Below are 56,650 nucleotides of genomic sequence, written 5' to 3' on the forward strand. Positions count from 1 at the left end.
TAAACGGCTTAAGTCCGCTGGAATTCAGGGCTCAAGCCGTTTAAAAAATTTATATTATTTGACCTGTCTACTTGACGGGGAGCAGTTCACTTTCAGAGGCAGGCAAGACCCTGCTCGTTGTCCATTAGGACCAAGGAGCAACGGCTTGCGCCTCGCCCGAGGAAAGCAACGAAAAAAACGCTTTTATCGCCCAATGGCACTTTGACTACAGTCTAGAGCCGTGTTTCTTAATTGAAACACGGTTTTAATTTGTCGTGAAAGTGAGTGTGCGCGAAAGAGATGTTTTTTTAGCAGTCCCCCTGAAGCAGAGGCCGACTTATTGAAAGAGCAATGAAAAAAGAAAGACGAATCGAATCAATAGCATCCCCTTTTTCGAGTTAGAAAGTACCCATGATTAAAATCCGAGGATAGCAATAAAAATGTAAGCGGATTCAAAAGTGGTTATTTACTCATGTTTTGTATAAAAAGAATCGATTTATGCATTATTACGAGATAATTATACTTTACAATGAATAAATATTCGTATATCCTAAAAGTAATAAATCGGATCAGAGCTATTTAGTATTGAATTAGAAAAAAACATAAGTCATACTATTGTTAAAGTTCTGACAATTGAGCGTTGGAAGGGGAATTTATTCATGAAAAAATTAGTAGCAACGGCAATGGCAGGCATTCTCGCACTTACGATGGCAGCATGTGGTGCATCAGATGATTCATCAGGCGGTTCAAGTGATGACAGTAAAGTATTAACGATGGGAACGTCAGCAGATTACTTCCCGTTTGAATACATCGATACGGCGAAAGGGGACGACATCGTTGGATTTGATGTCGCAATCGCAAAAGAAGTTACAAAAAACCTCGGTTATGATTTGAAAATTGAAGACATGGAGTTCGGTAGCTTACTCGGAGCACTCAGCTCAGGTCGGGTTGATTTTGTCATGGCAGGAATGACACCGACAGACGAGCGGAAGAAAAACGCTGATTTCACAGATGTTTACTTCGAATCAAAGAACCTCGTCATGACAAAAGACGAAGCGATTAGTTCGGAAGATGAACTGAAAGGTAAAAAAATCGGCGTCCAACTTGGATCGATTCAAGAAGGCATTGCAAAAGATCGTTATAAAGACAGCGAAGCCGTCTCGTTGAATAAAATTCCGGAAATCATTCAAGAACTCAATACGGGTCGGATTGATGCGCTCATCATCGAAGATGCTGTAGCGGTCAAATACATGGATCAAGACGAATCGTTAAAAACGTATGAAATTAAAGAAGACGGACCGACGGGTTCAGCCGCCGCTTTCAAAAAAGGCGACAAGATGCGTGACGAGTTCAACAAAGAGTTGAAAAAGATGATCGATGCGGGTGAAATCGACAAACTTGCAGAAGAATGGTTCCAAAAAGAAGCAAAATAAGAGAAGCACATAGGGGTGGGGGTAAATCCATCCCTTTTGCGCGACGTTAGGAGTTTGGTTATGATAGACTTTACAAAGATTCAAGATTCAATCCCATATATTCTGCAAGGGATTCCAGTTCTGTTCCAAGTCGTGCTCGTCGCTGCCGTCGCAGGGATGTTGATCGGAATCATCGTGGCAGCCCTTAAAATTACGAAAAGCAAATTCATTCGCTTCATTGGACACGCGTATACGGCAGTCTTTCGTGGAACACCCTTGATTTTGCAACTGGCAATCATTCACTTCGGTTTACCGCAACTGACAGGTTACGTCACGACAGGCTATCAATCCGCTGTCATCGCCTTTTCATTAAACTCGGGTGCTTACATCTCGGAAATCATCCGGGCAGGAATTCAAGCAGTCGATCGTGGACAATGGGAAGCAGCGGATGCACTCGGTATCCCATACATGAAACAATTGCGGTCAATCATCTTACCGCAAGCGTTCAAAAACATTTTACCAGCCATCATGAATGAAATGATTACGTTAACAAAAGAGTCGGCACTCGTCTCGACAGTCGGTGTTCTCGATATTATGCGCCGAGCGCAAGTCGTCGGTGGAGAAAAAGCATTGTACTTCGAACCCTTGTTATTTGCGGGACTCGTCTATTTCGTCCTTGTCATGGGATTGTCCTTGATTGGTCAACAAGTCGAAAAAGCTATGAGAAAGAGTGGGTAATCAGATGGAACCTATGATTCAAGTCACCGATCTGTACAAACAGTTCGGAAAGTTAGAAGTATTAAAAGGCATCACGACGACAGTCGGCCGTGGGGAAGTCGTCGCAGTTATCGGACCGTCGGGTTCAGGGAAGTCGACGTTCTTACGTTGTATCAACCTTTTGGAGCAACCGACAGGTGGAATGATTAATGTCGACGGCTTCGAATTGACAAAACCGAAAGCGAATATCGCGAAAGCGCGTCAAAACATCGGGATGGTGTTTCAACAGTTTAACCTGTTCCCTCATAAGTCAGTGCTCGATAACTTAATTTATGCCCCAATCAATGTCCTCGGTTTATCAAAAGAGGACGCAATCAAACGTGGCGAAGTATTACTTGAACGCGTGGGTCTCGCTGAAAAACGGGATAATTTCCCGAACCAGCTATCCGGTGGTCAAAAGCAACGTGTTGCGATCGCGCGTGCCCTCGCGATGGAGCCGAACGTCATGTTGTTCGATGAACCAACATCAGCACTCGACCCGGAAATGGTCAATGAAGTCCTCGATGTCATGAAGCAACTCGCGGAAAGTGGGATGACGATGGTCATCGTCACGCACGAGATGGGCTTCGCAAAAGAAGTCGCCGACCGTGTCCTGTTCCTCGACGAAGGCATTTTGATGGAAGAAGGAACACCGGTCGAGTTGTTCGATCATCCGAAAACCGACCGTGCGAAAAAATTCTTGGAAAAAGTCTTATAACACATAACCGCCATCTCTTTCATCAAAGGGGTGGCGTTTTTTGAGGAGGATGAATGAAGTGAAGTTACTAGAGGGGAAAGGCATCCGGCTGACACGTTTCCAAGCGGCAGATACGGACGTCTATCGGGGCTTTCTTGACGATGCGACGTTTGCACGAAACTTGAGTGCGACACCATATCGCTTCTTGTCAGATGAAAAAATCAACGGGATGCTTGCGAGTGATGCCCATGAGACGTTTCGGTTCGCCGTTCGTCGGACGGATGCCGAGCGTCTGATTGGTATCGTCTCCCTCGAAGATATCTTATGGTCGAACGGGACGGCTTGGTTGATGATTGGAATCGACCCAAGTGAAACCGGGAAAGGGTATGGGCGAAAAGCATTACAGCTATTACTGCGATACGCCTTTTATGAGCTCAACCTCGAGCGGATCCAGTTGACGGTCTTTGCCTATAATGAGCGTGCGATTGCATTATACGAACGACTCGGCTTCGTCCACGAAGGCACGTACCGGCAATTTTTAAAACGGGATGGTAAGCGGCATGACATGCTGCTTTACGGATTGTTGCGGACGGAGTGGGAGGATTTTTATGATTAACGAAACGGAACAGTTCGTCCGTGCCTTTCACGCGACGGATTTTTCAGGACATGACTATGCCCATATCGAACGGGTCCGGAAGATGGCTTTACAGATTGCTGCGACGGAAGGCGGGGATTTGCTGACGATTGAACTGGCGGCACTCCTGCATGATGTCGCGGACGAGAAACTCGGCGGAACACTTTCTTCCGTCGATGCGTTTTTATCCGGGAAAGTCTCAGACACTCGGAAACAGAAAATCCTTCAAATCATTGATGGGATGTCATTTAAAGGGGGGGACCGTCCACCACTTGAGACGCTGGAAGGGAAAATCGTCCAGGACGCAGATCGGTTAGATGCAATCGGTGCCATCGGGGTCGCCCGGACCTTCCAGTATGGAGCATTGACCCAAGCACCGATGCATGTACCCGGTTTAAGACCACGCAAGCCGGGAGACCGGACGAGTCCTTCGAGCACAATCAATCATTTTTATGAGAAGTTACTTTTGTTAAAGGATTTGATGAATACCGAAACGGCAAAAGGCATCGCAGAGGAACGGCATGCGTTCATGGTTGAATTTTTGGAACGTTTTCAGACGGAGTGGGAGTTGTGAAAAACGGACACAAGAGTTGATTCAAGACTCAATCCGTCCGCGCTCTCTGTTCCGATAGTTCCGTCCTGTGCGCAAAAAGTGCCGGTGAATCCGTAAATGATGCGGATTCACCGGCACTTTCTAGCTCGGTCCTTATCGTCAAGCTCTTTTAAAATCACCGAGCTTCAGCTAAGGATGATGGCAGTGATGAGACCGAGTGAGGCGAGTAGTCCGACGATCGTGCCACCTTCCTCATGCGCCTCCGGCATCATCGTCGAAGCGAGCATCGCGATGATGCCACCGCTTGCGAAGGCGCCGATCATCGCAAATTGCATATCGGGTAGGTTAGCAAGCACGGAATAGCCGGCGAGCGAGGCGAGGGCAGAAATCAACCAGACGACACCCCACATGATGAAGATTTTTTTCTTCGAAAATCCGTCTTTTTGAAGTCCGGTCGTACTCGAGAGACCTTCCGGAATATTGCTGACGAAAATCGCCGCAACGAGTGCCGCACTGACATTCCCCGACAATAAGCTTGCCCCAATCATGATCGATTCCGGAATCGCATCTAAAATCGTTCCGAAAAAGATGGCGGTGCCGGTCCCTTCGTTTCCGCCGCCTGAACGTTTCCGTTTACTCGCACCTCGCGAAGAAACAAAAAAATCAAATCCTGTAAAGACGAGAGAACCGACGATGAACGAGATAGCGACGATGAACGTCGTTGATTTATTCAAGGCTTCGTCGAGCAGTTCGAACGTCGCTGCCCCAATCAAGATCCCCGTACCGAATGACATGACATATCCGATGTACCGTTGCTTCATCGGTAAAAATAAACCAATCAATGCTCCGATGACGACTGCGCCCCCGGCGAGTGCGCCCCAACCTAAAGCCATCCACATAACTGATTCCTCCCTTATTCCATTGTTCTTTTTTCCTTTCGATAATGATTTATAAACATAGTTAATTTTTAGAGGAGAAACGAAATGAAAAAATCACCTCCCGCTTTGGAAGGTGATTGTGATAGTCAGAACGGTTGTTTGTTCAGCCAGTGACCGCCGTCCAGTGCGATGCATTCTCCATTTAAGTAGCTTGCTTGATCGGAGACCATCCAGACGGCGAGTCCAGCGATTTCTTCCGGTGTCCCGAACCGTCCGAGTGGTACATTGCGACGAATTCGTTCCGCGTGTTCCGGTGACATCGCCAGTTTATCGGCACCACCCGTCCGTTCGATCGGCCCCGGACTGATCGCATTGATGCGGGCATGATACTTATACCCCCACTCGACGGCAAGCGTCCGCGTCAAATTCAAGACTCCGGCTTTTGCGGCAGCACTCGGAGCGACACCGGCTCCAGCTTGCCACGCGTAAGAAGCGACGATGTTTAAAATCTGTCCACCTTTGACGTCATCTTCTTGCCAGCCTTTGACAAGCGCGTGTGAACAATTGAATGTCCCATTGAGGACAATGTCGATGACCGTCTTCCATCCGTTCGGAGACAGCTCATCCGTCGGACAGATGAAATTTCCGGCCGCATTGTTCACGAGTGCCTCTAAGCGACCGAACGTTTCCCGTGCTTGATTGACAGCCGCGATACAGGCATCGGTATCACGCACATCCATTTGAATGGTCAGATGCTCCCCCTCAATCTGCTTTAGTTCATGATCCGTTTGTTGTAACCGTTCCAAGTCACGTCCTGTGACGACGACGTTCCAGCCGGCTTCTTTTAAGGCGAGTGCCATTGCTTTCCCCATACCGCTCGTACCGCCTGTCACCATGATCGTTTGTGCCATTAACTTCTCCCCCTTTAGTCTGAATGAACAACCATTCATTATTAGTATTCAAAAAAGAAGGAGTGAACTCCTTCTTTTTTGTAGTCGATTATTTTGAACTAACGGCAGTATCTGTCAGGATTGGAACAACTTGTTTCTTCCGTGAAACGACACCTTCGAGGTAAACGAGGTGGTTGGTTGCTTCAATTCCATAAGCTTGTTCGACGAGTGGTGCTTGTTGTCCGAGTACGAGCGCAACTGAATTATTTGTTAAGATGTCAGTCACGAGGAACACGAACAGATCGAGTTCTTTTTCGAGAATGATCGTATTGATTTGCTCTTCAAGCTCAGCTTGACGAAGTAACACTTCAGCTGTATCGACCGTATTGACCTGAGCAATCTCGACTTTGTGTGCGCCCATCGAAAACTCTTTTGCGTCAAGTGAAATCAATTCTGTGATTGATTTTTTCGATAAGTCAGCACCTGCTTTGAGCATGTTCAAACCGTAGACGTTTGCATCGACACCGGCGATTTCTGCAAGTTCACGTGCAGCGACGATGTCTTCTTCCGTACATGTCGGTGACTTGAACAACAATGAATCGGAAACGATTGCCGATAACATCAAACCTGCGATTTCCGGTTTGATCGCGACACCATGTTCTTTATAAAGTTTGTTCAAAATCGTTGCCGTACAACCGACGGGCTCAGCGCGGTAGTAGATCGGATCTGATGTCTCAAAGTTCGCAATCCGGTGGTGATCGATGACTTCTGTGACCGTGACGTCAGCGATGTCGTCGGCACTTTGTTGACGTTCGTTGTGGTCGACGAGAATGACGTGTGATGCTTCGGCAGCGACTGCCGTAACAAGACGCGGTGCAGCGATTTTAAATTGATCGAGTGCGAATTGTGTTTCATCATTGATTTCGCCTAAACGTATCGCTTCGGCATTCACACCTAATGCTTTCTTCAGTTCAGCGTACGCGATTGCTGACGTAATCGTATCCGTATCCGGATTTTTATGACCAAAAATCAATACTTTTTCCATGCTGAATCACTCCTCAATGGTTAATGTCTCGCCCATTAGTGTATCATATCTCGGAATTAGAAGGCGTCCATTTTGTACAGGATACCAGCGATTTTTTCGCTCCAGTAAGGATCCGATGCATAAAAAACGTTCATTCCTTTTGCTTTATTTCCGAGGAACGGTCCACGGTGGTACTTACCATCCGTCGCGAGGTAGTCGCGGGCGATAAACTGACCCGTTTTTCGAATCGAGTCGTCAAGCGATTTATAAGCCGTTGCATTTTGACCAGGTGCAATATCCGTCGCATTGACGCCAAACAGATTGAATTTTTCACGGGCAATCGTCGACCGACCGTAATTTGATTCATGAATCGCATGAGCGAGGAGATAGGCGGCATTGATATCAAAATCACGCTCGACTTTTTTGAACGTCTTCCCAGTACCGATCAACGGACTATCGGGCGCATTGTTTTTGATGAAGGCATCAAGCTCTTTTGCGGACAAAGGAGTCGGTTTCCGTAAATCTTTCGTCAATGTCGTCACTTCGACATAGTCGGTCGTCCGCTTCGAAATGTCTTTTGGGGCACGTCCGACGGTAATCCAGCCGCCGAGTCCGGCGTTCGCGACGATGTAGTGACGTAACGTATCACCCGTTCGTTCGTAAAACGATCGGTTCGTCGATCGTTCAAGGGGATACAAGGTCAACCGATCCGACGCAACGAAGCCGCGGACACCGGCAATTTCAATCCGACTGACGTCTGGACCGAAGTCGCGCAGTGTTAAACGGCTACCGGACGCGACATATGTCAACCGTTTTTTTAACGATTCGTCTTGATAGATGTTGAGCGTACCACCTTCGTCGACGATCCCGATACCGGGACCAGTCAAGTAGAGATAACGGTCATCCTCGGTTCGTTTAACGGCACCACGGTCGTCACCAAGGTAGGTTTTCGCTTCGCTGAACGTATCGAATTCTTGTTCCGTCGCGACTTGACCTTCTTGATATTTTTCAGCGATGTACGGAGCAGCCGGTTTTAAGACGGACGGTGGATCGTCCTTCAACAAATAGAATAGAACGATCCCGAGCAAAAAGAAAAATAACAGTCCTTTCAGGGATCCCGCTTTTTTTGCGGGACGGCCGGGACGAATCGTGCGTGTACTCAAAAAATCACGTCCTTCAAAAAATCGATAGACAACTTGGGTAAAGGATAGGTAGTCTAACAAAGAATAGGGGGGAACTCGATGTTCATTGGATATCGGACTTTAAAAACGGCCGTCGCAGCCGCACTTGCGATGTGGATTGCAGAGCAGATGCAACTCGACTACTATGTTTTCGCCGCCATCATCGCCATCTTGAGTATTCAAGCGACGCGGAAAAAATCAATTCGTTCATCGTACGAACGCATGATGGCGTCGATTCTTGCCATCGGAATCGGTTTCCTGATTTTCGAAATCATCGGTTATCGGCCAGTTGCTTTAGCACTTTATTTCATTATATTCCTTCCGTTGACGCAACGCCTCCGTCTACAGGACGGTTTTATTACGAGTGTCGTCATCTTGACGCATCTTTACACGGCACGACAACTCAACCTTGCGATTTTTTTAAATGAAGTCTACTTGATTTTGATTGGCGTCGGTGTCGGATTACTCGTCAATATGTATATGCCGAGCCTTGACCGTGTCATCACGGAGCGCCGTCAGCAAATCGATAAACGGATTGCTGCTTTGTTCTTTGAAGTCGCCGCGGCGATCGAGACGGGGCGGATCAATCATCATTCGCTGACGCTCGAAGAAACGGAACGCTTGTTGCGGGAAGGAAAGGACGCTTCGTTAAAACGGATGGGCAATGCCATCGGTCGTCGAAATGATGACGAGGACTACAGCTATTTCCGGATGCGGGAGCAACAGTTCGAACTGCTCCGCGGAATCGTCCGTAATGTTGATGATTTGGTGTTAATCGTCGAAGAAGGCAAAAAAGTCGCCGACCTGTTTCGGACGATTGGTGACAATGTCCGTCCGGAGGCCGACGCAAGTTTATTTTTACAAGAACTGGCGGACTTACTCGCGACCTTCCGTGCTTCGCCGTTACCGACGACACGTGAAGAGTTCGAAGTCCGGTCCGCGCTGTTGCACATGTTGCAAGAAACGGAGCAATATTTACAATTAAAGCAGCGTTTCGTCGCGAGATCAGAAGAAATAAAACATCGTCGAGGCAAAAGTACCAAGTAAGAAGATTGCTAAGATCGCAATCGTCGTCCACTTGATGAGACGTTGTTGTTTGGATGGGCGTGACATGACAGGTGCAACTCCTTTCTAAAATGCAAACGTAATTACTGTTATTGTACAAACAACCCTTCTGAAGTGCAAATCAGTCAGTTGATGGTATACTGAAAAAGCGCTAGTCGAATAGTACTTACATGAGGAGGAATCTAGCATGGTCAATGAGAAACGTGTACTTGATACATTTTTAGAGTTAGTCCAAATCGATTCAGAATCAAAAGAAGAGGCACAAATTTGTGCCCATTTGAAAAAAACGTTCACAGAACTCGGATGTGACGTCTTTGAAGATGATGCATCATCGAAAACGGAACATAAAGGAAATAACTTAATCGTCACACTTCCAGCAACAAAAGACGGGGTCGATAAAATTTATTTCACGTCACATATGGATACGGTATTCCCGGGACAAGGGATTAAACCGATCATCGAGGATGGGTATGTCAAAACGGATGGTACGACAATCCTCGGGGCAGATGATAAAGCGGGTCTTGCATCAATCATCGAGCTGGTCCACGTCTTGAATGAAACGAAGCAACCGCACGGACAGATTCAATTCGTCATCACAGTTGGCGAAGAATCAGGTCTTGTCGGGGCGATGGTCCTCGATCCATCAAAAATCGATGCAGACTATGGGTTTGCCCTTGATTCAGACGGTAAAGTGGGCGATATCATCACGGCTGCCCCGACACAAGCGAAAGTGAATGCTAAAATCTATGGCAAAACGGCACATGCTGGGGTTGCGCCTGAAAAAGGTGTTTCTGCCATTACGATTGCTGCAAAAGCCATCGCGAAAATGCCGCTTGGTCGAATTGATGAAGAGACGACAGCAAATGTCGGCCGATTCAGTGGTGGTGGTCCATCGACGAACATCGTCTGCGATTATGTAGAAATCTTCGCAGAAGCACGTTCACTCGTTGCACCGAAGATGGAAGCCCAGACAGAAAAAATGAAAGCTGCCTTTGAAGAAGCAGCCGCTGAACTCGGCGGACGTGCTGAAGTCGAAGTCAAAGTCATGTATCCTGGCTTCAAGTTCGAAGACGGAGATCAAGTCGTCGAAGTTGCGAAAGCTGCAATTGCGCAACTTGGGCGGACACCACGTTTACTTCATTCAGGTGGCGGTTCAGATGCGAACGTCATCGCTGGTTTCGGTATTCCGACAGTCAACTTAGCAGTCGGATACGAAGACATCCATACGACGAATGAAAGAATGCCGATCGAAGAACTCGTCAAGACGGCAGAACTATGTGTTACGCTCGTCGATTACATCACAAATAAGTGAGAAGATAATGAAAAGAGTGTACCGCTATATTGCGGTACACTCTTTGTTCGTTTACGATTAAGTTAATTGAGGACGTTCGACGAACTCCATTGACTCAAGAACAAATTCTTCAGTACATAATAAGGTCGTCGCGATTTCTTGAATCTGAATCGACTTGCCGTACTTTTGCCGATAGTTCTCGTTCAGCATCCGGGCTTCGTGTACGATTCGTGCATAGGTCCGTTCGATTTTGGTCATGGAAAAAACCACCTTTCGAATCAGTATGGGTACAGTTTACCATGATTCATTGTGTGAAAGATGTATTTTGTGTATGAAAAATGCTAATTTTACGAAAAGGGGAAAAAGATGGAATTTTATTTTTTAGGTACAGGAGCAGGTATGCCTTCAAAACAACGAAACGTGTCGTCAATCGCCTTGATGCACCCGAAGATGACGTGGTTGTTTGATTGTGGTGAGGCGACGCAACACCAAATCTTATACAGTCCGATTAAACCACGAAAAGTCAGCACGATTTTCATCACTCATCTTCACGGGGATCATATTTTTGGTTTGCCCGGTTTCATCAGTACGCGGGCAGCGCTTGAAGGAACGACACGATTGACGATTTATGGACCGAAGGGGTTACAGGAATGGCTCGATGCGACACTTCGTGTCACAGGGACATATTTACGTTATCCGCTAGACGTGATTGAAGTCGAAGCGGGTCAAACGTACGAACATGAAGGTTTTACGATTACGGTCGCCGCACTTGAGCATCGTTTTTTAGCGTATGGGTACCGGATCGAAGGGCATCAAGAAAAAGGGATGTTGCTCGTCGATCGCTTAAAGGAGCACGGTATTCCGTCCGGTCCACTCTATAAACAAATTAAACAAAGCGATTCGTTCGAGTTTGAGGGAACGCTTTACGAGTCATCAGATTTTTTAGGGCAACCGAAACCAGGCGTGAAGTTGGCCGTCTTAGGCGATACGACACCTTGCGAAGCGAGCATCCGCTTAGCGCGGGGAGTCGATGTGTTGATTCATGAGGCGACGTTCGCCGATACCGAAACAGAACATGCGGGACGTTTCGGACACTCGACAGCACGTCAGGCGGCGGGAATTGCAAAACAAGCGGAAGCGAAAAAATTATTATTGACACATGTCTCAGCCCGTTATGTCGAGCAAGAGGATCACTTAGAACGTGAAGCACGGGAAGTATTCCCTGAATCGTATCTCATGGTGGATCATCAATCCGTCCAAGTGAAGGCGTAAGTGATGGACGTATTGATTCGGTGGGCACTCTTTTTATTAGCAGCCGTCCTACTCGCATTCTTACTAGAAAAAAGGACGGAAAAAGAACGTTATCTCTACATGAAACTTGTCTTTTATGCCTGCTTAGGTTCCGTTTCATTTCCAGTCTATGATATTCAGTTACCACTTGGAATCATTCTATTTTTAATCGTGCTTCATCCGCAAAAAAACTCACGCTACAAACGGTATATGGCCTTGTTCGGATTTTTATTTTTTTTATTGCAATTATTCGCCGGTCCGTTTGATACGTTTACAGTCCGTGAAGAAACACAACAGATTGGGCGAGTGATGATTACGGATCAGTCGTTCAATCACTTGTTGAACCAAATTGAGAAGCGGGTCGGAGATGAGTCGTTACGGCTCGAGCAAAGCGAACTATTATTTGACCAGGGTGGCAATTTGCGGAATGCGACGTTCGAAGTCATTGCTAAAAGCCCGAAGCGGTTCGTCCGCTATGACATTTCCTATCAAGAAATCACAGGCACAATCACGTATCGACCACGTGAAGAAGTGATGGAACGATCGCTCGAATCGTATTACCAGAAACTGATTGATGCGTCTCGTTCGTTTGATACGTTACGCCAGCTGTCGATTAAACAAATATTACATGAATCAAAGACACCGTATGTCGAGATGGATATGGATGGTCTTTATGAAACGTTTAGTCTACAAGATGCGACCGTGTTATTAATTGATGATCAAGGGGAGTTGATCCCTTATGTCAATACAGGAGAAGACGTCCTCGCGAACGCAATTCGCTTGACCTATTTGCGGGCGGACGGACAATCCCTTCGTGAGAAAAAGATTTTGTTGTACAATTACAGCTTTGAGACATCAAGGCGAAAGGGAGTCGTTCGATGAAACAGTGGATATTAGCGGGAAGTTTACTTATCTTAGCAGGGTGTTCTGAGGAAGCGGAGCCTAAGAGCTCGAAAACAGAGGCCTGCGACGTGAAGGTTGACGTCTCGGTCGTCAACCATGCAAAGGACAAGACGTTGTTTGAGGAAGCAATGTGTTTTGATCAAGAAGAGACGGCGCTGGATGCGCTCGAAGAAACGAAGTTAGATGTCGTCAAAACAGGAAAAGGTGAGATGGCTTATGTCACAGCCGTCGAGGGAGTTCGAGAAAAGTCAGCTGGAGCAAGCAGCGGCTGGGTATTCGGCGTCAATGAAAAACCGGGTGAGGTCGGAGCGGGAAGTTACGAACTTCAAGACGGAGATCGCCTTGAATGGCGATTTGAAAAAGATGCAATGGCTTATTTTCAGTAAGACAGAACGGGAGCGACTTCATCCATTGAATGTTGCTCTTTTTTTGATGGTGATGCTATCGGTCCCGTTCGTCTTGCAGGATCATATAGGAATGCTCGCGCTCGTCCATCTCATCTTTTTCATTACCATTCGTCAGTTCGAGGTCTTTCGTTATCTCATGTTACCGCTACTCTATACATTGATGATGATGGTTCCACTTCTCTATGGCGCATCGATTGATGTGATTGGGATTCTGGCGGTCAGCGTACAAATCACCTTATTTATCACGTCAAGTCAACTCGTGTTCACGCTTGTTCGTCTCGAACAGATGGGACCTTTGTTTCGGATGTTACCACGACTGACGCGACTAACCGGGCTCGTGCTTGCACTAATTCCGTCTTTGCTCCGGACATGGCCGGAAGTGAAGATGAGCCATCGGCATCATTCATTATCGGAGCAGTTAGAACGAATGGCGATGTATCATTTATTACCGATTGACGCCGTACCGAGCAGACTTCGAAAACTAACGCTGCGTGACATTCGGACGGGTGTGATTTTGCTTAGTGTCAGCAGTCTGTTGTTGACCTCGTATGCTTATGTTGGTGCAGTCGTATTGCCGATGATTTTACTCTGTTCGAAAGGAGCTTTTCGTGATGCCAACGATTATTTCAAACGACAGCAAAGCGACCGGACAGCTTGAGCGTCTCGCGGCCGAAGCGGGACAGCCCATCATCTATCCGGAACGACTGCTACATGGGCGAGTCCGTGATTTACTAGCGACAACAAGTCTGTTTGTCGCGGGAGAACTTACGACACTCCTCGGACTAGAACCGTTCTTTGAGCGAGAGGTAAGTGAGTTATCATCCGGAGAGCAGCAACTCGTTTCAGTTGGATATGCGCTCGCTTCGTTACCGCCAAGTCTTTTCTTAGACAATCCCTTCCTGTTTTTAGATCACGTGCGAAAACGGCGATTGGTCGATTTGCTGAGTGAGATGGAACGTCGTTTTACATGTCGTATCTATTATTCAGTCACTGATCAAGCGGATTTAGAACAGATTGTGTTCGAGCAAGCAACTCAAGGAGACCTCTATGATGAGATGTGGGCCGTCGAACATCGTTATCCGATGCAGACGCGCTATGCGTTAGACGTATCCCGCCTCAGTTTAGCGGCAGGGGAACGAGTGGTGCTCGTCGGTGCCAACGGGAGTGGGAAGTCGACGTTGCTACGGCTCTTACTCGGCGTCGAGCGTCCCTTGTATGGAAAAGTGAAACGACGCGGGCGAAAGAATTACTTGCCTGCGCATCCGGCCCTTGCGCCTCAAGTTGACAGTCGACCGGGCACGTTCGCTTCACAAAAACAGCGATTGTTTGAACGGCTTGACTGGAGCGACGATGCTTATTATTTTGACGAACCGACAGCAGGATTAACGGACGCACAACGGCAGCGATTCGTCGAAACACTCGTCGAACAATCAATGAAGTTAGTCGTGATGGCGACGCATGACGACTTTTTAATCCGTCACGCGACACGTGTCCTTTATCTCGTTCAAGGTGAAATTGCGTTTGATGGTCCGGCGGCTACTTTTTTAGAACAAAGTAGGTTATATGGATGGGACTGATTCTCCTCGCTTGTCTGTCCATTTTGATTCTGTTTATCCGTTTTGAGCGTCGACCGCTGTCAGAAGCGATGTTACGCTTCATCGCGCTCGTCACTGCGGCGGCGATTGTCGGACGGATTCTTTTTTCGAGTCTGCCGAACATTCAACCGGCCACGGCACTCGTTCTGTTACTTGCCGTCTACGTCAGTCCGGTCGTCGGTGCAGTCGCGGGTTTGTTGGTCGTCGTCCTGTCGAGTTTATTCTTAGGGAGCGGACCGTTCGTTTTATTTCAAGCGCTTGCTTACATGGCAATCAGTCTCGTCGGACTCGTACCGCTATTGAAATCGAAATGGCTGTTAGCCTGTTACGGGCTTCTCGCCGGATTTTTGTATGGCTGGATCAGCAACCTCGGCTTTTTAATTTTTACAGCATTTTCACGAGAAGCTTTTTTGACACTTGTCGTCACAGGCGGGGTATTTGATTTAGTACATGGAATCGGAAATGTTTGCTTTATTTTATTACTTCATCCGACTTTTTTACGGATTTTGCACTCAATCGACCGAAAGGCGGGTAAAGAACATTAACCTGATTCGATTGGAGTGAAAAAAGATGCTTAGTTCATCCGTGTCACTACCATATGTCGTCTTATTGTTACTTATGTCGAGTTGTTGTTTACTGTTTGGCAGTATTCTGTTGTTAAAACACACTGTTCGTGGACGCTATGCGGGCTTTTATTTACTGGCTGCAGCAATTTTTCCGGCAGCGATGCTCATCACGTCCGCTGAAGGAGCATTGATGTCACAACTTTACTTTGAAGCGGGTCTCTTTTTAGGATGTGTTGCGTGGTTACTCGTATTAGCGACGGGGTATATGCTCATGGTGACGAGTGCCGTCACGTTTCGTTATCTGTACCGCTATACTTCGTTACCGAAGACGCTCCGGACACAATTTGTGAGTCGGTTTGAGCGAAAAAAACAAATACACTAAACCTTTTAAAAAAGTCTCCTCTATAAAACAAGTCCCGCTAGCCGAGCTAGCGGGACTTGTTTTAGGAAAGCATCGATTAATTGGAGTACGCGAGATCTTCTTCCGTTGTGTCTTGATCTTGACGAGCAGGATCTTGGATGCGACCTGTTAATTCTGTCAAGAGACGGCGAGGTAAGAATTTAGCCAGTGAAACCATTGCCCGATTGCTCGCGCCTGGAACGATTACACGTTTCCCTTTAAGCGTACCGCGGTAACCTGCGAAGGCGACGAGGTGTGACGGCATGCTTTGGAAAGGCAATGTGATGTTTGCCCGATTAAAGAAGTTTGTATCCGTCGGTCCCGGGCAGAGGCATGAGACCATAACACCTGAACCATCAAGTTCAGAAGCGAGTGCTTCAGAGAAGGACAGGACGTAGGCTTTTGTTGCGTAATAGACGCTCATGTATGGACCCGGCATGAAAGCAGCGACGGAAGCGACGTTCAAGATACGTCCGAAGCCACGATCGACCATACCTGGTAACAAACGTTTCGTCAGTTCCGTTAAAGCGACGACATTCACATGAATCGAGTCGATGTCTTCCGATGGATCGATTTCCGCGAAACGGCCGGATGTCGCAAAACCAGCGTTGTTGAATAACAAATCAACAGTCAATTCTTGTTCATCGAGGTACGTCAGAACACGTGAGACGCTGTCGGCCTGTGATAAATCTGCTGCGAACGTATAGGCTTTGATTTGATAACGTTTTTCAAGAACATTTTTAAGTTCCGTTAATTTTTTTTCGTTTCGGGCGATTAAGACACAATCAAACCCGTCGCGCGCTGCGAGCACGGCAAGATCAAGTCCGATTCCGCCAGAAGCCCCTGTAATTAAAGCTGTTTTTCGTAACATAACAAAATCCTCCATTCACATAATTGAATCATTTTCTAATTGTACCATTCCCTATTGTTCCCTTGAATCCTGCCGAGTAAGCATTTACTTTCGAAACAAGGGGCAGAACCGGTATGATAAGAAAGAGAAAGGAAGTGCGGAAGCATGAGAAAAAATGTCACGATTGCGCTGTTGTTAGCAACTTTTTTAGCGGCAATCGAAGGAACGATTGTCGCGACGGCAACACCCGTCATGGCAAGTGAATTAAATGGGGCGAAGCTCGTCAGTTGGATTTTTGCAGGATTTCTCTTATTTATGGCAGTATCGACGCCGATTTACGGGAAGATGGCTGATTTATACGGTCGGAAACGCGTCTTGTTATTTGGAATTGGCGTTTTTACACTCGCTTCGTTAGCGTGTGGGCTTGCGCAGTCGATGGAGACACTAATCATTTTCCGCGCGGTCCAAGGAATCGGAGCAGGAGCGGTTCTGCCGATTGCCATGACGATCATCGGCGATTTATATACATATGAAGAACGTGGAAAAATTCAGGGAATCTTGAGTGCCGTTTGGGGGATATCCGGCGTTGCTGGACCACTCCTCGGTGGATTTTTAGTCGAATCGTTATCCTGGCGGTATATTTTCCTGTTGAACGTTCCGTTTGCGCTTGTGTCGTTCATCATGATTGTCGTCTTCTACAAGGAAACCGTGAAGGAGACGTCGCGAAAAATCGATTATCGGGGAGCGCTCTTGTTTGCGGTCGGGATGAGTGCGTTACTATACGGTCTGTTATCAGGAAGTGAAGCGGAACAATTTTTACGTCCGACGGTCATCGGTAGTTTTTTGATCAGTGCGGTTTTATTATTCTTTTTCTATCAAGCCGAGAAAAAAGCGAGTGATCCACTCTTACCGCCGGCTGTTATCAAACATCCGGTCATTGCCGTGATCAATCTGGCAGTGTTCTTCTCCGCCTGGGTGCTTGTCTCGATGTCAGCCTATATCCCGATTTTCGCACAGGGCGTCCTCGGAAAAAGTCCGACTGAAGCCGGCTTCATGTTGATGCCGCTCTCGTTATTTTGGACGATTACGGCAATCATCGGTGGCCGATCGATTGGGACGGCGTCACCCCGTTATCGAACGATGACCGGAATGGGGTTACTCGTCGTCGGGATGCTGATTTTAGTCTTCATCTCACGTGAGACGAGTGATGTGTTCCTCTATCTTGCGGTTTCCTTGATTGGAATCGGGTTCGGTTTATCGCAACCGGTCTTTATCGTTGTCTTGCAAACATCAGTCGGTCGCTCGCTCCGTGGTTCAGCGACGGCCGTCAACTCCTTTTTGAGTACGACGGGACAAACGCTTGGTGTCGCCATCTTCGGGACGATTTTTAATCTATCAATCATTCAAGCGTTTAACGATTCGAAAATATTATCCGGTTATTCAATTGATCCATTTTTCCAAGCGACGACGGCGAACCGGTATGGAGATGCCGTCCATACGGCGGCGGAACTGGCCTTAGCAGACGGGTTACGGCTCGTCTTCATCGGCGGTGTATTGTGTGCGCTCGTCGCGTTCGCGATGACGTTCCGCTTACCAAAAGTTCGTCCGGACGATAAACCAAACTAAAAAAACCGCTGAACGTCCGACTCGCAGGGGAGAGGAGGGCATTCAGCGGTTTGCTTATTCAGTAACAGAAGTCGCCGTTTCACGTGCGACGAGTTGCGCCCGGATGTCTTTTTCATTCCGGCGTAAGAACAGACCGATGCCGACAAGGAGTAGCGCGGCACCCGTGATTTGAATCCAAGTCAGCGATTCCTGGAATAAGAAGTACCCGAAAATCATTCCCCAGACCGCTTCACCGAGAATCGTGATGCTGACGATGCTCGCACTGACACGGGACAGCGCCCAGTTGAACAAGTTATGCCCGAGCAACGTCGGGAAGATGGCGAGCAATACATAAATCAACCAATCCGTTTGAAACGCCGAGACGAGATCGACGGACTGAATCAGTGAGAACAGCAGCAAAACGACGGACGCGACGGCATAGACGGCAAAGGAATATGTATTCGTCGAGACACTTGTCCGGACGTGTTGCCCGAGCAACCAGTATCCGGCGACTAAAATCGTCGCGAGTAGGGCCAGCCCGTCACCAATCAAGGCACGTGTTCCGACGGCGATATCACCGTATGCGACCAGTCCGCCGCCAATCAGGGCGACGCCGACGAAAAACAACGCTTTTCGCGACGGGTGTTGCTTAAAGAAGACGGCGTTCCCGACTAAGACGAAGATGGGACTGGCGGTTACGAAGAGCGTTGAGCTGGCAACTGTCGTATAATCAAGAGAGAGAAACCATAACCAAAAGTGCCCGGCTAACAGGACGCCACTTAAAATCATGTGGCGGATCGTTGAGGAACTGAGGCTGAACAATTCTTTAACTTGAATGAGCGGCAGTAAAAGAAACGTCGAGAATAACATTCGGAAAAAAGCGACGGCCTCGATTGGCGTGTCTGCCCATTTCACGAAAATAGCCGATGTCGAAATAAAGAATAACGCCATGAACAAAGTAAAATACGGCATGAGTACCTCCACGTGTCTGTAGTTAGGAAATGAGGGTGTAACAATGCAATTGATCATTGCGGAAAAACCAAAACAGGCTGAAAAGCTCGCAGCGCCGTATCCATCGGTCAAGCGGGACGGATACATCGAAATCAAACCGTGTGAGCGTTTCCCGAGTGGGGCGAAACTGGCTTACGCCGTCGGTCACCTTTGTGAATTACAGGAACCGGCCCATTATGATGCTAAATGGAAACGCTGGAACTATGACCATTTGCCAATCATTCCGGAACGGTTCGATTACCGGCTCGCTAAAGGGAAAAGCAAAGCGTTTCAAGTCATAAAAAAACTGTTGAACGAGCGGACGACGACTTCCATCATTATAGCATCTGATGCCGAGCGAGAGGGAGAGGCAATCGTCCGATTAATTCTTCGCCTGGCTAACAATGCAAAACCGATCGAGCGACTGTGGATTTCAAGTTTGACGCCGCAAGCCGTCGATCATGGATTTGCGAATCTACTGGACGGAAAAGCAACGGAAAATATTTTTCATGAGGCGATGAGCCGCGCTTGCGCCGATTGGCTGATCGGGATGAATGCATCGCGTGCCTATACGACGTTACTGAAGAAAAAAGGCATTGCCGATGTCTTTTCGCTTGGGCGTGTCCAGACACCGACACTTGCCTTGATCGTCGAACGTGAGAAACAAATCGAACAGTTCAAGCCGGAAACCTATTTTGAAGTCGAGGCTGACTTTTCGCTGTATAAAGGAAAATACATCGATCAAAAAAAACAGACGAAGCTGACCGACCGGGCACTCGCGGAAGCAATCAAGGCACGGACGAAGGGGGAAGGAATCGTTGCGTCCATCACGAAGACGGAACAAATCGAGAAACCGCCGTTCTGGTTCAGTTTATCGTTGTTGCAAACGGAAGCGAGTCGACGGTTCGGACTTGGCGCAAAAGAAACACTTGATATCGCTCAAAAACTCTACATTCGCGGTTGGATCAGTTATCCCCGGACGGATTCATCGTTCGTCTCAAAGGAAGAAGCGGGTCAGTTCCCGACGATTTTGAATCGACTGTTGAAGCAACCGGAATACGGTGGACTGAAGGCAATTTTGACGAAAGATCCCACACACGATAAACGGTATGTCAATTCTGCGAAAGTCAGTGATCACTATGCAATCATTCCGACAGAAGAAGCGGGAGCGGTCGCGAAATTATCGGGGCGTGATGCACAAGTGTACGATTTAATCGTCCGGCGGTTTTTAGCAGCTTTTGCACCCCCCGCGCGCGCTGAAAAAACAGACATCATCACGACAAGGGAGCAAGATCGTTTCCTGACGAAAGGCAGCCGGACGATTGCACGTGGCTTCAAAGAAGTCTTACAAATTGAGGCGAAGGAAGTCGAACTGCCGGCAGTCGAACACGGACAACACGTTCCGATCAAAGGGGCGAAGGTACTTGAAAAACAAACGGAGCCACCGAAACGCTATACGGAAGGAACATTAATCCTCGGCATGAAGACAGCGGGGAAAGTCCTTGAAAATGAATTACAGGCGATCATGAAAGAAATCGAGGGACTTGGTACGGAGGCGACGCGTGCCGGAATCATCGACGGATTAAAGCGACGCGATTACATCCAGCTGAAGAAAAAAGAGATCCATCCGACAGCAAAAGGGCGGATTTTAATCGAGGCGGTCAGCGGGAGCATCTTGGCATCACCTGAGATGACGGCAAAGTGGGAAAGTCGGCTTGACCAAATCGGTAAAGGAGAAGCATCCGCTGCCCAGTTCGTCGAACAAGCGAAAAAACTGTCGCAACACCTCGTCGATGATGCGAAGTCGCGTGTCGAGCAACTGCATGTCGATCCGTCGCAAGTTAAATCAAAAACGCGTCACGCCGCCGCAACGAACCGCCCGGTCGGACCATGTCCACTCTGTCAGGCGGAAGTGCTTGATCGTGGGAAGTTTTATGGCTGCAGCGGGTATCAAAAAACGAACTGCGGTTTTACATTACCGAAAACAATCCTCGGAGCGCGCGTGACACAGGCGGAAGTCAAAAAAATCTTAACGACTCAAAAAACAAAACCGCTCGAGATGAAGAAAAATGGCCGGACATTCAAGGCGATGTTGTATCTAGAGCGCGATCAATTAAAATTCGAGTTTATGAAAGGAGAGTCATGATGCATTACGATTTAATGGAGAACAGGGCGTTCATTCCGATATTCGAACGGTTTTTGAAGGAAGGAACAAAATTGACGGTTTGGTTTCCCGATGAAGTGACGATCGGACAAGCCGATGATTTGATTTTTGAAGCGGAAGAACTATTCGGTGTAGTGGCTGAAGTCATCGATGACCCCCAATCATTTGGCAAAGCACTGTTGTTGCCATATTTGACAGAACAGCAAACGCGGGAAGACGGATTTGTTCAGTATGAGACGAGGATGACAGAAGAAGTCAAAGCGGTCTTACGGGAACTGACCTTACCGATGATGACAGAAGGCGATTTTTCCGTCCTATATTCCTATCAGATTGATGGACCGGCCGGGTCATTGTTTGTCGAAGACTGGTTTAATGCGGAAGTTTTACTTGGAGATGGAAAGAACTAGAAACCTTTTAGTGCGTCGTTTGCGTATGAACAGATATCAAACGAAATAGGGGGAAATGTTCATGTCAGGTAGTATTTCGGGTCCGTTCATGTCGCTGCTGAAAGCGAGAGGAACGATGGCTTACGTGGAAGGAGAAAGTTTCTTTTCAGACATGCCGGTCTTCATGGTCATCTTTTTTATCGCAATCTTATCTTTTATGGCTTTTGCCTTGATCAGCGCCGTCACGAAAGGGGTCTCGACGAACAGTTTGACGAATCATTAGCGCCATCACGCTTCTGAGCTCGTTACACCGACGGAAGAAGGGGCGCAAGCCTACGTCGCCTATCTCCCCTTGTCGACGTTTCCGGTCGAGAAAACAAATTTAGAGCCGGTCCGGTTGGTGAAAGGAATCTCAACGTTGATCAGCACGACAGACCAAATCACCGAGATGACGAAACAAGACATCACGGCACAATATGCAAGGCTTGGTCTGCTCGACGGCGAAATCTTGGCAGATGAAGCACCTATCCATCATCATTCGACACACCATTCGCATCATTCATGAACAAGAATGTCCGGTCACGAGTATGTGGCGGGGCATTTTTTCTGACGAAAAAGGAGTGAATTCGAACCTTTTTGTCATGTTTTTGTAACATACAACTATTTTTATTAAAATTAGATGAAAAGTAAAAAAAAATGAGCATATTTAATGGAAAAGTATAAAAAACCTTTACAATAGAAAGGACAGGTATCTCCTATACGTATTATTCAACTAGAGGAGAAGGGGGAGGATCGATCGTTTATGAGAACATGGCTTAATCGAACAATCGGACGCCAAATCATGTCCGCTTTCTATATTATTTTAGCAATGTTATTGCTGACATCAGCAGGTGTATATTTCTATACGAAACAGCAGGTGCAAGAAGCTAAACAAGAACTAGCGACGTTAAACGAACACCGGACCAATGCGACGAATTTATATGAATCGTGGCAAAGTCTTCAATATGAGATGCGGGGATTCGTCTTACTTGGAGACGATGAAATGTTAGAGGAAATTAAAACGAAACAACAAAATATCGATCAACAAACGACGTGGTTCGAAAAAAATGCGGCATTTACAGAAGAAGAGCAATACGCGAATGATGCACGGGAGCTGTATGACGCCTACACGACGCGCGTCATGCCGAGCCTGATTAATTATGTTGATGCTAAAAAAGACGGTGAAGTCGAAGAACCGTTCTTACAAATGGCGACGCTCGGTAAAGTCACGCAAACACCGAACCTGGATGAGGATCGGAAATTTAACATCGATACGAAAAGTGCTGCGGACATGAGTTCGAGTATCGTTGACATGGAGACCGTCTTTACGGATTATCGTAATTCATTAAATGAGAAGGAACTCGCTGCCCAAAATCGACTAGGGACACAAGTTAACTCATCTCAAGTTCTCGGCTTAATTAACTTAGCGGTTCTTTTATTCATCATCGTGTTATTCGTTCGACCATTTGTCGCGAAAATTACACGTCAATTGCGTCAATTGAACCGAGAGAGCAGTCGATTAGCAAAAGGTGAAGATGCTTCACCCATTGAGGTCTTAAATGCAAAAGACGAGATTGGCGAGTTGACGACGACATTTAATTTAATGGCTGCGTCGATTTCAAATCAAAAATCGCAACTCGTCTCAAGTAACGATGAATTACAAAGTCAACAAGAAGAGTTAGTTGCCCAACAAGAGGAGCTTCAAACACAACAAGAAGAACTCGAAGAAGCGCTTGATGTGACGTTACGCAATGAGACGCATCTGCGGTACCGGAATGAATTGACAGAAACGCTCGCTTCACGCGAGACGTTAACAGCTTATCCTGCCATCATCGAAAAATTAATCTCGATTACAGATGCCGAGTTCGGAGCGATTGTCTTTCTTGACGAGGACGAGTATACGGATATCGTCTCTTACGGCATGACGGTCGATCAAGAACGGAAACTTTTGACGTCATCACTTTCTCTACTTGAGCGAGCGCGCATGCATAAAAAAGCCGTACGTTCAACGAAACAAGTGACGAGTGATCATCCGTTGCCGTACCCTTATAGCATGTATGAAACGGTCGTACCCGTCATGGACCCATCGACGAACATGATGATTGCAAGCATCTATCTTGTCCGTTACCGTGATCAATTCAATGAAGACCAAACGGCTGAAATTTGGTCGTTCTCTCGTCAGCTCGCCTTGTCCTTACTACGGATGCGTGTGTTCGATGAAATTGAGCGGGAACGTGAAAAAACATCGAAACTGCTACACTCGATTCGTGAGGCAGTCATGTATATCGAAGAAGACCGGATTTTTGCCAATCGTCCATTGCTTGCGTTGTTCCATCATCCAGCGCACGATCAGTTCAATGACGAGGGTTTGATGACGCTCGATGTCAAAATTGAAGAATTGGCGGTTCAAGTCGATCAACACGAGGCATTCCTTGAATACATGAATCAAGTCTGCAGTCATCAAGTACCGACGGAAAGTCTTTCGCTATCACTTAATAAAGAGGAGCGTTTCGTCACGCTCTATGCAGAAGGAATTCATTACGGTGGACGTTTCCGTGGGACGATGCTCGTCTTGCGTGACGTCACGGTCGAAACAGAAGTCGACCGGATGAAGTCGGAATTCGTCTCGACGGTGTCGCATGAGTTGCGGACACCACTCGCTTCGATTTTTGGCTACACGGAACTGATGTTAGCAAAAGAGTTGACACCTAACCGCCAACAACGCTATCTCGAAACGATTCATGCCGAGACTGAGCGATTGACGGGACTCGTCAATGACTTCCTCGACGTACAACGGATGGAATCCAGTCAGCAACACTATCATTTTAAAGAGCTTGACGTCGTAGCGATGATTCGTGAAATCGCTGAGTTCCAAGTCGGTTCGTCTCAAACTCATACTGTCTTGCTCGAGACGGATGACGCAGCAGTCGAAATGATTCAAGCCGATGAACAAAAAATGCGACAACTGTTCGGTAATTTAATCAACAACGCCATCAAGTATTCACCGGATGGCGGCGCGATTACGATTGGAATCGAACCTGCCGATGACTTATTGCGGATTCGGATTCAAGATGAAGGAATCGGTATCCCCCGTCACGCCTTGCCAGAGTTATTCAGCAAGTTTTACCGGGTCGATAATTCCGATAGCCGAAAAATTGGTGGAACAGGACTTGGACTTGCAATCTGTCAAGAAATCGTTCGTGCCCATGAAGGCATGATTCACGTCGATTCGACAGAAGGCGCCGGCTCAAGCTTTACAGTCGAATTGCCCATCATTCAAGAAAATCCGACAGCACTCTCACCAACACTGGAAATAACTGATTTTGAATGAAGGAAACCCTCTGCGTCTATACGGCGTAGGGGGTTTGTCTATCTACGATATAATCACGGACATGGGATTAACTTGCTTGAAATCGGGAAATGGAAACTAACGGTTTTTTTTAAAAAATAAGAGAGGATGTTGACTGATGCGTACAATCCGCCCTCCTTGTTAAACGGCGATTCAAGCGAACGTCCGTAAATTATATATGATGCGTTTTGCAACAGCTTTCGTACCTGCTTATGTGATTGAGCGGTTGTTTTGGGAAGCGCGTGGAATGAGTGTTCTCGATGTGATTTACGCAGAAATTGTCTTCGCTTTGACTCAATTGTCGCTTGAGTTGCCGTTCGGACGAGCCACCGATCGCTTCGGGCGAAAGTGGTTTCTCGTCTTCGGGATGATGGCAGAATGTCTATCCTTCGCGATTCTATTAAACGCGTATACGTTGACTGCTTTTTTAGGTGCGATGGTACTCTCAGGGGTCGGGGCTGCTGCGATCAGCGGGACAGAAAAAGCCTTCTTATTTGAGACGCTTGAACAAGTCGGTCGAGTCGAGCGATTCGAACGGACAGTTGGTCGACTGAATGCAGTCAGCCTCATGACAGCTGGACTTGCTGCCCTCACCGGCAGTTGGTTGACGCAGTCCACTGCGTTTGAATTTCATTACAAGATTTCGCTCATCAGTTTAATGAGTGCGACACTGGTTAGCCTGACGTTACATGAAACGCGACTCGTGGTTGAAGAATCGACAGCCCGTCCACTTCGTCTCGTTTGGCGAGAACTGAGAACACGCCCCATGTTGATCCGGATTTTTCTATTTAGTGTCCTATTCGGGACGACGATTAATTTCATCGAAGAATTTTGGCAATTGTCAATGCGTGATCGTGGCATTCCTGTGACTGGATTTGGTCTCGTGTTCATTTTAATTATGGTAGCGCAAGGCGTTGGCAACCTGTTGCCCGCATTGAAGAAGGGTTCGTTGAAGGTAAACTTGAACGGGATATTAGTCGTCTTTTTCGTAAGTATCATTAGTTTTTCTTTGACGGGAATGGCAAGTATCCTCTTCCTGTTCATGGTGTTTCTGTTATACGGTCAGTCGGAGCCGATGACGAGTAGTCTCTTGCAAACTTATGCGTCAGCAAAAGAGCGGGCAACAATCGTTTCCATTGCTTCCTGGCTAGAGAGCGTGCTGATCATCATCGTCGGTCTCGGGTTCGGATTCATCAGTGAGCGGGCGAGTTTGGACATAGCGTATGTGTATCTGTGTCTCGTGTCGTTCGTCCTTTGGTTATACGTTGCGTGGTTAAGCAAACGATGGGAATGACGCCATCGTCGATTTGACGGCTACATGGGAAGGCCTGCTTAAAACATGGTGTTCGTCGTCATGGAAGATATCGAAAACGCCGCTGATTCCGTATGAAAAACGGAATCAGCGGCGTTTCATTGTGTGCAGAAAAACGTTTGGGAAAAACCAAGGAATCTCCAACACATCCCTTCAGCTCCACTTCTGTATAACGAACCGTTGCTTAAGAAATCTGTTGCGTCCGTTCGGTTGCTACTTGCTTGCGTAATTGCCGGGCCGGACGAATCATTAACAACGCGATTATACTCGCGATGAGATAGACGACTTCGATACTCAGCCAATCGGCGAGAAGACCGAACAGGAGACTCCCGAGACAAAAGCTAATCGTATAGACGGTCTGTTGAACACTGTAAACGTAAGGTAACCGTGCGATTGGGGTATCTGCTTGAAGCCGTGTATTTAATTCTATCGCCCGGAGTTGACTGGCGTAGCCCTGGACGACGCAAGCAATCAAGGCGACTACAACATACGGAGCGAGACCAAACAGAAGCGTCGCGACAATCGAGAGCAACACACTGAACTGTAGCAGTGAACGTTGCTTTCGGCGTCGGAGCATCTGGTAACTCCCGACAATCATGCTGAGCAGATAAAATGCATTCAAGATGCCCCACCAACTGTTCGACACATGCAGGTGCGTAGCGATGTAGACGAGGAATAACGCAGAAATCCAGGCGGTACTCGCGAAAGCATCGATGCCAAGCAATGCCGTATTCAAACGGGCCGGTACGTTAGTCCGGGTATACTGCAAACTTGAACGAAACGTCGGTTCATTACCTTCTTCTTCCACAGACCCTTGAAGGGAGCGCACTTGATAACGAAATAGCGCCGTTCCGATACTTGCAACAAGAAAAAGCAGCAATGAGACGAATAAGACGGACTGGGGCGACCCTGTACTGACTAAAATCGCGCCGAGCGGCCACATGATCAGTTGGACGACTTGATTCGTTCCTTGGACGATGCTGTTTGCTTTTTGGAAATCGGTCGTGATTTGCGGAATAAAGGCACTTTCAATCGGTCGGGCAAAGCCGTCGAGAAAGGCAATCCAAACCACGAGAAGGAGCAACGCCACGAGTGGTAAATCAAGCAGGACGATCAAGACGAGCGAGAGGGTCTTCATGAGCTGGCTGAGCAACAAAAGCGTTGCATGGGGCATCTGCTTCGCAAGGCGGGCGAAAAAGAAGCCGCTGACCGTCATGCCTGCCGTTACGGCAATCGGAAAGAGCGCAGCTGTGCTCGCCTGTCCTGTTTGTTGATACAAGGTAGCGATGAGGGCGACGATGTAGAGCGCGTCCCCCGCATTCGCCATCCACTGGCTGACCAGTAAAGTCGTAAAACGGTTCATCTAAAAAACCTCCACATCAATCATATTTAGTTAGTGGTTAGGAGTTTAGATGAATTTACATTGGACGGCCTCATTTCAGTCAATTTTGACTAAAGTATATAAGGAAAATAATGGATTGTCAATTCCCTTTGTACGAAGTGCCCTTACACCGGCCGCTGTTTCCGTAAGGCACGCATGTTCAGGAGGACGAAGACAAGCATAAATCCGGCAAGGACCACAAGGTCGAGCCAAATTTCACGGAAACCGTACCCGCGAATCATGATGTTTTGCAGGGCATCGGCGGCATAGGTCAACGGCATCAGCCGATTGATGACTTCGACCCAGGTCGGGGCATCCGTCAAATCAAATAGACCGCTGAAAAAGATTTGCGGGACGATTGCGAGCGGGATGAACTGAATCAATTGGAATTCCGTCCGTGCGAAACTCGACAGCAGGAGTCCGAGTGACAGGGCGACGCTTGCCGTCAATAAATTGACGAAGAGTAACAGAAAATAGTTGCCTTGTTGTGTCACGTTCAAGATATTAACGATGAATAGTTGAATAAGGACAGTTTGAATCGTGACGAACAAGAAAAAGCCAACGAAGTATCCGAAGACGATGCTCGACCGTTTGAGCGGAGTAGCGAGTGTCCGTTCGAGTGTCCCGCTGGACCGCTCACGTAGAAAGCTGACCCCGGCGATGATGAAGACAAATAAAAAGATGAAAAATCCCATCAAGGCAGGTGCAATTTGATCAAACAGTTCTGCATCTTTATCTCCATATAAAAAGCGGATATCTGGTTCCGTCATTGATCGTGAGGCGGTAGGGGGAACGGTCAATTTTTGATTCGTCAATTGTTCGAGCCGTTGTTGCAGTTGATTAACGGTTTCGCGTAACTGTGCATTCGCTGTCGTCGCCTGCTTCATCTCGATTGCCGTTAACGTTTCGCGGATGACCTGGATGGCGTGGGCATTTTTAGAGACGTCGCCGCCTTCAATCAAAATCTCCGGGGCATCATCACGGTACGTGATCAATGCCTCGATGTGTTGATCTTCCATCGCCTGTTTTCCGTCCGCATAACTCGGATAGGTCGTCGTCGCCGTTTTCGATGCGAGAACCTCGTCAAACGTTTCGGGTAGGTCGACGGTGCCGATCGTGACTTCATCCGAACTCGAACCGAGGATTGATGATAATAAAAAGAGAACGAATAGGGGGGCGAGGAACATCATCGCAATGGTCCGTTTGTCCCGAAAAATTTGCGAGATGACACGTTCTGCTACGGTCAGTGTCTGCATCAGACTTGCTCCTTTCGGATGAAAGCTTCATCGATTGAGCCGAATCGTTGAATTAATTCCGCGGGCGTACCGGCGTCGATCAATCGCCCATGTTGAATCAATAATAAACGATCGCACCGCTCGGCTTCATCCATGACGTGTGTCGTGACGAGGATTGTGACGCCAGACTTCCGCAGTTGGTCGAACTCGTGCCAGAACGTTTTCTTGAGGGCGGGATCAATTCCGACGGTCGGTTCATCAAGCAGAAGCAAAGTCGGTTCATGAATCAAGGCGATCGCAAGACTGAGGCGGCGCTTCATCCCACCGGAAAATTGATGGGTCGGGCGGTCGGCATCCTGCTTTAAGTCGACGAACTGGAGGACGGATTCGATCCGGGCGCGGAGGCGGTCTTTTTTAAGCCGTACAGCTTGCCGAAATAGCGTAAATTGCCACGTGCCGTCAAATCCTCATACAAAGCATCGGCTTGCGCCATATAGCCGATTTTTTCTGCCTGACGTAACGACGGCTGCTGTGACCCGAGTACAGTGACGGTTCCGCTTGACGGGGTTTGGAGGCCAATCAGCGACTTGATTAATGTTGTTTTACCGGAACCGCTTGGTCCAATCAGCCCGACGATTTCACTTTGACCAATTAAAAAATTGACATCTGTCAACACGTCGGTTTTTCCGAAGCGTTGAGAGTAGTTCTTGACTTCAATCATCATTTTCACGTCCCTTCTCTCTTTCTATACCCGCAAAAGACCAAACGCTTGTTTTTTAGAGGGATTAAGTAGTTTAAAAGAAATTAAGACATACTTAGCGCCGTCATATAAAAGAATACGACGGCGCTAAGTATATTTTACATAATTATTTCGTAATTGATGGTGAGACAGAATCAAACGGATTCGTCAAACGTGTCGTAGCGGCTTCTGCCTGTGCGACCGGTTCCGTGAAGATTAGCTGTTCACGTCGTAAGCGATAGGCACGCTCGAGACGACTCGTCAGCAAGTTCCCGAGGAAGACGAGCGCAGCGATGCTGATTGCCGGGATCAGGAACAGGTGATTGATCCAGGAAACGGCTGAAAACTGAAGGAAGTAGAAACCGAACTGGGAAGACCATTCAAAAATCGTCGGTGAAACATCGTTCGCAAAGCGTGAAAGTGTCCCGCCGAAAAATAACCCGAACAAGGACAGGTGAATCAAGACCATCAACGTTTGGACGAACTGTTGCATGAAAACAATGGCAAGCGTCGGTAAAAGATGCGGCCAAATGTGCTTTCTAAATTGGTAATGGGGACTGCCACCGAGTGTTCGGGCGACGACCATGAACTCTTGCGTCAACAAGTGACGCGTTTCACTGACTAAATACATCAGTAAGGCAGGTAACCCGAGTAAAATCAGTACGCCTGTCTCAAAGAGGACACGGGAAGACAAGGACGGAATGTCTTCTGGACTTGCAAAAAATAAGCCTGTCAACAAAATGAAATAGGCCAGTAAGGAAATCGGTAAAATTAAAAAGCCGTCAAGAACGGTACGAATTGCCGTATTTAATCTTTTACCCCTAAAGGCGAGCGGCACGCCGATCAACAGAGCGAGCAGGATGCGTCCGAAGGCGACGGCAAAGCAAATCCCGATCGTCCACTTGGCACCGGCAATCATGATTTGGAATAAATCGTTGCCCGCCCGGTCCGTTCCGAACCACTGCTCACGCGATGGTTCAAGTGGAGATGTCGCGAGGAACGTCCCATCCGCCGCGTACCGGTTCGAGATTTGGTCGACTTGTCCGTCACGAAATATGGTATGTCCGACACTAAGTAGGAGGAGCGTCGCAAAAATCAGGATACAGCCCCAAAAGAACGGATCACGCAATAAGACACGTCTCATACAGCACCACCTTTCCAAGCTTTTGGAATACAAAGCTCAGCAATCAAGTCAATCAAAAAGAACGGTAAGTAAATCAAGAGGAGCGTCACGAGCAGGACAGGAAGTTGCGGATTCATGATTACGAACCGAAACAGACCTTGGACATTGAATGTGTATTCGATGACGACGAGACTCGATAAAATCGTGATGACGTTGGCGCGGAAAAACAGATAGAACCGATAAAACAAGTTCGGAATCAAGTGTGACCAAAATAAATGATTCGCGTGTGTCCCTTTGGCGCGGGCAAGTTCGATATAGCTGGCTCCTTCCTCTTCTTGGATCTGCCCCGTCAACCATTTGATGAAGAAGAAGAGGGTCGTCAGCGACAGCGTCAGAATCGGAAGGAAACGGATCGAATCAGCAAAACCGCCGGCGACTTCGATTTGATCGAAACCGGTCGTCTTAAAAAGAACGATGATGATGTACTGTGAAAAAATCACCCAAAATAAATCCGGCACCATCTCGAGTACACGCGTCGTCTGCTTCAACAGGTTACGTGTCCGCAGACGCGCGCGATAAAAGAAAAACGCGTAGACAAGTGCGGCGATAAACGAACAGACAAGGGCACTACTGAAGATCAGCAGCGTCTCCTGGATGAACGGTTGTAAGTCCGGCAACAACGGACGAAGCTGTTGTGCGGTCACATTGTAATAAAGAATCGGTTCGACACCAGTCAAAAACAGGACTTGTTGTTTGAGCGCATCGGTGTAATTCGAAAAGTTCGGACGTAACTGGACGATCAATGCCGGTAAGGCGCTGATGCACAGTAAAACGACCAACGATACGATGAACTGAAGCGACTTTCGAATGACTAGGGAAACCATGATAAAACCTCCTTCTTTGATCGTCAGCCAATCGCCTGGATCCGGTCGTTCCCAACCAGGATCAGCTGACTGTTAAGATGTTTTCGACGCACGACATACCGTTCGAACTGTTTTGTTGCGATATAGGAATCCCGGTCGGATAACGTCGACAGGTGGACAAGGACGTGCTTCAAGTGCGGTTGTCCTTCACCTAACGCCAAGTGGGTCATGTGGTTCGCTTCGTTGAGACGGTTCAGGAACAATTCAACTTTACAGCCCTCCTTAATCAACTCACTGATTAAGAACGAAGCTTGTTCGATGAAGCGTTCCGATTGATTATGTAAGCCGTATCCACTTGGACCCGACAAATTGAGGGCGATGGTGAATGTGTCCTGATTACTCGTCTCATAGACTTTTGCTTGCAGACGGCCGGTTTTTGCTGTCGCGTACCAATCGATGTCCTTCGACGGTTCCGTCGTATACGCTTTTGATCCAAGCTGGACCAATTTGTTTTTTAATGGTGAATAGCGGTCCGGACGATCACCAATCCGTAAGCGGTTCAGCAGGAAAGGTGTCGATTGTGCCGTTAACGAAGGCAGCACCGTGAACTGCGGATAACTGTCGAATGAAAATAAGTAAACGCCCATCCGCCAGGGCAGACGAATCGTTAAGATGATTTCGTCGAGTGCCGTCGGACCACGTTTGACGGTCTGGATTGGGATCGTAAACAATTCTTCCGTCAACACCAGTTCGGTATCATACGTGTGGGGATGGAGCGCGTCACTCGTCGTGAAAACAATCCCGTCAGCAGCATGGAGACGGAGGGAGGCCTTAAGGCCGAGTGACGAAAAAAGTTCGAGTCCGAAAAGTTGCAGCTGGAGGTCCGTTTGTTCTTGGTTGAACATCAATCGTTCATAGTGTTTCCATTCTAAAGCGACTTCCCGGCGGAGTTGCCGTTCTGTCCGGTTGACGACGACATGAATCGTCGCGAGTGCGGCAAAGAGAAACCCGAGTCCCGAGACGACGGGGAGGAATAAGAATAAAAATGTCAATATGCAATAGACGGGAAATAATTTTTGTTCGAGCCAAAAGGGGACGGAACGTTCGATTTTCATCCGCGTCACCCAATCTCGACAGGAACTGGAATGGCATCAAGGAGATGGTGCAAGACTTGGGCCTTTGTCGTCTTGATGCCCCCTTCAAGTGTCAATGTCAGGCGGTGGGCCAAGACATGTTTTGCAAGGTGTTTGATGTCCTCCGGAATGATGAAGTCGCGTTGATTCAAGAAAGCATAGCTTTGGGACGCGCGAAGCAGGGCAATCGCACCACGTGGACTGACACCGACTTCAACGAGTTCATGATTCCGTGTCGCCTGAACGATATGCAGCAGATAATCGAGCACGTCTTGCGACGCATGGACACGTCGTGCTTCTTCCTGCCATGAAATCAAGTCCCCTCCTGACGCAATCCCGACGGCTGATCGGCGGACGTTCGTCAAAATCTCAGACAGCAAGCGGCGTTCGTTCTCAAAATCCGGATAACCGACTTCGATCGCGACCATGAACCGGTCGAGTTGGGCGTCCGGTAGCGGGAATGTTCCTGCTGACTCGATCGGATTTTGAGTTGCGATGACGAAGAATGGTGCCGGCATCTGATACGTTGTTCCGCCAATCGAGACTTGACGTTCTTCCATCGCTTCAAGCAATGCCGATTGTGTCCGCGGGACGGCGCGGTTGATCTCATCGATCAAGACGACGTTTGCAAACAACGGTCCGCGTTTATTCTCGAACTCCTGCGTCTTTAAGTTGAAGAAGTCTGAACCGATGACGTCGGACGGAAGCAAATCCGCCGTGAACTGAATCCGGGAGAAGGCACTCTCGAAGCTTTGGGCGAGTGCTTTCGCAAGCATCGTTTTCCCGGTCCCCGGTACATCTTCAAGCAGGATATGACCTTCGGCGATGAGTGCCGTCAGACAGAGATCGATGACGTCCGGTTTGCCGAGATAAATCGAATTGAGTTGGTCTTTTAACTGTTGTAGCTTCATAGGAAATCCCTCCAAGGTTAAGGTGATGAGTAGCGTGATAATTGTTGTTCGAAGCGTAGAACCTCATCGTCCGTATTGAGATAGTGGAACATCATCCGTCACACCTCCAAAAGAAGGGCGCCGTTTTTTCACGCGACGTGACTGTACGAGTTTCCAAAGCATAAAGCAGAATAGACTGACTTCCTGTCTTTATCGAAGAAAAAAGATGGTCGTTCTTTTAATTAAGGAAAAAATATCCATATGTACTTAGGGAGATTTTAGCATACACTGTTAATAAATAAAAATAATTTTCTGAAAATAAGGGTGAGGGAAGACGATTCATTTTCAAGCGGTAAGGGTATCATTCAAACAGTGGATCTTGAAAGGGAAAGGATGTTATGCATGAAATTGATTATTTTTGGGGCTACGGGTCAAACCGGACAAGAACTCGTCAAACAGGCGATTGCGCATGACCATGAGGTGACGGCGTTCGTCCGTAATCCGGATAAGTTGGAACTAAAAGATGAACGACTTCATGTCGTCACGGGGGACGTCTTGAACCAAGAGGATGTCAATGCGGCGCTTGTCGGACAAGATGCTGTCTTGACGGCGTTAGGGACAGAAAGCCTTGCCTACAGTGGATTTTTAGAACGAAGTCTCGTCCGGATCATCAATGCGATGAAAGTCAGTGGTGTAACGCGGATTGGTTACGTCGCATCAGCAGGTGTTGATAAGGAATTACCGGGTGCACAAGGATTACTCGCACAGCAAATCTTAAAGAATCCATTACGTGATCACCGGCAAGCAATTGACTTGTTGAAACAGGCAGACGTCGACTATACGGTCGCACGACCACTCCGTTTGATGAATGGTCCGTTAACCGGGATGTACCGCCAAACAGCTGACGGTGTACCCGACCAAGCGAAACAAATCAATCGGGCCGATGTCGCCCATTTCCTGCTTGAAGCGATTGAACAGGAAGAATCGATTCGCGAAAGTGTCGGTCTCGCTGAATGAAAAGAAGCCCCCATCCACGAACCTTCCTGAAAAGGAAACGGTACCGGATGGGGGCTTTTAAATAGGACGAATTATTGTTGGCGGTAGATCGAGACAGAACCACCATTGACGAAAAATTGACCATACCCGTCTGCATTGATCGTGACGGAAGCTGAATTGTTACCGGTGATGTCTGTCCAGACTTCGCCTTTATTTTGCGTACCGACATACATCCACTTGCTCCCACCAGGGCCGTCAGACAGGATTGTCGCAAGCCCTGATTTTGAGCGGTCACTGACGCCTTCCCGTGTCCAACCGATGATGTCTTGGTTATCGAGGTAATCATTTTGTTTCCCGAACGCGAAGTCCTTCCGTGCTTTTAGAATCGGATCGATTTTTGACGCGAGGGCAGGGATTTCGCGGTTCGATGAGCCTTTTGTTCCGTAGTAGTCCCCGTAAAAGACAGATGGATACCCTTGTTCCCGCGTTAAAATCATCGCGTAAGCAAGGGGCTTGAACCAGGATTGAACGGTCGATTCGAGCGATTGACCAGGTTGAGAATCATGGTTTTCAACGAGTGTGACGGCAAGCGTCGGATTATCTTGGACGAGTGTGCCGTTAAAAATTGTGCGCATGTCATAAAAGCCGCCGCCTTTACTCGCTTGTTCGAATTTGTAATGAAGTGGAGCGTCAAAGACCGATTGTTTATAGTTCGTCTGACTTAAATAGTTTTTAAGTGTCCCGAGATCGTTCTGCCAGTACTCGGCGACTGTGAATAATTCCTTACCCGTCGTCTGACGAACATTCGTCAACCAATCTGCGAGATACGTATGTTTGATGTGTTTGACGGCATCAAGACGGAATCCATCGAGCCCGAGTTCATTGACGTACCATTTCCCCCAGTTTTTCATTTCCTGCTGCACTTCCGGGTGATCGAAATCAATGTCTGCATACATCAAGTAATCATAGTTTCCATTTTCAGAAGATACATTCGAGTCCCACGACTTACCTGTTCCTCGGAATTTATAGATGGCACTTTTTGAGCGGGATTGATCCCAATCCGTTCCGTCGAAGTGATACCATTTCCATTTGAAGTTTGAATAGGCGTTGCTCCGCGCCGCGAAGTTGAACCCGGTCCAGGCCTGGATTTGATAGTCGCCAGAGACTTCTTGATTACGGTTACCCGGATTGACTTCGACGGCCGTGACGGATTCCGTAAAGTCAGCACCACCCTTGTGGTTCATGACGACATCACCATACACATCGATTCCAGCCGTGTGCAATTGCCCGATGGCGGATTTCAATTGCGTTTTCGTGCCGTACTTCGTCCGGACTGTTCCTTTTTGATTAAACTCACCGAGGTCATATAGATCGTAGGCACCGTAGCCGACATCATTTTGAGTCGTTCCTTTGTAGGCAGGAGGAATCCAAACAGATGTAATTCCGAGTTGATCAAGCTTAGAAGCGTCGTTTCCTAGACGGTTCCAGTGGTTCCCGTCGTTTGGTAAATACCATTCAAAGTATTGCATCATCGTCCCGTTGTCTGCTGTTGCCCCTACTGCAATCGGTTGCGCAAGTGGCACTAAAAACGTCACGCTTGCAAGAGATGCGACAATCAAGCTTTTATGTTTCATCAAAAAGCCTCCTCTATCAAATTATGAAAACGCTTGCATTAATTATTATAGCAAGTTGAAACGTGGGGAGTATCATCCTCATACCTTATTTATGTATCCTTTATAATCATGACTTTTGCCTCTAGAATAGTTCTTCTAAATAATAATTCATCGTTTATTGATTCGTGATTCACTAAAAAACAGGACCTTCTAACCGTTGAACAATTGTGCTAACTCTGATTTCTGGATTCCTCTAAAAAGAAGAGGTCTTTCGTCCATCTTCCATAAGAAAGACAAGTGATGTGAAAATGGGAGTGTAATACGGTTTGACATTGCATGTCCATACTTAACCTGAGGGGGAAAAAGCATGAACTGGAAGTCGAAAATCAGTGGGGCACTTGTTGCGACACTCGCGTTAGGATCACTTGCCTTCACGCCGGTCATCGCCAAAACAGATTCAACAAAGATAGTAGCGGGACCACAGGCGGTAACGTCACAATCAACAATCGATGCCTATTATCAGCCGGCAGCAGGGAAAACGGGTGCGGCATTAAAAGCATCACTGCATGACATCATCGATAATCATACGGAAGTCTCGTATGACACGGTTTGGACGGCATTAAAAGAAACCGATCAAGATCCAGGTAATGTGAACAACGTGATCGAATTGTACACGGGGAAGTCCATTTCAAAAAATAGCAACGGTGGGAATGTCGGTCAATGGAACCGAGAGCATGTCTGGGCAAAATCGCATGGAGACTTCGGAACAAGCATGGGACCAGGGACAGACTTGCATCACTTACGTCCGTCAGACGTCGTCGTCAATAGTGCTCGTGGGAACCTTGATTTTGACAATGGCGGAACGAAATATAGCGGATGCGATTGTAACCGAGATGGTGATTCATGGGAACCACCGACTCGCGTCAAAGGTGATATCGCGCGGATGATTTTCTATATGGCGGTTCGTTATGAAGGTGGCGGCGAAATCGACTTAGAGACGTCAGAAAACGTCAACAATGGCTCAAACCCACTTCACGGAAAATTATCGACGTTAAAAGCGTGGAACAAACTTGACCCGGTCGATGCATTTGAAAAGAAACGCAATGACATCATTTTTGAAAAATGGCAAAAAAACCGCAATCCATTCATTGATCATCCAGAATATGCGACAGCAATTTGGGGAAATTAATCTAGCAAAAGGGGTCTGAATCAGAAGTCGGACCAACATCAATCCGTGTGACGGACGTTTCCGTCCTCCATTTAATCAAATGACCGTTGCTCCCGCGATTCACGGGACCATCGGTCATTTCTATTGTTCAAGATAGTTTAGTGCTTGCCGGAGGTATGCATGAAAAAGTCCGGATTCCTTTTAATCGGGAGACATCCCCATTTTTGAGTCGCCCCTGTTTTGTGATTGAAACTTTTCTTAGAAAAACATCGTAGAAACGGATGTAATCGAAAATAGCAGTCTGAAAGGAATCATATGACTCATGGAACGGATCAAACAAGTTTTGAAAAGATATCGGCTTGTAGTGGCCGGAATCGTAGGTGGACTCGTCATTTTTTGGTTTAGTATCGGTTTATTTGTCGCAGAAGGAAAACGTCCCGCAGCGAACGGGAAACACTCGTTTGTCATCGTCCTCGGTGCAGGTGTCAGAGGGGAAACACCGTCACTGATATTGGAAAACCGGATTCAGGCTGCAGCTGCATACGGAAAAAAATATCCGCGAACGACTTTTATCTTGAGCGGTGGGCAGGGGCAGGGTGAAGCGATTTCAGAAGCAGAAGCGATGCGCCGTGGCATGATTGACGAAGGAATCTCTGAAAAACGTCTTGTGCTCGAAGACAAATCGACGTCGACCACTGAAAATTTACGTTTTTCAAAATCGTTATTACCAAAAGGTGAAAATCAAGTCTCGATCGTGACGTCAGATTTTCATTTGTATCGTGCTCGTACCGAAGCGAAGAAAGTAGGATTGAATAGTGATGCGATTCCTGCAAAAACACCGTTATCTGGTGTATTACGATATGGTATGCGTGAACGTGTCGCAATCATCGTGAAATTTTTTGAGTAATGGATTGTTGTGACAACGTTAAAGAAACCACCATGCCAGAAGCATGATGGTTTTTGATAAAACGGTTTATTTATTTTGCTGTGAATTGTCTGATTGATTGTTTTGTGGGGCTTCTTCTTTTCCAAGCGCCACGTCTTTTGCTTCGACCACTTTTTCACTAATTGAAGACAGGTCACCCTTAGCTTCCGTTGCAGTATCTTTTACAGAAGAAGCATCCGATTTGACGGTATCAAGTTCATTGTTAACCTTGTCATACACATTTTGGACGTCACCAGCGACTTCTTGAATGATTCCTGAAGCGCTTTTTACTTGTTCGATGACTTGTGAAGCTTTTCCTGACGGATCTTCTTTAATAGTAGATGCTAATGATGAAACGGAATCTTTTGCGCCGCTAAGTCCTTGTTTTGTGTTTTGTCGATTCGTTGAGCTCAGCATTGTAAGCAATCCGCCAACGACAGCTCCTAGCAACATCCCCGTAAGTAAATTGACACGACGACCTGACGAAGCTTCTTGATCGAATTGACGATTTGGATGTTCTTGTTGAGCAGCATGTGGATCATTTTGTAGATTAGGTTCCATGAATAGACACTCCCTTAAGATAATAGTTGACCATGATAGATATGTACCCTCGTCATAAAAAAGGAAAACATGCACTTTTCATGCAACAAAAAAAGACCACCGATGTTAAAATGGTCTCAGACGGTCAAAGTTGTTTAGTTTTGCTTCTCTTCATCCTGCTTTTCAGTCAGTTTACGGTTGATTTCATCGTAGTCAATTTCGATATCGTCTTGATTGCCTTTATATCCGTAGCCTTTTGAAATGACGATGATTGAAGCAACTAAGACAAACACGATGATTAGAATGGAAACAACATAGAGCCACATGATCCATTCCTCCTTTCATTCTTCTCTTTTAGTATGACGGAAAACTGTCCGTTCGTCTAAACGAAAGTGGTCATGATGTGATAAACTATGTTCAGATTAACATGTTTAGGAACGAGGTGACGGTATGAGTATATTAGTCGTAGATGACGAATTTACGAATTTAATGATTTTGGAGCGACTGCTTGAAAATGAAGGATACGATGTCGTAAAAGCGATGAGTGGGGAAGAAGCGATCGAATTGATGGAGGACCCGGCCTTTATCGACAACTTAGATGTCGTATTACTGGATGTAGAGATGCCCGGCATTAGTGGGATTGATACAACACGGTTGATCCGAAAACGATTTGGTTTAGATGAACTGCCAATCGTCATCGTGTCCGGTCGTTCCAATGAAGAGGACATCGCGGATGGACTGGATGCGGGAGCATCAGACTATACGACAAAGCCAATTCGAAAAACGGAATTGCTTGCTCGTGTTCGAAATGCGATGTCATTAAAACAAGCGATAGATGCACGGAAACGATATGAAAAAGTCTTACAAGAAGATTTTGATCTTGCTCAAAAGCTCCAGCAAAGTGTTTTGAGTGCAAATATCGAAGATGAAGACATTCGAATCATGGCAACCTATATTCCTTCTAAAAAACTAGCGGGAGATATGTATGCCTGGTACCGCATCTCGCAAAATAAATATGGCATCATCTTGTTTGACGTCATGGGCCATGGTGTCTCGTCAGCGTTGATTACGATGGGGATGAGCTCGATCTTGTTTGAACTCGTGCATCGCATCGGTGATCCGGCAAAAGTACTTGAAGAACTGAACCGTCAGATGAGCCGCCTTTTCCCAGGGGATGAAACGGAAATTTATTTTACTGCCGTTTATTTGTACATCGACTTGGATGAGATGAAACTTAGTTATGCGAATGCGGGACACCCACCTGGTTTGTTACGGATGGGGGATCAAATCATCGCCCTCGAGAACACAGGATTGCCAGTCGGGATGTTTGAGGACTCACAATATACGAGTCGGACAATCGACTTGACGTCTCCTGGATGTATCTACCTCTATACGGATGGTTTCATGGAGCTGTATAGCAAAGGGATTGACGAAGGGATCAGTGCGATCCGTCAGTTGATCGAACAACAAGGACCAAACATTCACCACTTGATTCAGCCCGATCAAAGTGATGAGGCCGATGATTTATGTCTCGTCACGGTCGAAATCAATTAAAAAAGCCACTCGCTTTTGTACATGCTACGTCTTCAGCATGTAAAAGCGAGTGGTTTTTTTGTGCTAGAAAAAGCGTCTCCGCCACAGAATAAAGGCAGCGAGTCCGGAGAAGAAAATCATCATCCCAAAGACAATCCAAAAGCCGATGACTTCACCTTCCCACGGCACATGGACGTTCATCCCGAACATTCCGGAAATCATTGTCGGGATTGAAATAACAATCGTGATTGAGGCTAAAAACTTCATGACGAAGTTTACATTGTTCGAGATGACGGAACCAAACGTATCCATCGTCGAACTGATGATATCTTTATAGATTTGTGCCATCTCCATTGCCTGGCGGTGCTCGACGAAAACATCTTCTAGTAAATCTTCATCGTCTTCATGTTTCTCGAGACTCGGTGTTTTAATGATGCGATCAAGAACACCATCGTTTGATTTAAGTGACGTCATGAAATAGACGAGGGATTTTTGTAAGTTCATCAGTTGAAAAATTTCTTGATTTCGCATCGAACGTTGAAGTTCATCTTCGAGTTCGTCCATTCGGCGATCGATTTGACGAAGGAAACGAAGGTAAGAAGAGCTGACTTTATAAAGAATTTGAAATACAAAGCGTGAACGATAATTCGTCCGGAATGTCCGTAATTTACCGTTCGAGAACAAGGTCAACACGTCGAGTTGTTGCGAACAGACGGTGATGAAATGCCTCGACGTCACGATGATACCGAGCGGGATCGTGTTGTAGCGTCGTCCCGATGACTCTTCTTCGATGTACGGAACATCGACAATCATCAAGAGCCCTTCATCATCTTTTTCAAAACGAGGTTTTTCCTCAACGTCCAGTGGGTCATAGATAAAATCCTCAGGAATCTTTGTGGCAGCAATGACTTGGTCGGCTTCGTCTTTTGTCGGATTGACAAGATGAATCCAAGAACCTTTCGTGAATTCTTGAATTTCGTTGACTGCCCCGGTCACATCACTTCGATAAATCGTCAACATATGTCTATCCCTCCTGCTCTTCACTTGCTTATTATAGGGACAGAAGATAGGGCGTGTAAATGATTCTCAGATTTTTTTTTACGACATTTAATGTTAAAATGAAACCAGAGGGGGGAACCAGATGCCTTTTTTTAATCAAAAGAAGTTAGAGGAATTACGTTCAATCGCCGGTGGGGACCACGTATTTTTACAAAAGATTGGTGAAACATACATTGCGCAGTTTGATCGTAAATTTCCTGAACTAGAGCAAGCGATCAATAACAATGATCCGGGACAGACAGAAAAAATCGCACATTTACTTAAAGGTGCCTCCTATTCGGTCGCGGCGGACGATTTGGCAGATGAGTTCGAACAACTTGAAAAAGAAGCAGAAACGGGTTCGCTTGAAAATGCGAATCAGGTTTTGCAAAACATTGATCAATCTATGGTGGAGTTCAGAAAAGTCTGGTTGGATGCTTTTATTGGAAAGAATTCGGACTCGATCAAGTAATTGATGAAAAAAGTAAACCGGCGTTCACGATTTCGTGGACGCTTCTTTTTTTTTTGTGAATTGAAAAATCGGAGCCCACTGGAAAGTGAGCTCCGATATAACCGTCAACAACGTCTTACAAGACGTATGAATCGACCGTTTCGATCAAACGACCGATTTCTGGTTTTGTAATTTGTGCATTGACCCCAACAGATTCACCTTTATGGCGAAGATCATCTGAAATCAAGGAAGAGAAGACGATGATTGGCAGTTCGGCATACCGGTCGTCTTCACGAAGGCGTTTCGATAAATGAAGTCCGTCCATTTTCGGCATCTCGATATCTGTGATCAACAAGTCACAATCGCTACCTGCTTCGAAGGCGTCAAATGCATCTTTTCCGTTGATGAACCATTTTAAGCCGTGATATCCTGCTTCTTCAAGCGTCTCAATGATGAGTGTCCGGAGCATTTCTGAATCTTCGGCAATCCAAATCGTTTTGTTCGATCTGTCACGCGGTTGGACGCGACGTCCTTCTTCACGTGCGAAGATGTCTTTACGAGACAGTTCGAGTGCGATTTTTTCATAATCGAGTAAGATGATCATCTTATCGCCTGTCTTGACGACGCCGTTCGTCAATCCTTCGATTCCACGTGCGAGTTCGTTCGGTGTATCAATTTGTTCCCACGAGATACGTCTGATCTCCGTGACAGAATCGACGCGAAGGACACTTTTCTCGCCATTGAACTCACAGATGATCAACCGATCTTCCGTCGCTTCGTCATGGGCTACACCGATGACAGTCGGCAAATCGATGACCGTCATGACTTCACCGCGTAGTTCGATTAATCCTTTGACGGCATCTGGTGTTCCTGGGAGTGGTGTCATCGGTAACGGAACGATGATTTCACGCACTTTCATGACGTTAATCCCAAATGTATAAGGACCACAATGGAAAATGACGATTTCTAATTCATTCGTACCCGCTTCTAACAAAATATCGTGTTGATTGTACACGTGATTTATCCCCTTTCGTTCCTGCACATTCACTTCTGCCTAGTTATCGGCACATTTCGTAAAACATTCCATATCAAATTCAATAAAAAAACTATTGTAATCGCTTTCATAATATGTTAAGCAAAATGTTTGGCATTTGTCTGACCAATTGTTTACAATAGCTATGCAGCCACACACTGAAGTGACAGAGAGAAAAAACATATGGAGGTAGAGTGGAATGAATACAACAAAAACAACGTATACATTTTTATTGGATGGACAATGGTATGAGAGTGAATCAAAAGAGACAATCGAAATCTCTTCACCATATAAAGAAGAACTCGTTGGTCGTGTACAAGCGATGACGAAACCAGAAGTCGACCGTGCGATTGCTTCAGCAAAAGCGGCACAAACGACTTGGGCGAAACAACCAGCAAACAAACGTGCTGAACTATTACATGCATGGGCAACAGAACTTGAAAAACGCGCTGACGAAATCGGCGAAGTCATCATGCGTGAAGTGGGTAAAGGACGTGCAGATGGCGTTAAAGAAGTGAAGCGGACTGCGGAAATCATTCGGTATACAGCAGAAGAAGGTCTTCGTTTTGACGGTCAAATGATGCAAGGCGATTCATTCCCAGGTGGGAGTGCCAAAAAACTTGCAGTCATCAAAAAAGCGCCACTCGGCGTCGTCCTTGCGATTTCACCATTTAACTACCCGGTCAATTTAGCGGCAGCAAAACTTGCACCGGCGTTGATGACAGGAAACGCGGTTGTCTTCAAACCGGCAACACAAGGTTCAATCAGTGGAATCTTGATGATTGAAGCACTCGTCGCAGCAGGTCTTCCGTCAGGTCTCGTTAACGTCGTGACAGGTCGGGGATCAGTCATCGGTGACTATTTAACAGCACATCCAGGAATTGATATGATTACTTTCACGGGTGGTACAGGGACGGGACGTCACTTGTCTCGCCAATCAGCGATGATCCCACTTGTACTTGAACTCGGTGGAAAAGACCCGGCACTCGTCTTAGAAGACGCGGACCTTTCATTAGCAGCGGATCACATCATCAGTGGAGCGTTCTCTTATTCTGGACAACGCTGCACAGCGATCAAACGTGTATTCGTCTTAGATCATCAAGCGGATGCGCTCGTTGACGAATTAACAACACGGATCGCGAAGTTAACGGTCGGTTCACCTGAAGACGACAGTGTCGTAGTTCCATTGATCGATACAAAATCAGCGGATTACGTGGAGGGCTTGATTACGGATGCGAAAGATCAAGGTGCAACAATCGTTACTGGTGGAAACCGGACGAACAACTTGATTGAACCAACACTAATCGACAACGTGACACGTGACATGCGTGTTGCTTGGGAAGAACCGTTCGGACCCGTCTTACCAATCATTCGTGTCAGCTCAGTCGAAGAGATGATTGCGTACTCGAACGAATCGGAATACGGTCTTCAAGCAAGTGTCTTTACGGAAAACATTGATTCAGCTTTTGCTGTAGCGGATGCCCTTGAAACAGGTTCTGTTCAAATTAATGGTCGGACTGAACGTGGCCCAGACCACTTCCCATTCATCGGCGTTAAATCATCTGGACTTGGTGTGCAGGGTGTCGGACGAAGTCTTGCTTCGATGACGCGTGATAAACTGACTGTCCTTAATTTAAAATAAAATTTGCAATAAACGAGCGACCTTTCATTCTGCGAAAGGTCGCTTTTTTTGCATCCAATTCCAGACGGTTTACGTATGCTTTAGTGAAGGGATGCAAGAGAGTGACAGACAAAGTTTGCGGCTCGGGTTCATTTTTCTCTATAATGAAGGAAACTAGTGAGAGAAATGAGGGGATTCCAAGTGAACAGCAAAGATGAAATCTTCACGCTACCGATCCCAACGCCGTTTCCAGTCGGTGATATCAATTGTTACGTCCTCAAAACGGACAATGAAAATATTTTGATTGATTGTGGACCGGATACGGCAGAAGCTTGGCACGCCATGCAAGAGGGTTTGCAGAAAATCGGCTTGTCTGTCGAAGAACTCGATAAAGTAATCGTGACGCATCACCACGCCGATCATGCCGGAATGGCTTATCGTTTTTCTGAAAAAGGAATTGCGATTTACGGGCACGCACGACTTCGTCCCTATTTAGAACAGGATACGGACTTCTTGAATAGTGGCGATGCCTTTTTGCAACGCTTAGCGATGTCGTTCGGGGTGCCAAAAGAAATACGAGCGTTGCTACCGAGTTATCTGTCGGCCCTCAAATGGCTCGGAAAAGGACAACTCGACTATGTCCTAAAAGAAGGGGATTCCATCACGGCGGCAAGTACATACCGCGTGATTGAGCTACCGGGACACGCAAGCGACCAGATCGGGATTCTCGGTCAAGACGGGACATTGTTTGCAGCCGACCATTTACTGGCACGGATTGAGCCGAACCCGTTACTTGAACAGCCGCAAGCAGGAGATGCGTCTGATATAAAACGCCCTGTCCTTGCATATATGCGCTCGCTCGAAAAGCTTCAAGGTGAACGAATCACGATCGCCTATACCGGTCATGGCGAAACAATCCGTGACGTTCCATCCTTGATTGAAGAACGATTGCTCCAACGTAAGGCCCGCGGTGAGCAACTTTTGAAACATCTGACGGGAGAGCAGACGTTATTTGAGTTAGCGCAGTTGACGTACGGCAATCGTTTAAAAAAATCGTTTCCGCTCGTGATGAGTGAAATGAAAGCACGACTCGATTATTTAGTCGCAAGCGGTCAAATTACAGTCGAAAAACGAGATACGGTTCTTTATTATTCGAAAGCGGGAGTTAGCGGATGAATCTAATGAATAAAACGGTTGTCTTGACTGGAGCATCAAGCGGTCTCGGTGAAGCGTTAGCGCGCGTCTTGAACCGGCAAGGAGCGAATTTGATTTTGATTGCCCGCCGTGCCGATCGGCTCGAACGCTTAGCAAGAGAGCTGCATGCTGACTATATCGTCTATGACTTAGAACATTCACCGGAGCATTTAGCCGAACGAATCCAGGTCGACTATGGCATGATTGATGTATTGATCAATAATGCCGGATTCGGAGAATTCAGTTTCTTGCAGGATACCTCGATTGAGACGATTGAATCGATGCACCGGATCAATGTCCTGACGCCCGTTCGGTTGACAAAAGCGTGTCTACCTTTCCTGCGTCCGAATGGAATGATTGTCAATGTCGCCAGTCAGGCAGGAAAGCTGCCGACTCCGAAATCGACCATCTACTGCATGACAAAAGCAAGCCTGCTTCAGTTCTCAAATGCATTGCGACTTGAATTACGACCAAAAGGAATTCATGTGATGACGGTTAATCCGGGACCGATTGCGACTGAATTTTTCATTCGCGCCGATCTCAGTCGCAAATATGAAAAGAATGTCGCCTCGATTTTGTTATCGAAAGAGTCGCTTGCAAAAACGGTGGTCCGAGCGATCGAGCGTCAAAAACGAGAGGTCAATGCACCGTGGTGGATGGAACTTTCAGCGAAAGCATATGCCGTTTGTCCCCGATTGATTGAATGGCTCGGTAAGTCCGGATTTGACAAAAAATGATGGGGTGGAATGAAAATGTTAAAAAAAGTAATCGGTATCGCTGTCGGTGGGTTGTTGCTTGCCGGGTGTGGCGCAACTTCTGACTTGCCGGCAAAGGACGAAGTGCTAGGTTCATCCTATAAAATGATTGAACAGGAAGCAGCGAAAACGACGGTCCGGATGTACATGTGGGGTGGAGATGACGGAATCAATGCCTATATCGACGAGTACGTCGCACCCAAGTTGAAAAAAGAGCATCAAATCACATTGAAGCGTGTGCCGATTGAAACAGCGGATATCATTCAGAAATTGCGTGCTGAAAAAACAGCCGGTAAGGACACAGGCGTGATTGATGTCGTCTGGATCAACGGCGATAATTTCCGAAATGCGAAAAAAGACGGTCTGTTATATGGTGACATCGCGCGCGTCTTACCGAACATCAAGCAAGTCGACGCCGCGGCGCAAGCTTCAGATAGTGGGACGAAGACGGAAGGGCTCGAAGCGGCCTGGGGAAAAGTCCAGTTTGCGTTCCATTATGATCAAGCCAGTGTTGCCAAACCACCGGTGGACTTAAACGAGTTAAAAGACTGGGTCAAAGCAAACCCAGGAAAATTCACTTATCCGGAAGTGACGGATTTCACGGGAAATACGTTTGTCCGTCACGTCATGTACGGGGTCGAATCTAATGAAACGTTGAAGAACCCGAAAAGCGATTTTAAAAAGACATGGGCTTATTTAAACGATTTAAAGCCGTACCTTTGGAAAGAAGGGAAAACCTATCCGAAGACGCTCGCTCAGCTCGATCAATTGTATGCGAAGGGGGATGTCGCATTCACGATGGGCTTCAATGAACGCCGGGCCGAACAGGAAGTAGCGTCCGGGACCTTCCCGGAAGAAACGCGTCCGCTCATCTTAGAAGAAGGTTCGATTGCGTCGACCCACTTCTTATCGGTTCCATTTAACGCACCAAACCCAAAAGGGGCGCTCGTTGCAATCAACGAATTGTTATCGGCAGATGCGCAGTTGAAGAAATATGACGCGACCTACTGGGGAGATGGGACAAGTCTTGATTTAAGTACGTTGACGTCAGTAGAACAACAAGCGTTTAAGGATGTTCCGGCAGCAAAATCGACACCGACACCAGATGCATTTGAAGGAAAAGTCCGAGCGGAGCTCGACCCGGAATTCTTCGAGATCATTCGAAAGGATTGGCCGGAACGTGTGGCGCGGTAATCCTTACCCCGCTGTCTTCTTGATTGCTGGAATGGTTCTTTATGGACTGTTCATCAGTGTATCGATGACGACAGTCGCCGATTATCGTGCATTGTTAAGCGATACCGTGTTTCTTGAAAGCATTGTGTTAAGTCTGTACGTCGCACTGAGTAGCACGTTACTTTCGTTAGGGGTCGGTTTCGGCTTAGCTCAATTTTTCTCAAGGCGAGGGGGGATGGCGGAACAAATCCTCGCACTTCCGCTGTTTATCCCGCATCTTGGTGCAGCATATCTTGCGATTCTCTACTTCAGTAATGTACCGATGATTGGTCCGCATGAGACGAATCATTTCAGTATCATCTTGACTTACGTATATAAAGAAACACCGTTCATCTTTTTTTATCTCATTCCTGTTTTTCGACGGCTTGATCACCGGTATGAGGAATTGGGGCAACTGCTTGGATTATCTAGGATTCGCCGATTTTGGCATGGAAAAGGTGTTTTTATTTTGTTTCCGGCACTTGAAGCTAGCTTCATCGTTTTTGCATTTGTTCTATTTGCCTACGAAGTGCCGGCATTGCTTGGTGTGACGTATCCGAAAATGATTGGTGTATATGTATTTGATTTATATACGCAAGGAGACCTATCGCAACAACCAACGGCTTTTGCCATCAGTGTCGTCTTGACGACGTTGCTCTTCATGATGTTAGCCGTCTTCACGTGGTGGATTCGACCGATCACAGAGCGAATCAGTAAGGGGCGGATTGAATGAAGCAACGAATCGTTACGCTATTGATCGCTTGTCTCGTCGTTGCACCGCTGCTGGGAATCATTCCGAAATCATTTTCTCTAAATCCGCGAATCGTCGAGACGTTGACGACGACGCTCTTCATGATTGCAGCAGTGACGTTTTTGAACCACGTAATTGGTTATGCGGCAGGGAAAGCCATTGCCTTTCAGACGGGACGAATCATTCAACTGGCTGAGTTGTTGATTAGTCTGCCACTGTTTTTACCTGTATTATTGCTCTCATTCGGTCTTTATTTGACGTGGATCCGTTTAGGTTTGGCTGATCAATTCCTTGGCGTGTTACTCGTCCTTTTGTTACCGACACTTCCGTACACGGTCCGCCTTTATACGAACGGATTTCAGGCGCTCGGTGAACAACTACTCGAACAGACGGTCCTTGTTGAGGCAAACCGCTTGAAGCGATTTTTCTTTTTAGTCGGACCGTTGCTTCGTCCGACATTACAATCGGTGACATTGCTCGTCACCGTCATCACACTTAGTCAGTATGCACTCGTCGTGCTCATCGGCGGTGGCGTCGTTCGGATGCTCGCACTTGAAGTCTTCCCCCTTTACTCTGGGAATGCGGTTGATGCGGCTAAAGAAGCGACGATTTGGTTGATCGGGTTACCATTTTTGATTTATCTAGGGCAAATGTTGTTCTTTACCTTATGGATAGAAGGGGTTCGGAGGTTATTAGATGGACGTAAGAATTAATAAAGTGATGAAGCGTTTCGGTAAAACGACCGTCTTGCAAGACATCGATCTAACCATCGCCTCGGGACAATGCGTTGCGCTTGTCGGACCGAGTGGAAGCGGGAAGACGACGTTACTGCGCTTGATTGCCGGATTAGAAAAGGTCTCAGGTGGAACGATTCACTTCGGAGAGCGTGACGTTACGAAAACAGTCCCGAGTAAACGCGGAGTGACGATGCTGTTTCAACGACCGCTACTGTTTCCCCATCTCACGATCGGGCAGAATATCCGCCTTGGCATGCGAGGGGACGCCCGACAAGTCTCGGAGTGGCTCGACCGCGTCGGGTTACCGGGACGTGAAGCGGACTTTGTCCATCAACTGTCGGGAGGCGAGCAACAACGTGCGAGCTTAGCACGTGCCCTTGCGAGTCAACCGAACTTTTTATTATTAGACGAGCCGTTTTCAAGCCTCGATTTGCCGCGGAGGCGTGAATTACGGACGTTGATTCGTCGCCTGACGGAGCAACAAGGCGTGACGACGTTGCTTGTCACACATGATCGCGAAGAAGCGATGGCAATGGCGGACTATGTGTATGTCATGCAGGCAGGACGCATTATCGAGCAAGGGCGACCTGTTGCTTTAAGCGAGACGAGTCCGTTTTTTGGAGATGGTCTTGCCTTAGACGGGACATGGTATCCGCTGTCTGCGATCGAGTTGGTCTTAAGACCGACGAATCAAACGAATGAACGTGTTACGATTACGAAAGAATTAATCCAATATGGTGTTCGGTTCTATGAAGTCGAACGGGCAACCGGCGAGCGACTCGTCATTCAGACAAGAAGAGCGTTCGACGAAGCGACGACTGTTTATGTCGTCAGAAAGGAGGACTAATATGTTAGATACACGAGCACGAAAGATGGTCCAACCTGTGTTCGACCAAGCGGCGACCGGTTTGAAAAAGCTTGGTCTGTCGGCGAATCAAGTCACAATCATTTCCGGCATCATCGGAGGGGCAACAGGATTCTTCGTCTACAATGACATGATGGGAATTGCGATTCTCTTATTGTGGATTTCTGGAATGCTTGATGTCGTCGATGGGACGATGGCACGTCGCGAAAAACCGACAGCGATTGGAACGATTCTTGATCTTGTACTAGATCGAATCGTCGAGTTGTCCGTGCTGATCGGGATTGCGCTTCGTTTTCCGGAAACACAAATCGTCATGCTCTTTTTAATTGCGTCCTTTGTCATCGGTATGACGATGTTTCTCGCGATTGGGGCAGTCAGTGAAAATTATGGCATCAAGTCCTTCCAATACCAGCCGGGTCTCGTTGAACGGACAGAGGGGTTCTTGTTTTTAACGGCAATGCTGTTATTCCCAAGTGCAATCATCTGGATTGCGATCGTCTTCTTGATTGCAGAGCTGTATACGGTAGGCGAGCGCTTCTATCAAGCCTCTAAGGTGCTGGGATGAGTGAACAGGAGTTAATCATGGTCACGGATCAGGCCGGGCATCCATTATTCACGGCGTCACGAAACCGGGTACATGCTGAAGGGTTATGGCATGAGACGTTCCACTGCTTCGTCGTGAATCGAGAGCAACGAATCGTTCTTCTTCAAGAACGGGCGACTGGAAAAAAGGATTTTCCAAATTGTCTCGATATTACAGCGGCAGGACATTTACTTGCCGGTGAAACCGTTGCTGATGGTGTTCGTGAACTCGAAGAAGAGCTCGGACTCGTCCGGGCGATGGATCAGTTGGAGCACGTTGGTATTTTTCTAGAAGAACTGACGTTGCCGGGATTCATTGATCGCGAGCGGACTCAGGTCTTTTTGACGGAATCGAACCAAGCCATTTCTGACTATCATTTACAAGCGACTGAAGTCAAACGGCTGGTCGCTTTTTCATTCGACGCATTTGCTACGTTAGGTGACGAAACGACAACGGAAGTCGTCAGCATCGAGGGTGAACGTTTCGGGCGGAACCGCTTCGTCCCGCACCCGCCGGAGTACTGGGCGATGGTCGAACGAAGCATTGAACAATCTAGCATGTGACAGGAGGAACTGTAGATGAGACAGCGATCTACAGTTTTTTTTGCTTAAAAAAGTACAAAGTGGCGTAATGCAACGTAATTTGAGATAATTAACAATATATATTATTGATGAAAGAAGGTGCAGCCAGTGGGATTACGATTCGCACTGCTCGGACTGCTAACCCAGGGAGAAGCGACAGGCTATGATTTAAGTACGACGTTCAAAAAACAGATGACGCATTTTTGGACAGCACATCATACGCAAATTTATCGAGAATTATTAAAAATGGAAGAAGCATCACTCGTGACGAGTGTTCATATCGTCCAGGAGGATCTTCCAGATAAAAAAGTCTATTCGATTACAGATAAAGGCCAAACAGAGCTCGTCGCCTGGCTGCGGGCACCGAGTGAATTTAAGCCGAAAATGAAAGATGAGAACTTAATGCGCGTGTCGTTGTTACACCTCTTGCCGCTCGAGGAAGCGATCGCTTACCTTGAAGAATCAAAACGGCATCATCAATTTGCGGTCGACATGATGCAAGTGTGGCGAAAAGATCATTTAGAGAACGGGGCGACACTCGGGGAGACATTGACGAGTGAATACGGTCTACGGATGATGCTGAATTACCTCGATTGGTGTGACTGGGCAATCGAAGAAATCAAAAGAAGTCAAACGAGTGTTTGATTGTGATGGGATAGGGAGTAGAGAACGTGAGTGTATTTAAAGATTATCAAGACTGGCTGGACGAAGAGACGGATGACATCATCAAACGACATGCAACATATGCCGCCGCTGAATTGAAATTAGGTGGAGAAGTCGGAGACTACTATGTTGATGCGGGGCTAATCGATCAATTCGTCATGCGACATGTCTCGTGGTTGTCGATCAGTGAAATCGAAGACATTCTGACAGAGTCTGAAAACAGCGACCGTGTGGAACTTCTCGAACCAACAGATCACGAAGAAGATATGCAACGTCAGCAAGCAGAACACGTGTTACGAATGGATGTAAAAGAAATGTTGGCGTCAAAAACACGCCCCTTCGTCGACGAACGATTACAGGCGCTCACTCAACAGATTCGTCCGCTTCAAGACCGTCAGGCAGAAGCGCAGGCGGCATTCGATGAAATCGAACGGACGATTGAGACAGGACCAGCACCAAAAATCATTCCGAAGCGTTGGTATCGACGGGAACGTGTGGTTGAACAGTCGTTTACCGATGAAGAGCGTACGAACCTTGACGAGCAGCTTGAAGCACGACAGCAGCAGCTCGTTATTGAAGACCGCACGGTTGCGGCAGCCGAACGTGAAATACTGATGCTTCAGCGGGCGCTTAACGAAGGGAAATGACCCGAAGTGAAAACAGCACCTCCAGCTTCGTTCAGTGGAGGTGCTGTTTTGCATGTAGACAACGTCACGTGGGGGATAAAAGCGTCTCCCTCTAGCACGCAAAGACGCATTTTTTTCCGTAGAAGTCGACGAAAAGGGACGTCTTTCAGGTGGACCGTCTTGAATCGTTTCCAAAACGACAGAGTATCTTCACTGATCTTAAAGAAAGCTAAAAAAATCTCGCTTTCTAATCTAATCGCTTCCTAGTGTAAAGCAAACAGGAGCGACCCTGCAGCTTTGCTGTAGCGGCGCGATGTTTGCCACAGGAAGACGATTAGGAAGGAAAGAGAGAGCAAAAAAAGATGGGAAATCACATTCAAGTGATCTTCCATCTAAGTTTGTCTACACGCTAAGCACTTCCACTGATGTTCAGTGGAAGTGCTTAGCATCAACTAAAATTTTAGACAGTCGCGAGTTTAGCGACGATCAATTTAGCGACAGCTTCACTTGAAGCTGGGTTTTGACCTGTGATGACGTTGCCATCGATGACTGCGAATTCTTTACCTGCGTCTGAAGTCAAGAACGTTGCACCTTCATTACGCAACGTTGTTTCGAGTAAGAATGGAACTTTCTCTTCAAGACCTGTTGATTTTTCTTCTTCATCTGTAAAGCCGTTGATTTGACGACCTTCGACGAATGGTTTGCCATCAATCATGACGTGAGCGAAAGCGGCAGGTCCGTGACAAACAGATGCGACGATTCCGTCTTTCTTGACCATTGCTTCGATTGCACCGGCAACTTGTGGATTGTTCGGGAAGTCAACGACCGCACCGTGTCCACCCGGGAAATAAACAGCGTCGAACGATGAAGGATCGACTGTTGAGAGTGAAGCTGTATCTTTTAGTGCTTTACGTGCGTCTTGGAACTTCGGCAGAATTTCTTTGACGAGTGATGCTTTATCGATTGGGACGTCGCCACCTTTAACAGAAACAACAGTGACGTCATGTCCTGCTTCATTAAATAAGTTAAACGGTGCAGCGAACTCTTCGAACCAAAGTCCTGTTGAGTGTCCGTTCATGTCATCCGCGCTTGTTGAAACGATTAAAATACGTGCCATAATAAAATTCCTCCTCTAGGGTTAACGTTACAAATAAGAGGATTCCCCGGCTTGCTAAAACTCAAACCTTATTGATGTGCTGTATAAGGATGGACCGGCAATGTCTTCAGGACGTGATTGATTTGTTCAAGCGTGACGGGTTCCCGCATCGCCTTGAGATTGGCCTGTAATTGCGACACGCTCGACGCACCAGGCAGTACGATTGCGGCTTGTTGATCGATTGCTTGGAGAGCGAGCGCGGGTAGTGGGTAGTCTTGTAAGAAATTCAATGTTTCTTCGAGTTGTTCTTTATAAAATTGCTCGAACTGGTCAACGGATTGGAGGCGCGACGTACTCTCAGTCGTCAATAATCCTTTTGCGAGCGGACCACGAGCGACGACCTTGACATTTTTTTCATTGAGTAAAGGCAAGAGTGCTTCGATGCGCCGATCGAGTAACGAGTAAGGTGTCATCAAATAATCGAGATCACTATGCTCGAGCCAATACTTAATGACGTTCGGCCGTAAAGAAGAAAGACCATAGGCTTTAATCTTACCGTCTGCTTTTAAATCCTTCACGGCTTGAATCGATGCATCGAGGTCGTCTTCCATCGTTCCGCCGTGGACATAATAGAGATCGAGATAAGGTGTTTCGAGTCGGTTCAGACTTTCAAGACATGCTTGTTTTAAGTACTCGTAACTCGGATCCCACGTCCAACCCGTTCCCGTTGCATTCATTCGGTTCCCGCCTTTAGAGGCGAGGAAAATCCGGCTGCGGTCTTCTTGCGAAAATGTCTGTCCAATCAACGATTCGACGGCTCCGTTCGCGTAGACGTCCGCTGTGTCAAAATGAATGACCCCTTCGTCGAGCGCTGTACGGAGGATTTCTGTTGCTTCTTCTTGTCCGCGTTTTAATATTGTCATTGTGCCTAATCCGAGTCCCATGACTAATCCCTCATTTCTTTCGATATGTGCTACTACAGAACAGTTTATCATATTTAATTCTCCGTCCCCCTGTTGAGGAACTGTTTCATATTTTGAGTTTGAAAAAACAAACTTGCATCAGGAATCAGATAACGGGCATACTGAATAAGAAGAATAAATTACGGCGCGGATAGTTATGGAAGGAAGAGGTGTTCGGAATGGAAGAAAAAACAATCGAACGGGAAGTCATTTATGAAGGAAAAGTCTTTAATGTCGAAAAGCATGTCGTCAGCTTACCAAATGGTAATACATCAGTGCGCGAGCTCGTTTATCATAACGGAGCCGTCGCCATCATCGCCTTTGATGAAAAAGGTGATTTAATTGTCGTCGAGCAGTACCGCAAAGCATTCGAACAGCTATCGATTGAAATTCCTGCGGGAAAACTTGAGGCGGGTGAGAATCCAATTGATTGTGCCGGAAGAGAATTGAAAGAAGAAACAGGTTACGCGGCAGAAGAATTGAAACATGTCTTCGATTTTTACGGGGCACCGGGATTTTGCAGCGAACGCGTACATATATATGAAGCAATCGGTTTGACGGCTGGTGAACGTCAGCTGGATGCAGATGAATTCCTTGAAAACCAGACATTGTCACTTGACCGGGCCTTAGAACTGATTGCAAATGGCACGATTGTCGATGCAAAAACAATCATGGCGATTCAACATTGGCACATCCGTACATTAAAATGATTCTAATTTGGTTGATTTTCAGTTGATAATCATTTTAATTTGAAAATTGATTGAGAATCAGCTATGATAAAAGCATCAGTTTCGACCTAAGGGGGCGCTATGATGGAAAGTCGTGTTGAACGCATTAAAAAACAGCTGAGCGGTAAAGGATATAAGCTGACTCCCCAACGTGAAGCGACTGTGCGTATCCTGCTAGAACATGAGTCGGATCACCTCAGTGCTGAAAATGTCTTTTTATTAGTGAAAGAAAAAAACTCTGATATTGGACTCGCGACCGTGTACCGGACGCTCGAATTATTGACGGAGCTTGAAGTCGTCGATAAGGTCAACTTCGGAGATGGCGTATCTCGATTCGATTTACGACAAGAAGGGGCGAGTCACTCGCATCACCACCTTGTATGTATCGAATGTGGTTCCGTCGAAGAAATTTTAGATGATATGTTAGAAGATGTCGAAAAAGAAATCGTCTCGCGATTTCACTTTAAAATTAAAGATCATCGCTTGACCTTCCACGGAGTTTGCCGTGTTTGTCAGGAGCGTCATGCACGTGAAGCGCTTGAACAAACGCAAACACAAACTGTCTAACCGTCCCTCCACACACAGGGCGGTTTTTTCTTTTTGAAAATATAGGTCAGACCTCTTCACAACAGTTTACACCTTTGATATGATGGGAAAGTAAGCGATTTCTTAAGCCAAGAGGATGAATTCAGTGAGACAACAACTGGAAGCATTTATCAACTATCTCGTCATCGAACGGCAAATGTCAGGAAATACGGCAGCAGCCTATCGAAATGATTTAAACCAGTATCTTCATTCGCTCGAACAAGCAGGGGTGACTTCGCTTGAATTCGTGACACGACATCATATCGTGCTCCATATCGAGAGCTTGTTGAACGCTCAAAAGTCACGGTCGACGGTCAGACGGGCGACGAGTTCGATCCGTTCGTTCCATCAATATTTGGTCGAAGAGCGTCAAGTGGAGAGTGATCCGTCACGTCATTTGGATTTACCGAAACCAGAAAAAAAGCTCCCGGTCGTCTGGAGTCAAACGGACGTCGTTAAGTTGCTTGATTCCGTGGTCGGAAACGATCCGCTCGTCAGACGGGATGCGGCGATGCTTGAACTGTTATACGGTACCGGTATGCGGGTCAGTGAACTGCTACAGTTGACGTTAAACGATCTGCAGCTCGAACTCGGTTACTTATCGTGTCTTGGGAAAGGGAACAAAACGCGAATCATTCCAATCAGTACGACAGCGATTGATAGCGTCACGACCTATCTCGAACTAGCACGAAACAGTTTAGGGGGCCAGCAAACGGATTATGTCTTCTTGAATAGTCGGGGAAGCCGGTTATCGCGACAAGGTTTTTGGAAGATGATTAAACGACGTGCAAGAGAAGCGGGTATTGAAAAAGAG

The 56,650-nt window shown here is 47.0% G+C and carries 60 protein-coding genes and 1 pseudogene (1 of these 61 cut by a window edge); 40 read left to right on the plus strand and 21 right to left on the minus strand.

The features are described from left to right. Positions 1-638: 638 nt before the first annotated feature. From KNP96_RS14575 to KNP96_RS14595, 5 genes are read left to right on the plus strand one after another with little or no spacing between them, the layout of a single operon-like run. Positions 639-1,412 carry a transporter substrate-binding domain-containing protein gene (locus KNP96_RS14575; RefSeq protein WP_088836640.1) on the plus strand — a complete coding sequence of 258 codons (774 nt, stop codon included), beginning with the start codon at positions 639-641 and terminating at the stop codon, positions 1,410-1,412. A gap of 60 nt (positions 1,413-1,472) precedes the next feature. Further along, positions 1,473-2,129, plus strand: a complete 657-nt coding sequence (locus KNP96_RS14580; protein WP_088836641.1) for an amino acid ABC transporter permease — start codon at positions 1,473-1,475, stop codon at positions 2,127-2,129. Positions 2,130-2,142: 13 nt separating this feature from the next. Next, on the plus strand, positions 2,143-2,865 hold the full coding sequence (locus KNP96_RS14585) for an amino acid ABC transporter ATP-binding protein (RefSeq protein WP_088838454.1): 723 nt from the start codon (positions 2,143-2,145) through the stop codon (positions 2,863-2,865). 58 nt (positions 2,866-2,923) lie between these two features. Next, a complete protein-coding gene (locus KNP96_RS14590) occupies positions 2,924-3,460 on the plus strand; it encodes a GNAT family N-acetyltransferase (RefSeq protein WP_353048370.1) in 537 nt (178 codons plus the stop codon). Then, on the plus strand, positions 3,453-4,052 hold the full coding sequence (locus KNP96_RS14595; RefSeq protein ID WP_214765362.1) for an HD domain-containing protein: 600 nt from the start codon (positions 3,453-3,455) through the stop codon (positions 4,050-4,052). Before KNP96_RS14590 ends, KNP96_RS14595 begins: the two co-directional genes overlap by 8 nt. 164 nt (positions 4,053-4,216) lie before the next feature. Here the strand turns inward: KNP96_RS14595 and KNP96_RS14600 are convergent, their stop codons facing one another. From KNP96_RS14600 to KNP96_RS14615, 4 genes are all read right to left on the minus strand, one after another. Next, on the minus strand, positions 4,217-4,930 hold the full coding sequence (locus KNP96_RS14600) for a ZIP family metal transporter (protein WP_214771581.1): 714 nt from the start codon (positions 4,928-4,930) through the stop codon (positions 4,217-4,219). A 125-nt stretch (positions 4,931-5,055) separates the two neighbouring features. Then, entirely contained in the window at positions 5,056-5,820 is a 765-nt protein-coding gene (fadH, locus tag KNP96_RS14605) for a 2,4-dienoyl-CoA reductase (protein WP_088836645.1), read from the minus strand. 88 nt (positions 5,821-5,908) lie between these two features. Then, a complete protein-coding gene (locus KNP96_RS14610) occupies positions 5,909-6,844 on the minus strand; it encodes a manganese-dependent inorganic pyrophosphatase (RefSeq protein WP_029333110.1) in 936 nt (311 codons plus the stop codon). Positions 6,845-6,900: 56 nt separating this feature from the next. Beyond that, entirely contained in the window at positions 6,901-7,986 is a 1,086-nt protein-coding gene (locus tag KNP96_RS14615) for an N-acetylglucosaminidase (RefSeq protein WP_088836646.1), read from the minus strand. A 78-nt stretch (positions 7,987-8,064) separates the two neighbouring features. On the opposite strand from KNP96_RS14615, the gene KNP96_RS14620 reads away from it, so the two are divergent. Both KNP96_RS14620 and KNP96_RS14625 read left to right on the plus strand, forming a co-directional pair. After that, positions 8,065-9,051: an aromatic acid exporter family protein gene (locus KNP96_RS14620; protein WP_214771583.1), complete on the plus strand. Its 987-nt coding sequence runs from the start codon at positions 8,065-8,067 to the stop codon at positions 9,049-9,051. 205 nt (positions 9,052-9,256) lie between these two features. Further along, complete coding sequence (locus KNP96_RS14625) at positions 9,257-10,381, plus strand: M20/M25/M40 family metallo-hydrolase (protein WP_088836648.1); 1,125 nt, start codon at positions 9,257-9,259, stop codon at positions 10,379-10,381. Positions 10,382-10,438: 57 nt separating this feature from the next. Here the strand turns inward: KNP96_RS14625 and KNP96_RS14630 are convergent, their stop codons facing one another. Next, positions 10,439-10,618 carry a hypothetical protein gene (locus tag KNP96_RS14630; protein ID WP_029333114.1) on the minus strand — a complete coding sequence of 60 codons (180 nt, stop codon included), beginning with the start codon at positions 10,616-10,618 and terminating at the stop codon, positions 10,439-10,441. A gap of 108 nt (positions 10,619-10,726) precedes the next feature. Here KNP96_RS14630 and rnz point away from each other — a divergent pair, with 108 nt between their 5' ends. The 7 genes from rnz to KNP96_RS14665 are packed head-to-tail and all read left to right on the plus strand — an operon-like array spanning position 10,727 to position 15,503. Further along, positions 10,727-11,632, plus strand: coding sequence for a ribonuclease Z (rnz, locus tag KNP96_RS14635; RefSeq protein WP_214765358.1), 906 nt, complete (start codon positions 10,727-10,729; stop codon positions 11,630-11,632). Positions 11,633-11,635: 3 nt separating this feature from the next. Continuing rightward, the gene (locus KNP96_RS14640) at positions 11,636-12,532 is read left to right on the plus strand and encodes a hypothetical protein (protein ID WP_214765356.1); all 897 of its coding nucleotides are present in this window, start codon (positions 11,636-11,638) and stop codon (positions 12,530-12,532) included. Then, positions 12,529-12,939 (plus strand): DUF4430 domain-containing protein, encoded by a 411-nt coding sequence (locus KNP96_RS14645; RefSeq protein ID WP_214765355.1) that lies wholly within the window; start codon positions 12,529-12,531, stop codon positions 12,937-12,939. Before KNP96_RS14640 ends, KNP96_RS14645 begins: the two co-directional genes overlap by 4 nt. Continuing rightward, positions 12,917-13,618 (plus strand): hypothetical protein, encoded by a 702-nt coding sequence (locus KNP96_RS14650; protein WP_214765353.1) that lies wholly within the window; start codon positions 12,917-12,919, stop codon positions 13,616-13,618. Before KNP96_RS14645 ends, KNP96_RS14650 begins: the two co-directional genes overlap by 23 nt. Further along, positions 13,572-14,537 carry an ATP-binding cassette domain-containing protein gene (locus KNP96_RS14655; RefSeq protein ID WP_214771585.1) on the plus strand — a complete coding sequence of 322 codons (966 nt, stop codon included), beginning with the start codon at positions 13,572-13,574 and terminating at the stop codon, positions 14,535-14,537. Before KNP96_RS14650 ends, KNP96_RS14655 begins: the two co-directional genes overlap by 47 nt. Continuing rightward, the gene (locus tag KNP96_RS14660) at positions 14,528-15,100 is read left to right on the plus strand and encodes an ECF transporter S component (RefSeq protein WP_214765349.1); all 573 of its coding nucleotides are present in this window, start codon (positions 14,528-14,530) and stop codon (positions 15,098-15,100) included. The genes KNP96_RS14655 and KNP96_RS14660 overlap by 10 nt, the downstream gene beginning before the upstream one ends. Positions 15,101-15,125: 25 nt before the next feature. Continuing rightward, positions 15,126-15,503, plus strand: a complete 378-nt coding sequence (locus KNP96_RS14665) for a hypothetical protein (protein WP_214765347.1) — start codon at positions 15,126-15,128, stop codon at positions 15,501-15,503. A 76-nt stretch (positions 15,504-15,579) separates the two neighbouring features. Here the strand turns inward: KNP96_RS14665 and KNP96_RS14670 are convergent, their stop codons facing one another. Continuing rightward, positions 15,580-16,392, minus strand: a complete 813-nt coding sequence (locus KNP96_RS14670; RefSeq protein ID WP_214771587.1) for an SDR family NAD(P)-dependent oxidoreductase — start codon at positions 16,390-16,392, stop codon at positions 15,580-15,582. A 144-nt stretch (positions 16,393-16,536) separates the two neighbouring features. Here KNP96_RS14670 and KNP96_RS14675 point away from each other — a divergent pair, with 144 nt between their 5' ends. Continuing rightward, complete coding sequence (locus tag KNP96_RS14675) at positions 16,537-17,997, plus strand: MDR family MFS transporter (RefSeq protein ID WP_088836657.1); 1,461 nt, start codon at positions 16,537-16,539, stop codon at positions 17,995-17,997. A 54-nt stretch (positions 17,998-18,051) separates the two neighbouring features. On the opposite strand, the gene KNP96_RS14680 is transcribed toward KNP96_RS14675, so the two are convergent. After that, positions 18,052-18,948 (minus strand): DMT family transporter, encoded by an 897-nt coding sequence (locus KNP96_RS14680; RefSeq protein WP_088836658.1) that lies wholly within the window; start codon positions 18,946-18,948, stop codon positions 18,052-18,054. A gap of 43 nt (positions 18,949-18,991) precedes the next feature. Between KNP96_RS14680 and KNP96_RS14685 the strand changes: the two genes are divergently transcribed. The 6 genes from KNP96_RS14685 (at position 18,992) to KNP96_RS14710 (ending at position 26,198) form a co-directional block, all read left to right on the plus strand. After that, positions 18,992-21,112, plus strand: a complete 2,121-nt coding sequence (locus tag KNP96_RS14685; protein ID WP_214765341.1) for a type IA DNA topoisomerase — start codon at positions 18,992-18,994, stop codon at positions 21,110-21,112. Further along, positions 21,112-21,537: a hypothetical protein gene (locus tag KNP96_RS14690; RefSeq protein WP_214765339.1), complete on the plus strand. Its 426-nt coding sequence runs from the start codon at positions 21,112-21,114 to the stop codon at positions 21,535-21,537. Before KNP96_RS14685 ends, KNP96_RS14690 begins: the two co-directional genes overlap by 1 nt. 61 nt (positions 21,538-21,598) lie before the next feature. Next, positions 21,599-21,799, plus strand: coding sequence for a hypothetical protein (locus KNP96_RS14695; protein ID WP_214765337.1), 201 nt, complete (start codon positions 21,599-21,601; stop codon positions 21,797-21,799). A 135-nt stretch (positions 21,800-21,934) separates the two neighbouring features. After that, positions 21,935-22,081, plus strand: coding sequence for a hypothetical protein (locus KNP96_RS14700; protein ID WP_214771590.1), 147 nt, complete (start codon positions 21,935-21,937; stop codon positions 22,079-22,081). Between the two features lie 237 nt (positions 22,082-22,318). Beyond that, positions 22,319-24,886: an ATP-binding protein gene (locus KNP96_RS14705; RefSeq protein ID WP_214765333.1), complete on the plus strand. Its 2,568-nt coding sequence runs from the start codon at positions 22,319-22,321 to the stop codon at positions 24,884-24,886. Between the two features lie 199 nt (positions 24,887-25,085). Next, positions 25,086-26,198 (plus strand): MFS transporter, encoded by a 1,113-nt coding sequence (locus KNP96_RS14710; RefSeq protein WP_214771593.1) that lies wholly within the window; start codon positions 25,086-25,088, stop codon positions 26,196-26,198. A 202-nt stretch (positions 26,199-26,400) separates the two neighbouring features. On the opposite strand, the gene KNP96_RS14715 is transcribed toward KNP96_RS14710, so the two are convergent. From KNP96_RS14715 to KNP96_RS14745, 7 genes and pseudogenes are all read right to left on the minus strand, one after another. Continuing rightward, complete coding sequence (locus KNP96_RS14715; RefSeq protein ID WP_214771596.1) at positions 26,401-27,579, minus strand: MFS transporter; 1,179 nt, start codon at positions 27,577-27,579, stop codon at positions 26,401-26,403. Positions 27,580-27,722: 143 nt separating this feature from the next. Then, positions 27,723-28,853 carry an ABC transporter permease gene (locus KNP96_RS14720; protein WP_214771599.1) on the minus strand — a complete coding sequence of 377 codons (1,131 nt, stop codon included), beginning with the start codon at positions 28,851-28,853 and terminating at the stop codon, positions 27,723-27,725. Continuing rightward, positions 28,853-29,553, minus strand: a pseudogene (locus KNP96_RS14725) (ABC transporter ATP-binding protein). Before KNP96_RS14725 ends, KNP96_RS14720 begins: the two are co-directional and overlap by 1 nt. 145 nt (positions 29,554-29,698) lie before the next feature. Then, entirely contained in the window at positions 29,699-30,715 is a 1,017-nt protein-coding gene (locus KNP96_RS14730; protein WP_214771602.1) for an ABC transporter permease subunit, read from the minus strand. Continuing rightward, positions 30,712-31,578 (minus strand): ABC transporter permease subunit, encoded by an 867-nt coding sequence (locus KNP96_RS14735; RefSeq protein ID WP_088836667.1) that lies wholly within the window; start codon positions 31,576-31,578, stop codon positions 30,712-30,714. The genes KNP96_RS14730 and KNP96_RS14735 overlap by 4 nt, the downstream gene beginning before the upstream one ends. Positions 31,579-31,601: 23 nt before the next feature. Then, positions 31,602-32,672 (minus strand): DUF58 domain-containing protein, encoded by a 1,071-nt coding sequence (locus KNP96_RS14740; protein ID WP_214771605.1) that lies wholly within the window; start codon positions 32,670-32,672, stop codon positions 31,602-31,604. A gap of 5 nt (positions 32,673-32,677) precedes the next feature. Then, positions 32,678-33,601: an AAA family ATPase gene (locus KNP96_RS14745; RefSeq protein ID WP_214771608.1), complete on the minus strand. Its 924-nt coding sequence runs from the start codon at positions 33,599-33,601 to the stop codon at positions 32,678-32,680. A gap of 381 nt (positions 33,602-33,982) precedes the next feature. Here KNP96_RS14745 and KNP96_RS14750 point away from each other — a divergent pair, with 381 nt between their 5' ends. After that, on the plus strand, positions 33,983-34,597 hold the full coding sequence (locus KNP96_RS14750) for an NAD(P)-dependent oxidoreductase (RefSeq protein WP_088836669.1): 615 nt from the start codon (positions 33,983-33,985) through the stop codon (positions 34,595-34,597). A 71-nt stretch (positions 34,598-34,668) separates the two neighbouring features. On the opposite strand, the gene amyS is transcribed toward KNP96_RS14750, so the two are convergent. Then, positions 34,669-36,210: an alpha-amylase gene (gene amyS, locus KNP96_RS14755; RefSeq protein ID WP_214771611.1), complete on the minus strand. Its 1,542-nt coding sequence runs from the start codon at positions 36,208-36,210 to the stop codon at positions 34,669-34,671. Between the two features lie 346 nt (positions 36,211-36,556). Between amyS and KNP96_RS14760 the strand changes: the two genes are divergently transcribed. Then, the gene (locus KNP96_RS14760; RefSeq protein ID WP_088836671.1) at positions 36,557-37,378 is read left to right on the plus strand and encodes an endonuclease I family protein; all 822 of its coding nucleotides are present in this window, start codon (positions 36,557-36,559) and stop codon (positions 37,376-37,378) included. 301 nt (positions 37,379-37,679) lie between these two features. Further along, positions 37,680-38,264: a YdcF family protein gene (locus KNP96_RS14765; protein WP_088836672.1), complete on the plus strand. Its 585-nt coding sequence runs from the start codon at positions 37,680-37,682 to the stop codon at positions 38,262-38,264. Positions 38,265-38,330: 66 nt separating this feature from the next. On the opposite strand, the gene KNP96_RS14770 is transcribed toward KNP96_RS14765, so the two are convergent. Together KNP96_RS14770 and ytzI are read right to left on the minus strand one after the other, a co-directional pair. Continuing rightward, a complete protein-coding gene (locus tag KNP96_RS14770) occupies positions 38,331-38,843 on the minus strand; it encodes a YtxH domain-containing protein (RefSeq protein ID WP_088836673.1) in 513 nt (170 codons plus the stop codon). Between the two features lie 134 nt (positions 38,844-38,977). Then, complete coding sequence (gene ytzI, locus KNP96_RS14775) at positions 38,978-39,148, minus strand: YtzI protein (protein ID WP_152638925.1); 171 nt, start codon at positions 39,146-39,148, stop codon at positions 38,978-38,980. Between the two features lie 124 nt (positions 39,149-39,272). Between ytzI and KNP96_RS14780 the strand changes: the two genes are divergently transcribed. Beyond that, positions 39,273-40,376, plus strand: coding sequence for a PP2C family protein-serine/threonine phosphatase (locus KNP96_RS14780; protein ID WP_088836674.1), 1,104 nt, complete (start codon positions 39,273-39,275; stop codon positions 40,374-40,376). A gap of 63 nt (positions 40,377-40,439) precedes the next feature. Here KNP96_RS14780 and KNP96_RS14785 read toward each other — a convergent pair whose 3' ends face one another. Beyond that, positions 40,440-41,375: a magnesium transporter CorA family protein gene (locus tag KNP96_RS14785; protein ID WP_029333146.1), complete on the minus strand. Its 936-nt coding sequence runs from the start codon at positions 41,373-41,375 to the stop codon at positions 40,440-40,442. A gap of 121 nt (positions 41,376-41,496) precedes the next feature. On the opposite strand from KNP96_RS14785, the gene KNP96_RS14790 reads away from it, so the two are divergent. Then, complete coding sequence (locus tag KNP96_RS14790; RefSeq protein ID WP_088836675.1) at positions 41,497-41,865, plus strand: Hpt domain-containing protein; 369 nt, start codon at positions 41,497-41,499, stop codon at positions 41,863-41,865. A gap of 115 nt (positions 41,866-41,980) precedes the next feature. On the opposite strand, the gene KNP96_RS14795 is transcribed toward KNP96_RS14790, so the two are convergent. Further along, positions 41,981-42,859 carry a chemotaxis protein CheV gene (locus tag KNP96_RS14795; RefSeq protein WP_088836676.1) on the minus strand — a complete coding sequence of 293 codons (879 nt, stop codon included), beginning with the start codon at positions 42,857-42,859 and terminating at the stop codon, positions 41,981-41,983. 217 nt (positions 42,860-43,076) lie between these two features. On the opposite strand from KNP96_RS14795, the gene KNP96_RS14800 reads away from it, so the two are divergent. The 11 genes from KNP96_RS14800 to KNP96_RS14850 all read left to right on the plus strand — a co-directional run bounded on the left by KNP96_RS14800 (position 43,077) and on the right by KNP96_RS14850 (position 52,486). Beyond that, on the plus strand, positions 43,077-44,519 hold the full coding sequence (locus KNP96_RS14800; RefSeq protein WP_088836677.1) for an NADP-dependent glyceraldehyde-3-phosphate dehydrogenase: 1,443 nt from the start codon (positions 43,077-43,079) through the stop codon (positions 44,517-44,519). Positions 44,520-44,699: 180 nt separating this feature from the next. Next, complete coding sequence (locus KNP96_RS14805) at positions 44,700-45,674, plus strand: MBL fold metallo-hydrolase (protein ID WP_088836678.1); 975 nt, start codon at positions 44,700-44,702, stop codon at positions 45,672-45,674. Next, the gene (locus tag KNP96_RS14810; RefSeq protein WP_214765320.1) at positions 45,671-46,429 is read left to right on the plus strand and encodes an SDR family NAD(P)-dependent oxidoreductase; all 759 of its coding nucleotides are present in this window, start codon (positions 45,671-45,673) and stop codon (positions 46,427-46,429) included. Before KNP96_RS14805 ends, KNP96_RS14810 begins: the two co-directional genes overlap by 4 nt. Before the next feature lie 15 nt (positions 46,430-46,444). Further along, positions 46,445-47,641 carry an ABC transporter substrate-binding protein gene (locus tag KNP96_RS14815; RefSeq protein ID WP_214771615.1) on the plus strand — a complete coding sequence of 399 codons (1,197 nt, stop codon included), beginning with the start codon at positions 46,445-46,447 and terminating at the stop codon, positions 47,639-47,641. After that, positions 47,628-48,392, plus strand: a complete 765-nt coding sequence (locus tag KNP96_RS14820) for an ABC transporter permease (protein WP_088836681.1) — start codon at positions 47,628-47,630, stop codon at positions 48,390-48,392. The genes KNP96_RS14815 and KNP96_RS14820 overlap by 14 nt, the downstream gene beginning before the upstream one ends. Beyond that, positions 48,389-49,123, plus strand: a complete 735-nt coding sequence (locus KNP96_RS14825) for an ABC transporter permease subunit (protein ID WP_029333661.1) — start codon at positions 48,389-48,391, stop codon at positions 49,121-49,123. The genes KNP96_RS14820 and KNP96_RS14825 overlap by 4 nt, the downstream gene beginning before the upstream one ends. Beyond that, positions 49,107-49,994, plus strand: coding sequence for an ABC transporter ATP-binding protein (locus tag KNP96_RS14830; RefSeq protein WP_214771618.1), 888 nt, complete (start codon positions 49,107-49,109; stop codon positions 49,992-49,994). Before KNP96_RS14825 ends, KNP96_RS14830 begins: the two co-directional genes overlap by 17 nt. A gap of 1 nt (position 49,995) precedes the next feature. After that, positions 49,996-50,577 carry a CDP-alcohol phosphatidyltransferase family protein gene (locus tag KNP96_RS14835; protein ID WP_029333155.1) on the plus strand — a complete coding sequence of 194 codons (582 nt, stop codon included), beginning with the start codon at positions 49,996-49,998 and terminating at the stop codon, positions 50,575-50,577. 17 nt (positions 50,578-50,594) lie between these two features. Then, the gene (locus KNP96_RS14840) at positions 50,595-51,158 is read left to right on the plus strand and encodes an NUDIX hydrolase (protein WP_239456861.1); all 564 of its coding nucleotides are present in this window, start codon (positions 50,595-50,597) and stop codon (positions 51,156-51,158) included. Between the two features lie 126 nt (positions 51,159-51,284). Further along, on the plus strand, positions 51,285-51,821 hold the full coding sequence (locus KNP96_RS14845) for a PadR family transcriptional regulator (RefSeq protein ID WP_088836684.1): 537 nt from the start codon (positions 51,285-51,287) through the stop codon (positions 51,819-51,821). Positions 51,822-51,847: 26 nt separating this feature from the next. Next, positions 51,848-52,486, plus strand: a complete 639-nt coding sequence (locus KNP96_RS14850; RefSeq protein WP_214771621.1) for a hypothetical protein — start codon at positions 51,848-51,850, stop codon at positions 52,484-52,486. A gap of 439 nt (positions 52,487-52,925) precedes the next feature. On the opposite strand, the gene KNP96_RS14855 is transcribed toward KNP96_RS14850, so the two are convergent. Both KNP96_RS14855 and KNP96_RS14860 read right to left on the minus strand, forming a co-directional pair. Continuing rightward, entirely contained in the window at positions 52,926-53,582 is a 657-nt protein-coding gene (locus KNP96_RS14855) for a type 1 glutamine amidotransferase domain-containing protein (protein ID WP_214771624.1), read from the minus strand. Between the two features lie 68 nt (positions 53,583-53,650). After that, on the minus strand, positions 53,651-54,505 hold the full coding sequence (locus KNP96_RS14860) for an aldo/keto reductase (RefSeq protein WP_214771629.1): 855 nt from the start codon (positions 54,503-54,505) through the stop codon (positions 53,651-53,653). A 197-nt stretch (positions 54,506-54,702) separates the two neighbouring features. Between KNP96_RS14860 and KNP96_RS14865 the strand changes: the two genes are divergently transcribed. The 3 genes from KNP96_RS14865 to xerD all read left to right on the plus strand — a co-directional run. Next, positions 54,703-55,233 (plus strand): NUDIX domain-containing protein, encoded by a 531-nt coding sequence (locus tag KNP96_RS14865; RefSeq protein ID WP_088836687.1) that lies wholly within the window; start codon positions 54,703-54,705, stop codon positions 55,231-55,233. A 102-nt stretch (positions 55,234-55,335) separates the two neighbouring features. After that, positions 55,336-55,818 (plus strand): ferric iron uptake transcriptional regulator, encoded by a 483-nt coding sequence (fur, locus tag KNP96_RS14870; RefSeq protein ID WP_088836688.1) that lies wholly within the window; start codon positions 55,336-55,338, stop codon positions 55,816-55,818. 124 nt (positions 55,819-55,942) lie between these two features. Continuing rightward, positions 55,943-56,650: the 5' portion of a site-specific tyrosine recombinase XerD gene (gene xerD / locus KNP96_RS14875; RefSeq protein ID WP_214771632.1), read on the plus strand. Its footprint extends 177 nt past the window's final position; only the first 708 of its 885 coding nucleotides appear in the window; it begins with the start codon at positions 55,943-55,945; its stop codon lies beyond the right edge, outside the window.

The sequence above is a fragment of the Exiguobacterium sp. s133 genome, assembly GCF_018618595.1.
Classification (GTDB): Bacteria; Bacillota; Bacilli; order Exiguobacteriales; family Exiguobacteriaceae; genus Exiguobacterium_A; species Exiguobacterium_A oxidotolerans.

Excerpts from the sequence above, each read along its gene's own strand:
- fadH (WP_088836645.1), bottom strand. The coding sequence starts at position 5,820 with ATGGCACAAACGATCATGGTGACAGGCGGTACGAGCGGTATGGGGAAA.
- KNP96_RS14640 (WP_214765356.1), top strand. The coding sequence starts at position 11,636 with ATGGACGTATTGATTCGGTGGGCACTCTTTTTATTAGCAGCCGTCCTA.
- fur (WP_088836688.1), top strand. The coding sequence starts at position 55,336 with ATGGAAAGTCGTGTTGAACGCATTAAAAAACAGCTGAGCGGTAAAGGA.
- KNP96_RS14865 (WP_088836687.1), top strand. The coding sequence starts at position 54,703 with ATGGAAGAAAAAACAATCGAACGGGAAGTCATTTATGAAGGAAAAGTC.
- KNP96_RS14810 (WP_214765320.1), top strand. The coding sequence starts at position 45,671 with ATGAATCTAATGAATAAAACGGTTGTCTTGACTGGAGCATCAAGCGGT.
- KNP96_RS14770 (WP_088836673.1), bottom strand. The coding sequence starts at position 38,843 with ATGGAACCTAATCTACAAAATGATCCACATGCTGCTCAACAAGAACAT.
- KNP96_RS14760 (WP_088836671.1), top strand. The coding sequence starts at position 36,557 with ATGAACTGGAAGTCGAAAATCAGTGGGGCACTTGTTGCGACACTCGCG.
- KNP96_RS14580 (WP_088836641.1), top strand. The coding sequence starts at position 1,473 with ATGATAGACTTTACAAAGATTCAAGATTCAATCCCATATATTCTGCAA.
- rnz (WP_214765358.1), top strand. The coding sequence starts at position 10,727 with ATGGAATTTTATTTTTTAGGTACAGGAGCAGGTATGCCTTCAAAACAA.
- KNP96_RS14600 (WP_214771581.1), bottom strand. The coding sequence starts at position 4,930 with ATGTGGATGGCTTTAGGTTGGGGCGCACTCGCCGGGGGCGCAGTCGTC.
- KNP96_RS14620 (WP_214771583.1), top strand. The coding sequence starts at position 8,065 with ATGTTCATTGGATATCGGACTTTAAAAACGGCCGTCGCAGCCGCACTT.
- KNP96_RS14645 (WP_214765355.1), top strand. The coding sequence starts at position 12,529 with ATGAAACAGTGGATATTAGCGGGAAGTTTACTTATCTTAGCAGGGTGT.
- KNP96_RS14625 (WP_088836648.1), top strand. The coding sequence starts at position 9,257 with ATGGTCAATGAGAAACGTGTACTTGATACATTTTTAGAGTTAGTCCAA.
- KNP96_RS14705 (WP_214765333.1), top strand. The coding sequence starts at position 22,319 with ATGAGAACATGGCTTAATCGAACAATCGGACGCCAAATCATGTCCGCT.
- KNP96_RS14630 (WP_029333114.1), bottom strand. The coding sequence starts at position 10,618 with ATGACCAAAATCGAACGGACCTATGCACGAATCGTACACGAAGCCCGG.
- KNP96_RS14765 (WP_088836672.1), top strand. The coding sequence starts at position 37,680 with ATGGAACGGATCAAACAAGTTTTGAAAAGATATCGGCTTGTAGTGGCC.
- KNP96_RS14680 (WP_088836658.1), bottom strand. The coding sequence starts at position 18,948 with ATGCCGTATTTTACTTTGTTCATGGCGTTATTCTTTATTTCGACATCG.
- KNP96_RS14695 (WP_214765337.1), top strand. The coding sequence starts at position 21,599 with ATGTCAGGTAGTATTTCGGGTCCGTTCATGTCGCTGCTGAAAGCGAGA.
- KNP96_RS14715 (WP_214771596.1), bottom strand. The coding sequence starts at position 27,579 with ATGAACCGTTTTACGACTTTACTGGTCAGCCAGTGGATGGCGAATGCG.
- KNP96_RS14800 (WP_088836677.1), top strand. The coding sequence starts at position 43,077 with ATGAATACAACAAAAACAACGTATACATTTTTATTGGATGGACAATGG.
- KNP96_RS14595 (WP_214765362.1), top strand. The coding sequence starts at position 3,453 with ATGATTAACGAAACGGAACAGTTCGTCCGTGCCTTTCACGCGACGGAT.
- KNP96_RS14785 (WP_029333146.1), bottom strand. The coding sequence starts at position 41,375 with ATGTTGACGATTTATCGAAGTGATGTGACCGGGGCAGTCAACGAAATT.
- KNP96_RS14690 (WP_214765339.1), top strand. The coding sequence starts at position 21,112 with ATGCATTACGATTTAATGGAGAACAGGGCGTTCATTCCGATATTCGAA.
- KNP96_RS14610 (WP_029333110.1), bottom strand. The coding sequence starts at position 6,844 with ATGGAAAAAGTATTGATTTTTGGTCATAAAAATCCGGATACGGATACG.
- KNP96_RS14815 (WP_214771615.1), top strand. The coding sequence starts at position 46,445 with ATGTTAAAAAAAGTAATCGGTATCGCTGTCGGTGGGTTGTTGCTTGCC.
- KNP96_RS14585 (WP_088838454.1), top strand. The coding sequence starts at position 2,143 with ATGATTCAAGTCACCGATCTGTACAAACAGTTCGGAAAGTTAGAAGTA.
- KNP96_RS14745 (WP_214771608.1), bottom strand. The coding sequence starts at position 33,601 with ATGAAGCTACAACAGTTAAAAGACCAACTCAATTCGATTTATCTCGGC.
- KNP96_RS14780 (WP_088836674.1), top strand. The coding sequence starts at position 39,273 with ATGAGTATATTAGTCGTAGATGACGAATTTACGAATTTAATGATTTTG.
- KNP96_RS14840 (WP_239456861.1), top strand. The coding sequence starts at position 50,595 with ATGGTCACGGATCAGGCCGGGCATCCATTATTCACGGCGTCACGAAAC.
- amyS (WP_214771611.1), bottom strand. The coding sequence starts at position 36,210 with ATGAAACATAAAAGCTTGATTGTCGCATCTCTTGCAAGCGTGACGTTT.
- KNP96_RS14830 (WP_214771618.1), top strand. The coding sequence starts at position 49,107 with ATGGACGTAAGAATTAATAAAGTGATGAAGCGTTTCGGTAAAACGACC.
- KNP96_RS14735 (WP_088836667.1), bottom strand. The coding sequence starts at position 31,578 with ATGGTTTCCCTAGTCATTCGAAAGTCGCTTCAGTTCATCGTATCGTTG.
- KNP96_RS14720 (WP_214771599.1), bottom strand. The coding sequence starts at position 28,853 with ATGCAGACACTGACCGTAGCAGAACGTGTCATCTCGCAAATTTTTCGG.
- KNP96_RS14710 (WP_214771593.1), top strand. The coding sequence starts at position 25,086 with ATGCGTTTTGCAACAGCTTTCGTACCTGCTTATGTGATTGAGCGGTTG.
- KNP96_RS14665 (WP_214765347.1), top strand. The coding sequence starts at position 15,126 with ATGCTTAGTTCATCCGTGTCACTACCATATGTCGTCTTATTGTTACTT.
- KNP96_RS14855 (WP_214771624.1), bottom strand. The coding sequence starts at position 53,582 with ATGGCACGTATTTTAATCGTTTCAACAAGCGCGGATGACATGAACGGA.
- KNP96_RS14835 (WP_029333155.1), top strand. The coding sequence starts at position 49,996 with ATGTTAGATACACGAGCACGAAAGATGGTCCAACCTGTGTTCGACCAA.
- KNP96_RS14750 (WP_088836669.1), top strand. The coding sequence starts at position 33,983 with ATGAAATTGATTATTTTTGGGGCTACGGGTCAAACCGGACAAGAACTC.
- KNP96_RS14685 (WP_214765341.1), top strand. The coding sequence starts at position 18,992 with ATGCAATTGATCATTGCGGAAAAACCAAAACAGGCTGAAAAGCTCGCA.
- KNP96_RS14660 (WP_214765349.1), top strand. The coding sequence starts at position 14,528 with ATGGGACTGATTCTCCTCGCTTGTCTGTCCATTTTGATTCTGTTTATC.
- ytzI (WP_152638925.1), bottom strand. The coding sequence starts at position 39,148 with ATGTGGCTCTATGTTGTTTCCATTCTAATCATCGTGTTTGTCTTAGTT.
- KNP96_RS14575 (WP_088836640.1), top strand. The coding sequence starts at position 639 with ATGAAAAAATTAGTAGCAACGGCAATGGCAGGCATTCTCGCACTTACG.
- KNP96_RS14670 (WP_214771587.1), bottom strand. The coding sequence starts at position 16,392 with ATGTTACGAAAAACAGCTTTAATTACAGGGGCTTCTGGCGGAATCGGA.
- KNP96_RS14730 (WP_214771602.1), bottom strand. The coding sequence starts at position 30,715 with ATGAGACGTGTCTTATTGCGTGATCCGTTCTTTTGGGGCTGTATCCTG.
- KNP96_RS14825 (WP_029333661.1), top strand. The coding sequence starts at position 48,389 with ATGAAGCAACGAATCGTTACGCTATTGATCGCTTGTCTCGTCGTTGCA.
- KNP96_RS14860 (WP_214771629.1), bottom strand. The coding sequence starts at position 54,505 with ATGGGACTCGGATTAGGCACAATGACAATATTAAAACGCGGACAAGAA.
- KNP96_RS14655 (WP_214771585.1), top strand. The coding sequence starts at position 13,572 with ATGCCAACGATTATTTCAAACGACAGCAAAGCGACCGGACAGCTTGAG.
- KNP96_RS14740 (WP_214771605.1), bottom strand. The coding sequence starts at position 32,672 with ATGAAAATCGAACGTTCCGTCCCCTTTTGGCTCGAACAAAAATTATTT.
- KNP96_RS14650 (WP_214765353.1), top strand. The coding sequence starts at position 12,917 with ATGCAATGGCTTATTTTCAGTAAGACAGAACGGGAGCGACTTCATCCA.
- KNP96_RS14790 (WP_088836675.1), top strand. The coding sequence starts at position 41,497 with ATGCCTTTTTTTAATCAAAAGAAGTTAGAGGAATTACGTTCAATCGCC.
- KNP96_RS14675 (WP_088836657.1), top strand. The coding sequence starts at position 16,537 with ATGAGAAAAAATGTCACGATTGCGCTGTTGTTAGCAACTTTTTTAGCG.